Origin of the sequence: Trichocoleus sp. DQ-A3 (assembly GCF_039961975.1) — a bacterium.
Lineage (GTDB): Bacteria > Cyanobacteriota > Cyanobacteriia > Cyanobacteriales > FACHB-T130 > FACHB-T130.
This window is the reverse complement of record NZ_JAMPKC010000021.1, coordinates 1-57671: the sequence shown is the minus strand read 5'-3', so window position 1 is coordinate 57671 and position 57671 is coordinate 1. Positions and strand designations below refer to the sequence as shown.

Genomic DNA, 57671 nt, shown 5'->3' with positions numbered 1-57671 from the left:
TGGTTGAAAAATAGGCAAGATGTTGTCGGGCCAGTTCAGAGTTACGGATTTGTGGAAACTGCCGTTGTCTAGTTGCAGCAGATTCAAGCTATCAGGAAATTGTTGAGAAAAGTGATTGAGAAACAACTGAAAGCAAGAGCTATCCAGGTGGGAGAACTCGTAGAAGAAACTATTTCCGGTAGCTGGTTCCACCGCTCCATAGAGATAGAAGTTTTCACGTCGCCAACCGACAATGCCGTGTGGCTTCACTCCAGACAAGGTAATCTGCCGACAAGGGAATAGTTTTAAGCCCCAAACGGGTTTCCAGAAGGGCACCAATAACGTAGTGGTTGTCCCGTTCCTAAATAGCGCACCAGCACTCTTATCAAGTCTTTGAGTTTTTTTTAAAGGCTTGTTGCACTTCGGGTAAAGCGTTCTTGCTGCGGGGACGGGGAACTTTCAGCTTAGAGTTGAGTTTGTAGCGTACTGTTTGATGCACGGTTCGATACGCCACCTCTACCCCACATTCTGTTGCCAACCACTGCTGAATCTGACCATAACTGTTGAACCCTTGAGGCTGTGCTAATCGCTGTTTAAGTTTGTCTATCGCCACTGGCGGTATCTTCGAGACTTTTCCTGGTGCTGTGTTCACTGTTAACAGGGCTTCTATCCCACCTTGCTGATAGCGCTTGAGCCAGCGATAAATCGTGGATTCGTCTCGTTCTAGCCGTTGGGCTAACTCGGTTCTTGTGTTGACTACTCGCGTTTTGAGCCAATAGAGCATTTGCAGCCGTTCTTTAGTGTGAGCCGTAACAGCTCGTTTGAGCCGATGTTGCAGTTCTGCTCTGGTCTCTTTAACTGCTACTTTGAATTGATTTGCCATAGCTACACCTCCTCGCTTACCTCTTTCAATTTAGTGCATCTTCATAGGAATTTGGTATCAGCCCTCTTTTGTTACTAGGGGGAGAGGATAATCAGGAAGGAAACCAGAAACAGTAAGTAATAGCGATGGTTACGCCACGTAGAGAAGCAGTAAATACAGTCGGCTTCATCGATAACTATTGTCAACACTATTATTCAATGTTTGAGGATGTCAGGCATTTTGAAGCATTCAAGTATTTACACCTAGGGATGCTATCAGAAATCCCCCAAAAATCCTTGCCAAAGATAGCGAAAACAGTAGGGCTAAAATCTAGTCAGTCATTACATCATTTTTTGAGAGATGCACGGTGGGATACAAAAAAATTAAGAGAAATGAGGTTGTGGTTAACAAAGATATTGATTGGGGAAAGAGAAATAATTTTATGTATAGACGAAACCGGGGATAAGAAAAAGGGAAAAGCCACAGAATATGTAACTCGTCAATATGTTGGGAATTTAGGGAAAACCGAAAATGGAATAGTGTCAGTAAACGCCTATGGGGTAGTAGAGGGAATTACTTATCCATTAATCTTTCAAATATTTAAACCAAAAAACCGCCTGAAACCAGGAGATAAATATAAAACCAAACCCCAAATAGCAATAGAGATGGTTCAAGAGTTAAAAGAATGGGGATTTAAAATCAAGTTAGTTTTAGCCGATAGCCTCTACGGAGAAAGTGGAGATGTAATTAGCTGCCTAGAGAAGTTACAAATGATGTTTATCGTCGCAATTCGCTCTAATCATGGAGTGTTGATGCCGCCGGGAAGCCGAAAACGTTATAACCGATGGAAAGCTTATCAGCAAAAGCTTTCGCACCGCCCAACCGAAACTCGTTACCTGAGAGAAATTATTTTTGGCAAACGACACCGCCGGAGATATTACCAAATTAGTAAGACAAATACTCCCGACCCGACTGGAGAGGAAAGTTGGTACATTATGACCAATTTATCAATTGATTTGTCAGCGAATGTAGCTCAGTTATATAGTTTACGAAATTGGATTGAGTATGGTTTTAAGCAAGTCAAGAATGAACTGGGCTGGGCGGATTTTCGTCTGACTGACTATAAAAGTATTGAACGATGGTGGGAAATCATTTTTAGCGCCTATCTTTTAGTCAGCATTCAGGCTGTCTCATTTCAAGTTTTACCCCAATCAAGCCCAACATCTACATCATTCGTGCCAGACCCAAGTGACTCCAAGATTTCTCAACCTAGTCAACATCCTGATTGGGAGTCTGGTACGACCTGGAAGAGTGCATTGAATAACCTGAGATTAATTATTCAACCTTATATCTTCTACTGTTTGATTCGACCTTGGCTACAAGTATTTAATATTCCTGGGATGAAACGTTGCTTTTTGAAATTAATTCACCTCATGAATGATTTTCGCGCTTCTCCTGTCAGTTTCTCTATTGCTAGTTGAATTTCTTCCTGATTATCCTCTCCCCCTAGTAACAAAAGAGGGATCAGTTAATGTTTTTGCTTTTTTTCACCTTTGTTATGAGATTGTCCGCAGTAGAGACAGAGGCAACGCTGGAGAGACATAATCGGTTCATTAGACCTGTCTTGAAAATGTCAGTAGGATATGAAATTAACTAATCGGCTGAGGGATAGGAGTGAGTTGGACTTGGTAGCCTAAGGCTGTAGCACGATGACAAAGACGCTGGAGCAAACGATCTTGTTGACGGGTATCAAGATAATTAACTCCTAAATCTCGATAAGGTTCATGCTTAGTAAGCATATGATAGAGAGCTATCAGAATCCGATGAGCCACAGCAACAATTGCCTTTTTATGTCCCCGTCGTGCGACTAAGTGGCGATAGACAGCATTCAGATAAGAGTTTTTACATCTGACTGCGGCATTGGCAGCTTGTACCAAAGCACTACGCAACCAAGTATTACTTTGTCCGGTGCTTCCTCCCAAACGTTGACCAGCACTCTCATAATTACCCGGACAAAGTTTTGCCCACTTAGCTAAGTGAGCCGCACTTTTAAAGCGACTCATGTCAGAACCAATTTCTGCCATCAGCAGTTCTGCTGTTGAACGAGCAACACCAGGAATAGAATCCAGTAACTCTACAGCTTTGCGCCAACACAGAGGTTTGAGACTAACTTCAGAGTTATCTGGCGAAACGACCTCAGATAAGCCCTTGTCGTCATCAAAATCATCCTCACAAGAACTTTGTGCATCAATCGATTGACCGATCTGGTGGTCAAAAACAGCGATTTGCTCCTCTAAAAATTCCAGATGTGTCAAATGAGAAGCTATCAAAAAGCGATGATGCTCTCGCACCTGCCCTTGTAAAGCTTTTTCCAACTCGATTTGCTTTGGTACTAAGCGGCCTTTCGCGTATGTAGCTAACACCTTTGCATCGTTTTGACCTTCGGCTAGAGCTTTGAGCATACTTCGTGCCGACACTCCAGTGATATCAGTAACAACACAGGCAAGTTTGATGTTCGCCCATTCCAATACTTTTTGCAGTCGATTAACGACACTTGCCCGTTCTCGCACCAAGGTAGTGCGTTGACGAGTTAAATCTCGTAGATCCCGTTGTGGCAAAGGCGGAATGAAACTCCCTCGCAGTAGACCATGTCTTGTCAGTTCAGCAATCCACTCAGCATCTTTGACATCTGTCTTCCGCCCAGGCACATTTTTGATATGTTGGGCGTTAACTACTATCACCCCGAAACTTGATTCCAAAATGTTATGAATGGGCTTCCAGTATTCTCCCGTGCTTTCCATCGCTATGTGAGTAATTTCTAAACTACTCAACCAGCTTGAAAGTGACAGCAACTCCTGAGTGGTTGTGCCAAAACTGCGTGTTTCCTTAGACAGTTTGCCGCTCTCAGTTGGCCACAAGCAACAAGCAACTACCAGCTTTTTATGAACGTCCAAACCAGCACAGTGAGAATAGGTAATTTCCATTTTTATATTCCTCACTCGACCTAGCAAACTGGGGGATACTCTGGTTAAAAAGATTCTGTCTTGCGTGCTTACCCGTTGAATGGGTTTCACAATTGGTTGTGCCATTGAGTATCCGGGTCTGTCTCTTGCTCAGGCTCAATGCACTATTGTCTAAGCCGACCTCAACTCCAGTTTCTACGGCAGAGGGTAACATATTTTCATTCTTGGTTGTGAGCGCAGCTCATGGAGGTCTCTTGCAGAATTAAGATGATGCGGCTAATTTGAGTTTGTAATTACACCACATTTATTAATTGCCTCATGACACATAGATTAAAAAATGGGTTATGAGACATGTTAGGACTGGCCTTGAGGCGGGTTGTGTCAACTCCAGAAAATTGTCTCCCAAACGGTCTGATTTGAGACATCCTTGCTGTCGCGCCTCCAAGTTGCAGAAAATGGAGAGTGGATAATCAGTGGGAGGCATGGGGGAACCCAGTCCATAACCCCTGGGGTCGGGGACATTGTTTCGTTGGTTGCCGACTCTGGCATGACACGATTCTCCCAACTTTCTGTGGTAACTCAAATCAATACCAACACAATAGCTCTGTTATTACCGCTGTTCCTCTAAAGCTAATCTTTCACATTTTCTGTTCTCTGAGCTGTATTCATAAGCTGTTTTCACGTTTCAGATGGGCATTGAAGCATCAAGAACGCGCATCTGCAACAACAAATACGCGCTCTTTGATTTTTATGCTCTCGGTAGGTTTGGGTTCAAGACTATCACTGAGAGTTACTTGGTATCAATTCGGTCATTGCTTCTATTTTGGTTTCTGAGTGTTGAAGCACTTCACCGTTATCACTGCTGTTAGCATTAGTGAGTTCTTCTTCTAGCACTTGAATTGCGCCGCTGATGCGGAGGAGGATATCTCGTAGGTTGGCTTGTTTGGCTTCTAATTCTGCTAGCATTTTTTGACCCGCCTCAAATTCAGATTTGAGAGATTGGAGACGTTGTTCAAGTTGTTCTTTCATACTGAATAGTGCTAAGTTATGTTCCTTAGTGCTCACTCAAAAAAGCATGAATGAGTGCCTTTTCTCTTCAGAGCTTACGCTAAAGTCAGTTTTTGTACCTGCTCTTTCAAATTAGCTATCTCCTCTTTCAATTGGGTGAACAGTTCTTGTTGTTCCTGAATAGCAGCAATTGCCAGCACGCTAAAGTCGTTATATTTCATTGCCTTAATGCCAGACTTTTCAGTCACAAAATCCGGAAAAACTTTCTCTACTTCCTGAGCAATAAAGCCAAATAACTTGATTGAATTCTTCCCTGTATTAATCCAATGGTAAGATTTCGGCTGTAATTGCATTACTCGCTCCAATACATGGGAAAACGGCTCAATATCTTGTTTAAGTCGTTTATCACTGGGTTGTCTCCAACCGCCTTCCGGTTCAAGCCAACCTCTTACCCAACCCGTGTCTCTGGTTTTTCCGCTGAAGTCAAACATTAAATCTGGATCGCCCGCATCATGCCATTCTGGATAGATATGCCAATATTGAGACTTATTACTGTTGTAAAAACGCAATCCATTGCCTCCGGATATATGTATCCATCCATTTACATCCAGCGCTGCGCCCGGATTGGTTGTTCCAATGCCAACGTTACCAGTGATATCCATCCCGCCATTGACTTGGAGATAATCCCATAATCTGACGTATCGACCTTTGGAAGTGCCAGCTCTTCCTAAAATCATCAGAGCCTCGAAGTCCCTGGCATTCTCAATGGCAGCATAACCTGCTGTATTTCCTATCGCAGAGTGGTTGTGATCGGTTTTCGTAAAGTAAATATCTGAATTTCCAGCGCGAATATCACCCCTGACATCTAACATCCCTTGAGGCTGATTTGTTCCGATGCCGACGTTGTTGCCTAAAGAATTGATAGCAATGGGCTTACTGCCGTGTGACTGAATCCAGCTGTAATCTGCGTGATAGCCGAGTCTGAGATTGGATGCATCAGTAGAGCCTAAAATTAAGGTGTTACCATTAGCATCTTGAGACGCATTAATAACATGTAGCTTTGCGCCCGGATTGGTTGTCCCAATGCCGACGTTTCCACCAGCCGTTGCCATGTAGGCACTCTGAGTTACCTTGAGTTGACCTTGAGGTAGCTGTGTCCACTCACCAATCGTCAACCCACCATTACCGATAGCTACAGGTTTATGTAATGCGATCGCTGGATAAGTCTGATCTGGATTAATCCGTAACCAATCTTGTTGGTTGGTTTCAATAATTCCCCAGCCATTAGCGCTTTTGAGCCTAGCTCCCGTGATTTTAACATCACCTGCCACTTCTAATCTATCACTAGGAGTGTTTGTCCCAATGCCGATGTTACCAGTTCCTTTTTGAAGCACCAAGCGATAATCTTGAAAATCGCCGAACCAAAAATCATTATTATTGCCATCCCCCTGACCGACCCCCAAATCCCATTGCAAATTTCCTCCTCTGGCAAATTGAACTACAGTCCGAGTTCCTGGACTGTCAAGACGCAAATTTGGCTCACTAGAGGATATGTGTAGCTTGGCTTCCGGAGCAGTTGTGCCAATGCCAACGTTACCATCAACAGTCAATGGACCATTGATAGACAAGGCATTATCTACTTGTAGTGTCCTGGATGAGTGCCCCGATCGCACTATCCCTGTAATTTTTACCTCATCGTTGTCAGCATCACCTAATGAAACGTTACCAGCGATATGCTCAGTATCGCGAGCAATCACATTTCCCTGAACCTCTAAATTGCCAGAAACTTTCAGGTTACCGCCAATATCGACGTTGCTGCTGACAGTAAGGGCATTTTGAATCGTCAATAGCCCATTCATGGTCGCGCCAGCACTGAGTTGTAAGCTATTGCCTTGCAGTACTCCACTGGCTTGAACATTGCCTGTTACGTCCAAGGTATTGGCTTGCACAGCTAATTGGGCAAAGTTCCCACCGCCTTCTTTTTGCAGTAACACTTGGTCGGTAGCTTCAGATACCGTAATCTGGAGACCTCCACTGGAGGCAGGCTTAATCTTAGCCGCACTCACTTGGTGAATTTTGTTTTCCGCCTTGTCACCACGTTGGAAGTTTAGTTGCTCAATCGTTTTGCCTACCAAGCGGCGACCATCAGGTTTTAATCCTTTCAACTTTCCTTTGCTGTCAATGACGGCTTGCCCCAGTATCACGGAGGTACCATCGTCAACATAAGCACTATCCCCAGATACTGGCTGCAACTGAATCCAGGGCACTTGTTCTAGGACGCGATCGCAAGGACGACCAACCTCCCGTTGTTCCCATTCAAAGAAGGTAATAGTGACGTAATAGGCGGTGTCTTCTGCTCGTTGGTAGCTGCTGGTATTCAACTTAACTGGGACAGGTACTTTTGTAGGTGGATTAATATCCAACGTTCCGCTACCGTTGCTTGCTAACCAGATCAACTGTCCCTGCCTATCGAGCGCCACTCCAGAATTGACTGTAATCTCTGTACTGCCAATGGTGCCAGTAATTTCCCCCCCCTGGGCTATACCCCAATCCTGCAAAGAAGCTAGCGCTAGACGCGAATGAGGCAAATGATAGTCATCAAAATCTCGGTTGAGATTACTGCCCGTGATTTTGCATTCTTGGCTGGGCGGGTAAGCGTAGCGATTTCTTTTCAAAGGTTCGTTAGCCATAGTTGTCTCCCTGAATTGACTAATCTAGTTAAATGTTGGCTTGAAATTAACTTCCATTCAAAGCAGCTAATCAACGACTGATTTCATTGACCAAAAAGTCTGAGCCGGTTTTTGGTCGTTAATGACCTTCTCAATTTCAAAACGGATTTTGTTACGCTCATTTTCATTTGTAGAGCGTTGTGCAGAGAAGAGAACCACTACTCCAAATTCATTGGATCTAGCTCTCCAGTCTCTGTTTTTATTAGCTTCTCCTTGGTCGGCAATAACCAATTCTCCTTTTTGGTCAATTGCCATTTTGGTTGGATTAACTAGCTTTTTATTATTCGTGATTTTGGTGATTGAAGGTGGACTGTGAGATAAATCTATACGGTAGATATCTGCTGGTTCAGCCATTGTTCGTTCGCTCCCAGAACTCCCCCGCACTCCCGTGTCACACACGAGCAAAGATTGAGAGTTTTCAAAGACCAAACTCGTGGGATAAATTAATGGATTATTCTCTTTTTTTACCTCCTGTGTAAGGTAAATTGGTGACCAGTCTTGATGATTCAGCCTTATAATATCTGCTGGTTCTTGACTGTTAGGGTCTCTTGCGTTAGCTACAATCAAGTCTCCTGAAGAATCAATTACTAAAGCTGTGACCTCTGTGAGTTCTACGCTATTCTTCAATTTCAATACTTGTTCTTCTCGTTTTGGAGGGCTTCCTTCGTTGAAAAATACAAGTTTTGGTATTTTGTTAGTATCGGACGGATTACCGCGATCTAAAATAATCAATCTTTTTTGATTAGCAGACGTATCCAACACCATATCTACAGAGTCGAATACTTTTAGATCCTCGATTAATCGAGTTGGTTCAGTGGAACCAGAAGTGAAACGATAAATAGTCGGTTTATCTCCCTTCGTTGAGTCTCCTTGAACTAATACATAGTATTGATTCTGATTATCAATGACTACTGCTATAGGATTTCTCAGCTTATTGTCGGAATAGATATGCTGGGGCAATCCACCTGTGTATTGAATTTCTCCGGTACTGGATAGTTTCCATAGAGCTGGAAGCCAGGTTTTGCCTTGTTCTTGGCCCCCGGCGTCGGCAACAATATAGTTGTTCTCGCGGTCTACTGCGATCGCAGTCGGATGTAGCAACACACCTCTGTCTCCTACCGCGTGACTATAAGCAATTGCATGAAGTTCAGTCATCCTATCCGATGTTAACTGTGCCCGGAATACAGCCTCACCATCATCGATTGCAATCCGAGGATTAGCTTTGTTTGCTACATAAATATCGAGATAAGTCAGTAAACCTTGCTTCAATCCCCGCTGCTGGTAAATGGATATTATCTGCGAGATAATTTTTCGTCGTTGATACTCAGTCCAGTCATCCTGTAAAGATAGTGCTAACCAAGATGCTAACCAAGGGAGAAACTTTGTAGGTGTACGCCAGGGATTGAATACTTCCGGTAAGTGGTCAATAGTTTTTTCCAAGGAGGTGGTATCAGTAATACTGATAATTCCTTCTGAATAGGTGTCTCTCAGGTTGGCAGCTAAAAATATTTCTGCTTCGCGAACGCTTTTAACTTCTACCTGTTCGATAACTGGCACTCGTTCGGTTTTCCCTTCAGCTTCAATATTCTTGATAGCGCTGATGGTGATAAGATCGCCTGGAGAAAAATTGCTAGCGTCTGCGGCACTCTTAAGCCGGATGCGATCTTGAGCAGCAGTAACTAGAGGTGCTTTTATAGTAATTCCGGTTAGGAGTTGTTCAAAAATGCAGAGCATCCGACCCAAAAACTGGGATGGATCGCTTTCTGAAGACCAAAGGATAGAAGGAAGATACTTAGTATAACTGCTGATTTTTGCCATATCAAAGTTTTGTCCTGGGATTGACCTGTGTACTTTTAGCCCAAGGTATCTATCGTAATCTTGTGAGTACCACTGCAAATAATTTCGTAATCTGCTACCCGCACCCAAGCGCTAAGTTTATTTCCCTCATCTTGATTGGGGCGGATTTTAGGTTCATATAATAACGGCGTTTCCGTACTCAGCTTCAGATCGGCAACGAAACCTATATCTGGTTGGGGTTGAATCAATTCTAATAAGCTAGAAATATTAATATCTTGCCCAATTTCCCATCCCTTTCCTTCAACACCTCCGAGCAGGGGATGGAGAAACAGTTTTATTTTCTTTTCAGTGTCATCTTGAAACTGAGTTGCATCTATCAGGTTTTCGTCCAATACTCTTTGCCATAATTTGATGTTAGCTGTTACTTTAATTGATAAATACCGAGGAACAGTAACATTGAGTTTGGTAGTCAAAGGGCGACGTTCGTCTAGATAGTCTTTAACTTTTTGGATCAGTTCTTGAGAAGGCATTGGTCTATGCTCTCTTTCAATGAGTTCTTGAAAAGAGAGTGTCCTAGGAGATGTAAAATCTGGGATAATGATTGCATTTAATGTACCTGGGCTGCGATCAAGTCCCCCATAGTTCCAAGGGTCGCCAATATTAGCAGCCTTCTTCGGGTCTATCAGACTCTTGGTGAGGTCGTCATAACTGGTAAACTCTCTAGGTGGCAGACACCGGACTTTTTCTACCTCAGTTGAAGCCTCTCTAGCAAGATACTCGTAGTCTTCAACGGTTATGGCACGATAGCGGTTGCGTAGAACTTCAGGAGCACGTCGTTTAGTCTCTTCAATCGCTTCCTCATCTGCTCCTCCTTTGGCATAACCTAAATTCTTGACCTCGGTAATACCAGTAATTGGGGTGCGAATAACAGTGATGTTTTTTGGAGGAACATTACCTTTAACCCCGCCTACTACATAGCGATACTCCGCAGCTCGGATTTCACTTCCTGCTGGAGGAATGCTTCCATGACCATCCGGTGATAGGCTGGGGTGATAGTTACCAAAGTTAATGGTGCCAGCTACCGGATCGAAGCGGAAATACTTGCCTTCCCCTTGGGGAAAATCACCTTGGGGTGTCCAAGTAGTCCAGTCTCCAAAGCTGCCGTTTTCCTGTAGTTCCCGTACCTCAATTTTTAAGTGGTCGTAGGAATTTTGAGCTTTGGGGCGTTTTAAAATGGGTCGATTTTTTAGTTCAAAGAATTGAAAAAGTTTACCGTTGCTGACTCCCAGTACTTCTTTTTTGACAGTCAGAGCATTGGTGGCAGAGACACTGTTGAAGAGAATATGCTCTATACCAAGTTCCACGGCTGGAGCCGCGCTGCGTTCAATTTTAATTCCAATCCAAAACAGCGGTTGGTCTACTACTGTTGTGTCGGTAGCCACACCTGCCCAATTTTTTGGGTTTTGAGCTGCCCAAGTTGCGGGAATGGTCAGAAAGACAGAGCCATTTTTTTGAAATGTATCAGTACCATCATTCTTAGGTGCGATCGCAACCCAATCCGTAGGTTTTGTTCCAGCAGAATATTGCAAGGTGATAGTTAAATCGTTCTTCTTAACAGGTTTAGAAAAATGGTGGAGTAGAGAGATTGCCTCTGTGCTGGCTTTATCAAATCCGAGAGCGATAGTAATCGATTTGCCTTGCTCAATTAATAAAGTTTTACCAGTTAGCGGTGAATCAACAAGGGCAGCGGTAAGACTTTCATACTTATTATCTTTAATTAACAGAGCAGTAGTCAGGTTGATGGGTAAAACCTTGAAGTCTTGGTCTGTTTCAAAAATAACGGCTTCTTCTGTCTCAGTTTGGGGGGTAGCGACTTGGTGCCCCTTGGGAATGGTTAAAGGGCTAGTTCCGGGAACTAAACTATAAGTCAAAAAGGTAGAAGCAGGTATTGCTGGGTCGCGGGTAATTCCCAACAGGTTGAGGAATTCAGTAAAATTTTTATCGGGTACCCGATTGAGGCGATATATCATACCCTCAGCAATCCAGGCAAATAGCTCAATCAGAGCAATTCCTAAATCACTTGGATTATGGTCAGTCCACTCAGGAGTATAACGGGGAATGAGAGCCTTAGCCTGCTCAACGATATCTCGCCAAGTGCGATCATCTAAATTGGGTGGGTCTATTCTACCTCTTGACATAGTTATGTTTTCCTATCGCGCTTCTAAATAGAATGGATACACCAAGTTTTGGGATTCATAAGTCGATTTAATTTTGTAAAAAATCTGAATAACTAAGCAATTTCGTTCATAGTCATTTTTAACACTTACATCCTCAATGATTATCCGAGGTTCCCACGTCGTTAAACCTTCTTCTACATAATACTTTGCTAAGTTGGCAGTAGCTTTATTATTAGGGGCGAAGATAAGGCTTTTTAAATTACAACCAAATTTAGGTCGCATGACTCGCTCATCGTACTGAGTTCCTAAAATTATCCGAATAGAGTCTTTGATTTTCTGTTCCTGTTTTGATTGATTAATTCCACCTCGTGAGTTCACTCCTAGTGGAAAAGAAAAACCTTTGCCTAAAAAGTCAGTATTCATAACTTTAGCTTACATTCACTTGACTAGAATTTAGACTAATATTAGAGCCTCCTTTGATATTGATTCCTTCTAAGGACATTTTAATACTGTTTTCTTCATCAAATTTAAGCACCATTTCCGATGAAGAGAGGTGGATATAATTGGCATTAAACTGAATAGTAATACCATCTTGCGTAAGTTCTATAAAATTATTTTCGCTTAACTTGATTGAATTAGTTCCTTGTGCGAGAGTGACACTTTGTTCTGTTCCTTTTAATTGTAAGGAAAGCTTTTCGGCCGCTGGAGTATCGTCAATTTTTATTGTAGAACCCGTTTTAGTCTGTAAAGTAAGATTTTCCATACCTGGTGTTTCATCAAATAAGATTTTCATTCCTAATTTGGTTTGAATCACCTTCTTTTCATTAAGTCCCTTATTAACTTCTGGTGGTCTAGCTTTGCCATTCCACAAACCGCCAATAATAATAGGTTTATTGATATTACCCTGCTCAAACATCACGGCTACTTCATCACCAATATCGGGTAAAAAATAAGTACCGCTATCTCCGCCTGCCATGAGAGTTGCAATCCGCGCCCAATTGCTTAAGTTGACATCTGAAAGGTGAGGAAAGGATACCTGCACCCTACCCAGTCCCTCTGGGTCAATGTTGTTTTCCACCAGGCCAATCATCACCCCGGGAATTTTTTCTTGTTTATTGGGTGATGGCGTTTCATCAATTTTTTTACGTAAATTTTGTAAAAAATTATTGGGATATTCTTGAGATATTTCAAAGGTGGTTCGATATCCACTTTCATCAATAGTGTGGCTTACCTGGCTGAGAAGGTATTTCCCACTAAAACGTTTTCCAACTCCTCTAATTTCAATCATTTGACCAGGGCGGAGGGTAGGAAGACCAATACAGCTACCAGAACCTTGATATAAACCTTGTAATAACTGCATTAGCACTGATTTGGCTAGTATTGCTGCATCGACATAATTCTCGACCGACTGGTCACGAATGACATTCCTACCCATTTGTACTAGTTGCTCCACAAAACTGCTACCAAGACGTTCGATTAAATCATCTAGGTCCGAACCAAGAGCAACGGCGGGTAATATAGCAACAATTTTTTGGGCCAACTTGTAATCATATCCTCGAATAACTTGAATTCCTGCTTGACCAGCAATTGAGAGGCGGGGACTGAAACTTATTAAGTTTTTCCCCCACTCCAAAACAACCATTTCGGTTTGGGGTCGTGGAAATCGGAAATAAAGCTTATCCCAATGAACATAGACTTTGAAAAAATTGCGGTCAGCTAGTTCTTTTAACAGCGCCCAGTCACTTCCAGTTTGCTGTACAGACTCACGGGGAGGTATAGGAGATGGGTCAACAACCGGAATCAACAGGTTTTCGGCAGCGATTTGAGCAACAATAGCACTATCGTTGAGATATTTGAAGGTAAATCGACTGGGTTTATTGTGGCGCATTCGGTAAGATTTGTCATACCCCGTAATCGTCATTACCGATGCCCCACCACTGGGAAATGAGGTCTGGACTGCCGTAATCTCTCCCCACATTATTGGCTGTAAATTGCCAACATAACCTATGTAAATTTCGACATTTTTACCAACATCAAATAAAGCTGAATCAGTAAAACTTAGGCTAGAATTATTAAGCTGCAATGTAAACATACTAGCTGTGTCTAGACTAAGTTCACAGCTCAAACTGATGACGGCACTACTGACATCAGACTCTAGGGTTAAGCCCTGGATTTTTACGGCAAAATCAGGAACGTAGTAGGGCTGCATTGGCAGATTGTTATATGGTTTTATCGAACAGGTATCTTCTCATTGGCGGTATAACAACTTGACTTCCCGGTATAAGTTTAAGGGGATTATCAATATTATTTAGTTTGGCAATTTCTCGCCAAGCTTCTGGATTGCCTAGGAATTTGCCAGCTAGTTTGCTTACTGTTTCTCCTTCAACAATATTCCGGATTGTGGGAGGTCCAATAAATAAGCCTTTTCTAATTTCTATCTCTACAGGTTGGTATTCTTTGAAGCTAACTGATAAAGTTGCCCTCACAGGTGTGCCATCTTCTCGAAACATTGTGAAGCGCTGTCCTACGCTTTCTAGCACACATTTAAAGTTGAATCCGCCCCAGGAGAATAGGAGGATTGGTGGAGCCTGTTTTGCTGGATTATTATCAAGCAAAGATGTGATTTGCTGGGTTTGGTTTCTCACATCGCGCCTTTTTTCAAAGGTATCAAACAATAGTTCCATTTTTAGGCTGCGAATGTTGCCCCGGACATACTGAATCGGCGGTGTTTTTAAACCAGGAATACCAATCTCAGCAAAGGTGTTTGCTAAATCCAAAGAATACTCTTCCGGATTGAACATCACCGGAATTCGATTTCCTGTTTCTAGATTCGTGATTGTTGCTTTTTCGAGTGCCATTTAACCTCCGCGCTCCCATGTATTTATAATTTTATTATTGATTTTTGGTTCAATATATTCAAAAATCTTTTTCAGATGCTTTTCTGTAAGCTCAAAATCTGAATTTGTCTGGGGTGGCAAACTTACATCTCGTGATTCACCTGCTGTTTTTGGAGCATTCACAACAGTCTGATGTGAGGCACTCATTGGGGCATAACTATTTCTGGCTTGAGGAATAGATGGTTGTTGATAGTTTCTTTGTACTTCCGGAAAAGAAAAGTAGCTAAGAATCTGCTTCTCATTATTTAAGGCTGATTTTTCTTCAATATCATTGCTGGCAATCTGTCTATTATTAGGGTTTTGTGAATAGACAATATGAGTCAGCTCATGACCTAGTAAGGCAATACTATCTGGGTTTTGAGGATTATACTTACCAGTACGGAATAAGATTTTATCATCATAAGTTATGGCATCAGCATTAAAGCTTTTTGCAAAAGTATCTGCTACTGCATTGGCATAAACTTTTACATTGGGAATCCGAATGTTGAGAATTTTATTGAGGAAGTTACTTAATGGAGTGTTGATTGGTGAGTAACTGCTACGTTCAATTTTTTCCTCAAGTTGACCTTGTTCAGAATGAGTTCTGGCTTGGGAGTTTTCTAGAAATTCAGAAGAATCAAGTTTTTTTTGTTGGAAAAAATTAGGGGGCTGTGGAGTTGCATTTTCTAAGGTTGGTACAGCCGTGTTTAACTTCGGTCTAATTAAAGAATATTTAAACTGAATATCCTGAGCGAACTGAAATAATTTATTGATGCCTGTAAGTTTTTTCTTGGTTGTATTAATAGAAGATTGATTATGGCTTTTATTTTTAGCTTCTACCTGTTTATCCTTAGATTCAGTATTAATCATAACCGCGATTTCTTCGCGATGAGAATCCTTGATTAGTTGACCGCTAGAAGGGTCACTATCTTCTTTAAAATTTAATTCGCTAGTGAATTCTTCTTGGTTCAGCCTTGGCAAGTTGGCCAATAAGGGCAACTGCTCAGCATTAAAGTTAGCTGGCTGGAAGAGATATTTCTTTTGAATGTTTTTTGCAAATTGAAGTAAGCGTGGCTTTTGCTGTTCCTGTTGAACGTTAGAAAGGTCAATATCTTGCCACTTCTCACTCAGTCGGGTGAGATTTTCTCGGTTATTTTTCAGGAATTGAGAGCGGAGCCGTTGCGGCTGACGCTGTTGAATGAGGGAAGTTGCAATGTTCTGCAACCTCTCACCCAGGGTGGTAATGTTTTTGCAGATTTGGTCTTCTGAAGCCATCGGTTTTTAGGAATTATTCAATTGTGTTCTTGCTAGAAGCAGTTAACATCAAGATTTCTTGAACCCATTCCTGGCGCTCCTGATGTTCCATATTCATGAGCTGTTCATAGGGCCAATGAAAATGGAAGGCAATGCAGGCTACTTCTCGACGGAGCAAGTTCAGAGGGTAGCCTACGATTCCCCCGCGAGTTCTAACTCCACCTCAAACCCTTGGTTGCAATGGGGACAGGTGACGTTTTGCGCTCGCTTCCCATTTCCATTAATCTGGCTATATAACTCCTGTAAGTAAGTCAGATCAGAAGCAAATAGCCCTTCGATGATTTTGGGATTGATAGCTTCCAAGGAACCCAGTCGGACAATGACGCGGGACAGCAAGATAATCACTAGATAGGCTGGATTAGACTGTACACGCGGGTCTTTGAGCGGTACGACTTCGTCAGCGGCTGTTGCCAGCCGCATCACTCCCTGGCGATGCAAGTCACCTTCTTTATCTACATAGCCTTTAGGTAAGGTAAATTCATATTCGGTTTGAAACATTATCCTTCCTTTTTTCCAAGTGTTGAGTGGAGCATAGCGAGTTGCGATTTGTGATCTGTACCTCCCCCTCTCAACAACCAACAACGGCTAAAAGCGGATAGTTCCTTAAGTTCGCTCAACTCTCTCGCAGCTCACTGTTAGGGAGTCAATGGCTACATCGTTGGCTTTAGCGTCGAGACTTGGAGCATCATACTTACTGGGCCAAGCACTGAAGAAATTCCAGCGTACCTTTTCCTGACCTTTATCGTCGAGTATGACAATGGAGCCATTTTTGCGCTCAACTTCCCCATTGACAGCTGCTAAGTGCCAATTATAAAGTTCGCGAGAATCGGTTATGCCCCACTTGAGTGTGATGTCGGGATAGCTGACTTTTCCTCGCAGTTTGCGTACCGTTGTTGGGTCGCCGCCTTCACGATACTCGACTACTTCTACACTTGAACCAAATCCGCTGCACTCGGAAAACCCCGCTTGCACAATACCATCGATTTCTACCAGGAATCGATAGTTTCTATACGGATCGACTCTTGCCATTTCCCTTTCTCCTTAGCGTTGAATTTATCTGGTGGCAGTGCAGGGTTGCAATGCAGTTTGATTGCCAACATTAGGTTAGACAATGCGTGAATTTAGATTGTGAAAATTTTGAATGGCTTAGCTGCCAGTGGTTTGCTCGATACGGAAGATGACAAACTCAGCGGGTTTGATTATCGCTACGCCAATCAGGGTGACTACTTGCCCTAACTCTCGGACTTCTGGCGGGTTTGTCTCAGCGTCGCATTTGACGAAGAATGCCTGCTTGGGAGTTTCGCCAAATAATGCGCCATCGCGCCATTGATTGAGCAGAAAGTCACCCACTGACCGTTTAATGCGTTCCCACAGTGCTGGAGTATTGGGTTCAAAGACTACAAACTGCGTTCCCTCGTCGATAGATTCGCGGAGGAAGTTAAAGTATCGTCTGGTGCTGATGTACTTAAACTCGCCGTTGTCATCACCACCTAAAGTTCGCGCTCCCCAGATTTTGATGTTACCGTCGAAGGCGCGAATAATATTAATTCCTTTTGGATTTAATCCATCTTGGTCATTCTTGCCTAACTTGAGTTCTAGGTCAACAGCACCGCGAATCACTTCGTTAGCAGGGGCTTTGTAAACGCCCCTTTCCCCATCTACTCGTGCATATACACCAGCAATATGTCCGCTGGGGGGGTGCGCGATGTTTCCCTGAGAAACAGGGTCGAACACCTTAATCCAAGGAAAGTAGAGTGCAGCATAGTTGCTGTTCCTGGTCGAGTTGGTAATGGCATTCGTTGTTACTGATTCTAGTGTTTGTGTACCATCAAGGACAGCAACGCGGTCTTTCATTTTCTCGCAGTGGTCGATAATCGCTTCCTGCTGAGTTTTTGAAGTCGCTCCAGGGACGGCTACAATGGTAATTTCATCAATCGCCTCGAACTTTTGTAATTCCTGAGATGGGTCGTTCAGTTCGGCGGCAGTTGCCACCCGCAGCACCCAGCATCGAGTACCGCCATTGTTGAAGAACCCATAAACTGCATGGGCGAGTATCTTGTTGTCTGCGTGAATATCGCCAAACTTGGTTTTGAATTGTTCCCAACTGGTAATCAGTTGGGGAAGATTTGTTGGGGCAACAGTGTACAGAATCGGAATTGGATTTCCCTTTTCGTCTCGTTGGATTTCGTTTTTGTCGTCCTTTTGAAACTGCCCCGGTATAGGTGGCATCGCAACCGAGTCGGCAACTACGCCAATAAAACCGGCTGTACTCGTTCCTACTCCTGCAATGGGTCGCGCTTTTGGTGGTACTTCTTCAACGTAAACACCAGGGGATAAATACTGCGGCATTCTTTTTCTCCTTTACACGATACGCATTATTTCTCTGAGTAAGCTTTGAATTTTTTAGCTAATTTTAATTCTGTTGTTGTAAGCAACGGATTCCTATAAATGGTTAGCTTTAGCGTCTAGTTAGGTCAGAGAATCTTCCTTAAAAGATTCGGTAAAAATTTAAGGGGTTTGGGTCAGCTTGAAATCAGCAGTTGTTTCCTGTCCAGCCTTTAGGGTGATTTTTTGAGTTTCTGGCTGGAAACCCTTGGCTGAAACTTGGACATTGGGTTTTCCGGCTTGGATGCCCGATAATGTATATCGACCCTCTTTATCTGTTAAAGTTTTGGTTTCGCTGCCACTCAACTGAACAATTGCCTTGGCGATTGGCTGGTTGTTATCACTGCGTTTGAGTTGTCCAACCAGTCTAGTTGGTGGTAGTTTTACCTGAGCTTTTGGGTCAAAAATCAGTCTACTATCCTTGTCGTTTTCCACGACAATTTCTGGAATTTTAGTAGTACCGTAGCGACTCCCTAACTTGGGAACCGAAACTTTTAAGTTGTACTTTCCCGCTGGTAGGTCTATGAAATAGAATGAGCCATCTTCACGGGTTAGGGTATGCAGATTTTGTCCCTCTATTTCAACAACAGCGCCCTGAATAGCAAGAGGTGTAATTTCATCAGTCACAGTTCCTGCGATCGCAACTCGGTGACGAATTTGTTCAGGTTCTACACTCAACATAGTTATCCCCAAGATGCGTCAGAAAAACTGAGTTTGTAGTTATTTATATAGCCTATTTTAACAATTGGGTGTAATTTTACAAAAACTTAATAATAGCTATTTACTAGGAGAGATGCAGAAAAAATAAAATTGTTTGACTTAATTTTTCTAGGGAAAAATTAACAAAATGTCATTTCTAGAGGTAGTGATACTTTTGATATTGCAAGAATATGTAAATTTTATTAATAAGAGTTGACCTTAATAAATTGCAACAAAATGTTGTTTCTGGGGGGCATCGCAACCCAATGGCAAATTTCTTCCATTCCTGGAAAACGAGCGGTCGCCAACTGAAAAATAATTAATTCTGACGGGTGATTGCACTCCACCCGAACCCTACGACAAGCGATCATTCTCATCAATTGCAACAAAACGTTGTTTCTGGGGAGCGATCACACCTCTGTTCTGATTTCCCTCAGCAAGCGACCGCGTTTCGTTACTGGTTGGCTAGAATCCGCTCCCAAAGCGACTTTTTCGTTGGAGTATCGCATCTCTCATTTCACCATCCCACTAATATGCTTACGGACTCTAGGAAGTACGAAAAATGTTTTCTATCAGGTTTTTCGTTTGCCCTATCTCTATTTTTCCATCGCTGTAATAACTTAATGCTATGGCAACACCGTCGTACACTCTGGCTGGCCACGCATAAGGATGCAACTTGACTGTCTCTGCTAGTAGCGCAGCACCGTCGGGTTTCCCGGCAACGATCTGTTCCAGTGTCTCCACCGCTAATCCTCCTCCAGGTAGGATTGAAAATAGCCCCTTAGCTTTGTCCAATGGTGTATAGATTTTACCAACAGGCCATGCGTGCGTTTCCGATGGTGCGTTCACTGGTGATGGTCCTGGTGGTGGGCTTGACGATGTCGGTGCAGATAATTCGTTTACTGATGGCCCTGGTGGTGGGCTTGACGGTGTCGGTGCAGATAATTCGTTTACTGATGGCCCTGGTGGTGGGCTTGACGGTGCCGGTTCGATTGTCTGCATCCCACCATACTTTTTGTACAAGGCGTATGCCGTTAATATGGTAATTCCGGCTGCCAGAAATTTCCATTTATGTCTCCAGAACCATTCCCCCCATGTCTCCTCTGACATTACCGGTGGTTCATCATCGTCTAACAATATAGACAATTCCTCATCACTCAACGCCGGTGGTTCATCATCATCCTGCATCTGGACAACATCATAGGCAGATGAGGTTTCGGCGGCGAAGTTTTGCGGTAACTGCTGTGGTCGTAAATACCTTTGCTGGCCGATGGTAAATGCTTTCGCACCCATCACGTCTGCCTCTTCCTCCAACCCCTGAGCATCATTAACCTGTACCCTCTTCATCTGCATCGTCGGCTTCACCCTTCCCTGCATCTGCTGGACAACGTGCCATGCTTCATGGGGTAAATGTTCCTCTTGACCAGGTGCGACATGAATCTGCGGACCTTGGGTGTAAGCTAACGCCTGTAACTGGCCGGGTTTGTCAGAATTGTAGTGGACTTTCACATCATCCATAGATATGCTGGAAAGACTTTCAATCCCGGCTTTCAGGTTATCCGGCAATCCAGTTCTGTTCTCCTGATGCGCCTCAGATACACCGATGCTCTCACCAACTGCCTTCGTTTCCGCCCGCCGCGCCATTTGCACCACCTGATTCACATAACGATTCCCATACTGCCGTTGCAACTGAAACACCAACTGCTGATTAGAAGATTTCCCAGCAACAGGAGAACGATTCAGCATAGCCGCATGACTACTAACAGACGGAACACCACCCATCCCAGAAACCCCCACCAAAGGGTCATGCTGCGACGAAAACATTCCCCCAGTCTCAACCCTCTCCAGATGCATCTCCCCAGTCTCTTGCAACTGACGAGAATTACTCTTTGCCGCCCCTTCCTGCTTCGACTCCCGCATATTTCCCCCTTATTTTTGCTGCAACTGAATAATTTTTTCCGTCACCAAACCCACTTCAACCGGCGCAGGTTCAACCGCCACCGTCACTCGATAACTAATCCCCGCCTTCAATCGCCATTCATTCGCCCCCCAGAAATCCCAACTATTCGGCGTATTATTAGGGTATGCCACCACCGCCCGTAACGGCAGTGACTGATTTGTCATCTCCCCCTTTAGGACTTCCTCCGGCAGAGTCGGATAACTCACCAACGTTTTCATAACATTACCCAACAGCCGATGCTCATCCGCCACCGCCTTCGCCCATACCGTAATCAGGTAGGTTAAATCCATGCGAATCGACGCTGGAGTTTCCATCCCCGTTGCCCCATTGCGCGACAGATACCGTTCGTTATCTCGCAACTCCAGATTCTCCCGGATGTCGTAGAGAAAACAATTAATCGTCGGCTTTGGCAGCTTACTTTCCCACTCTTGGTTCGGTCTGTCAAATTGGATATCAATCACCATGCTATCAATCGGTACCTTTTGAATCAGCAACTCTTTGAGCGATTCATCCATATCTTGGATCATCGAAATCCGCTCCCTAAATGGTGTTCTTTCGCCTGCACTCAAAGTAGTGAGCCAGTTGGAATCATTAGACTTTGGGATTAACGATTTACGTTAGGACTAACGCACCAGAGATTCCCCCAACCCCTTAAAAAGAGGACTTTCATGTTTCCCCATCAAATTTAGATCCCCCTAAATCTCCTCACTAAAGATCCGGCTTTAAAAGGGGGACTTTGAGAAAATTCTCCCCCTTGAAAAGGGGGCTGGGGGGATAGAGGTTTCAGACTTCAAACCCGTAAGTTCTATACTTTCTAAAATCCAGCCCGAAAAAAATTACGCGACAGCACTCCTTGACCCAATAGAGGATTCGTCGCTTTGCTCCCCTGATAACCCTAAGCTAGGAGCAATCTTTTTTATATACTAGAAAAACACGAAATTGTCAAATTTACGCTAAAATCTCCTCAAATCTACCTAAACGGTTTTAGGGGTAACGAAACCCAACACTAACAACGATTCGTTAGCTTTCCCTATGGCCTAACCCAATACAATGGCTAAATCTCTATTAAAAAATTGAAAAGAGGGTTCACCCAAATGGGTAAAAGCGTGGCAGTTGAGGGCGATGTGCAGGCAACACCAGGGACAACGCCATTTCCCCCCGCCGATAAAGGTTCATGGACAGCCGGAAAAGTTACTGTTTACCCCTATGAAAAGCTGAAAGTAGGCGAGAAAAAGGTAATTTACAAAGCTCAGTGTACTTTCACCTTTACTGGAACCCAAACCATACCGGGAACACCCCCCTCGCAAAAGGACGTTTCGGGTACGGAAACCGTCACCCTAGAAGCCAAATTAACAAAACTACAGGGCGCTCAGTCCAAAGTCCTAGTTAACGGCGATAATGCACAGGGCACCTACGGCAACCAACTAAAGGTGACAGCTACCAACAAACTGTTCACCGTATAACCCGCCTAACTTCCGCTCAAAAGCAATTATTTCAAATTACAAACTCCTTATCACTCACCAACCGCCCCATCTTCTGAAACTCGCGCTTCGACGCCTGTAGCAACTGCTTCATCCCCACACTCTGCCCATTTTCTGCCGCTAAAAAAGCAGCCGCTAGGGCGATATTGCGAATATTTCCCCCAGCCAACTTAAACTGCCGCGCCAATAGCAGCAAATCCACATCCGCACCCAGAGGCGTCTGTTTCGGCCAAATCCCCTGCCAGATTTGCAAACGGGACTCCTCCTCCGGAAACGGAAACTCAACGATAAACCGAATCCGCCTAGTAAAAGCATCATCCAGATTCTGGCGTAAATTACTCGTCAGAATCGAAATACCTTCATACTCTTCCATTTTCTGAAGCAAATAGGCAATTTCTAAGTTAGCGTAGCGGTCATGAGAATCCTTGACCTCAGAACGCTTGCCAAATAAAGCATCCGCTTCATCAAAAAACAGAATAGCATTGGCACTTTCCGCCGCCGTAAAAATCCGGTTGAGGTTCTTCTCGGTCTCGCCAATATACTTGCTGACGACTTGCGACAAATCAATTTTATACAAGTCAAGTTGCAACTCGTGAGCCATTATCTCCGCTGCCATCGTTTTTCCCGTCCCAGGTGGCCCGGAAAACAACACATTCAGCCCTTTCCCTACCGACAGCTTGCCCTCAAAGCCCCACTGCCCATAAACAATATGCCGATACTTGGCTTGATTGCAGATTTCTTGCAACTGCCTCTGTTGATCGGCAGGCAATACAATATCATCCATACTGTACTTCGGCTCTATCTTACGTGCCAGTGTTGCCAAGTCATGACCCGATTGAGTACGGGCAGCTGCGTACAAATCAACCGATTTTAGAGTTTGGCTCTCAAATTCAGTGATCTCCCCCTCTCCCCCCCGCGCCGCCGCTTGCCATCGGGCTGTGTTGCAAGCAATCGTAACGGCATCGGCAATCTGGTCAGGTGTCAGGCGGAAGCGGTCTACCAAAGCATCCAATTCCACTTCATTGAGGCGGATACCCACTGCTGTGAGATGGGCTTCCCAGCAACGACGACGCTGGGCAAAATCAGGAAGGGTAAAGGGTACAGTGATGATTCCCCTTGCCCCCGCCCACGGTTGCACCCCTGATAAAATAGTTATTCCTCTGTTTTCTGCTACTGCGGCTAACAGACACTGGTAGGAAATAGCTTGGTCGTTACTTTGCACAACATCCAGCCCATCCAGATAAAGTAAGGCATTCTGAAACCAAGCTTCGCGGAACAGTCGTTTCAGCGTTGACTCGAAATCGACTTTAGCCTCCACTATCCGAGCTAAGTCTACCGCCAGTAAAGGAACTTTAACTTCTGCTGCCAACGCTTCAGCCGTGCGACGTTTGCTTATGCGATCGCTCCCCTGAAAATACAGCCGCAACGGTTGACAACGTTGCCAATCTTGCACAACCAGCACCGACAGTGCCTGCTTGATTTCTGGATTGATGTGCAACTCCTTCAGGGAAACAGTCGGCTGCACCAGTTGACAAAAGGATACCAGTCGTGTGTCCAATCCTTTCTGTCCCAAGAGCAGGCGGATAACCTGCTCATCCAATTGCAGATACTGAGCCAATAACGTTGACTTCACTCGATCGCGCTCGCCGACTAAGTGCAGCAACCCGTGGCGCAGCAGTGGGGCATCAGGAGCAAAGCGATCGCGCCGCATAAGTTTGGCTGCCGCCGAAGGACAAAGCAGATTCAGAGCTAAATCCACAGTGGGTTGCTTGCAGGTAACATCGTCTTGAAGGTAAGCGTAAAGTCGCTCATAGCGGCGGTCTATTTCCGGGGCGAGTGCGATCGCCACCACATCTAAATCGAAATCAGACAAACCGAAAGTCTGCTGAAACCAAGCTAAGCGTACTCCTCTGCTAGGTGGATAAGAAAAGGAGTTATCCGCTGAGCGTTGAGTGTCATTGTCCCCATCCCCTTTATCTCCATCCCTTTGGAATAAGGGGACACCCGGTTCGCGAGCTAGTAACTGTTCTACGTCTTGCTGACTGATGTGAAGTCCACGATAGGGGTCAGTTGCAGCTTCTGACCCATAAGCCGTTTGGGCAGCAACGACGGCTCCTTCTAAGAGTCGATCTAATCGTTGCAATAATGACCGTAGCTCATCAAGGACGAGATTCGTAGCACTCAGCTCTGTCACGTCAGCGATCACTTCTTCTGAGTTAGTCATTGTTTATCTGCCTTTTCAGATTTTTAGCTATCCGAAAATCTAGATATTAGAGTATCTGGATTTTCGCCCTGCTGGATTTCTACCCAAAAAACCAGCAAATCCTGTACCAGTTCCGAGAAATCTTGCTTGTCCCCAAGCTCTTCCCTATCCAACAACAGTTGTTTAACCTGAAGGTGGGTCTTCTCTCTTCACTTTCCCGACTAGCGATCGCATTCTTGGCAGAGGTTCAGGAGTCCTGCTCGATCAAACCAGAACCTTCGCTTGGAGTAGAGGGAGGATTTTCCTTCAAGTCGTCATACATACATTTCTCAACTGGCGATCGCACTGGTGTCCGCTCCGTCTCTACATCGTCATAAACTCTTTTCCCGACTTGTAACCATCCCACCTGCGACTTTTCCATGAGGTCTATTGCTTCAAAGGCATAAGTCATCGCGCTCTGCGCGCAGATCGCATCTTGTAAGCTTCGCTTCTACCTTGCAGCGCTGAAGAAGAAAGGAGCGCGATCACACCCTTCGAGAGCAGCCGGATCAGTCTTGAAAAGATAGACCGCGATCGCTACCAGCTCAATTTTCGCAATTTTTTTATAGTGTGTGCCGTGCATCCTACGCAACTAGACAGCGATCGCTATCTCAACTGCCGACCCTCCGGACGGGTGAAGCTAGAATTCGGAGCGCCGAATTCTTAAGGGCGATCGCTGTCAAGATTTCTAACTCCTTGCTGAATCGGAAGAACTGTGGACACCAGAGGGAACAAACTATTACTTACAAATTCAGCGTCACGGATTTTACTTGATAACGGTGATAACCGCGCAGGCATAAGCAAAAATCATCGATTGCGCCCGAAACGCTGATTCTCTCGTGAGGCGGATGGAGCGGGATTGATAAGCTCGGTTGAATCCGGCAATCCAAAATCTTTCAACCAACGCTAGCGCTATACTTTTGGGCATCTATTCCACGAAACCGGAATTTCGTGTAATCTAGGGATTAACGACAAGATACCACTATGAAGGTCAGCGGCAACGGGCAAGGGAAAATCCTTACCTCAGATGAATTGAGGCGGTTGTTTAGTGATGGATTTAAGTCGCCACGCGATCGCGCTTTGTTTGCCATCTGTTTGTTTACTGGCTGTCGGGTATCGGAAGCTTTGGCGCTCCAGACCACGGACATTAAAAGTGGAACATTGACTTTCCGGAAGTCTACCACGAAGGGTAAGTTAAAAACCCGCGTTGTAGACATTCAACCTGCACTGGCTCAATTTCTAGCAGAGTATCCACTTCTCAATCCAGGGGTGCTGTTCCCTTCTGGAGTCAGGGGCAAGGAACACCTAACTCGATTCATGGCTGATAAGCTCTTGAAGGATGCCTGCAAGCGCATTGGAGTAGAAGGAGTCAGTACCCATAGCTTCCGGCGAACTGCCCTAACCCAAATGCACAATGCTGGGATACCGCTCAGGCACATTCAAGAGATATCCGGACACAACGATTTAGGTACTTTACAGCGGTATCTAGAAGTATCGCCAGAACAGAAGCGCAAGGCTGTATCGATGATTGGTTGGTAGGATGCTCAGGACAAGTATCGGATCGAAAAACACATCATTCTTACTGCACCCTCAATTCAGGTATTAGACCTGACGCGACAACGACGACAATTGGTAGCCGCAAATGGCAGTTCGCCCATTCGAGGAGATGATGTCCTGGTTGTCGGCAATCCCATCATGCCCAAGGTGTGGAATCCTGCCAAAGGCATAGAAGAGCAGTTGTCCAGTCTGCCTGGTGCAGAGGAGGAAGCAGCAACAGTTGCCAAGGGGTTTGCCATCAAAGCCGCTACTGTGGGAGCAAGCGAGCCAGCCGTTGTCGAACGAATGCCACAAGCTCGGATTATCCATCTAGCAACACATGGACTATTGGAGTATGGCACTCCGCAAGCTTCAGGGGTGCGAGATTTTCCAGGAGCGATCGCTTTACCTCCCTTAGCTAAAGATAATGGACTACTGACTTCGGCTGAGATTCTCAAAATGAAGTTGAAGGCAGAACTAGTGGTGTTGAGTGCTTGCGACACGGGACGGGGCAGAATTACTAGAGACGGAGTGATTGGATTGTCGCGATCGCTCATCATGGCTGGAGTTCCCAGCGTAATCGTTTCCCTATGATCAGTTCCCGATGCGCCTACTGCTGAATTGATGAGCGAGTTTTACCGTCAGTGGCAGCAGAATCCAGACAAAGTCAAGGCATTACGGCAGGCGATGCTGATTACCATGCAAACTCATCCCAATCCGCGAGAATGGGCTGCTTTTACTCTAATTGGTGAAGCGGAGTGAGGGAGATAAGGTAGGAAAAACCCCTACACCCCACACCCAAACACCAAAGCTCAAAAAAATCTATTTTCAAGCCAGCTCTCCATAAGCTGTTCGCGCACAACGAAAGCATGATAAACCTCTCTCCCCTGACCCCTAACTCTAACCCCTATTTTCCAGCCAGCTGATTGCATAAGTTCGCTCCCGCCATAAATAGGTGTAGATGACAGGGAAATTCACCTGTTGTTAAAGGCGAACTAAAAGGGGGTAAAACCATTGCAGGCAACATTGGCAATCCAGTTCATCCAAAATAGGTGAGACAAGTATGGGTGCTGCATGGAAATACTGGTGTCTAGTGAGAATTGACTCGGCTCGAGGACGCAAAGTAGAAGAAATTCCTGCTGCCAAAGCGTTCTTCCAACAACAGTTCCCCTCCCTCGTTGGTATGGCAGAAGTGCCGGATGCTCAAGTTCAGCATCGTCTCCTGCAACTAATGCCAACAGAAGCAATCTCTGAGAATGCTACCCTTGGGCAAATCGCAGAGTGCTGTTTGCGTTGCTTTATTTCTCATCAAATTGATTGGGTATGTGCAGATTTGGAGGAACGATTTGGCGAAAAAGGCGGTTTTACGCACTTTGAGCTGTTGCCCTTGGTTCTGGATGATGTCGATATTCTCGAGCCTAAGCGAAATTCCCAAAGTCAATCTTCCAGCTATCAGTCACTCGCTACTCATATCTTACAAACCTTTGCTCCACACCAAAGCCAGCTTAGTACTTGGACAAAACGTTTGGTCATCTCTCGACTCAATGCATTCTTGCTAGAGTGTGGGGTTTATTTAGCTAGCGATTGGTCGATTTTAAATGGCATAACGACTGGGCGATTGCAACGGTTACTCGTCGAGCTTTACGCACTCACGCCCTTAGAAATTGAGCGATCGCGCCAACTACTAGAAAGCTATCATGCCGTTTACCGCCAAGACCATCTCCAACAGCGACAACCCGGATCTCGTCGCCGATGCGAATCGCCAACACTAGAGCAATTGAACCGCATGGTGGAATACCTGCATGCCTTGGGAATGCATAGATACTCTCAAGAGCAGGTCATGCACGAACTACAAATTTTAGCCGATTGCATCCGAGGAAGCCGCCCCCCAAAACTCATGGCTTGCTTAGTATTCTCTAGGAGATTACACCAAAGCCATTGAGTACCAAAGGCTTAAGCAGATGGTGATTTGAGTGCCTTGCGAAACTCTTGAGCTGCCTCCAACCGAGAAGTCTGAGCCATCAACACGCAGCAGGTGAGTAGGTCAATGCTGAGGGTTGCCAGTTCTGGAATTTCGCTCTGAGTGATTTTATCGTAATGGTCAACCCGTAGGCGATAGAGACTAAATAGACCGTCTTGCCAAAACCATACTTCAGGCACTCCTAATGCCTGATACCGTTGGAGCTTGTTAGGACCGCCACTGGTAAACACGACTTCGATGACAAGATCGGGGATGGGCTTGGATGCTCCAAAACAGTAGGATTCATCGGCTTGGGCAGAGGCTTCTCCTTCTCGCTCTTGGGTCATCGAACCCGTGGGTTCAAATTCAATGGCGTTTTCCAGGCAAAATAACCCAATCAAAAAGCCGATGAGCCGACTAAAAACTTCGTGTTCGCGTCCGGGCATGAGAATTTCAATAGTGCTGTCATAGTAAGCCAGCCGAATGCCTGGAGAGTCAGCAAAACCTGCCTGAATCAGCTTGAACTGTTGCCAGGTAATGTCGGAACAGATAAAGCGTTGGTCGGTGGAAGGCCCAGTGAGAAGGGGAGCTTGCGTCATAGTAAGCTAATCGGCATTCAAGTTGCAGGGTGAAAGGCTGGGAGGGAAGATGATGCAATGACCTTGATCGCCATCTTTCTAATCTGCCTTACATTTGGTATCTCCAGTATAGGTTGCGATTATTTTAAAGGAGAGGTTTTGGCGATCGCTAGAGAAATCGATAATCGCTGGGGCTTGAGTGAGAGGCTACGCTGTCTCTCTTGCATAAGTGTTTCGCTTCAACAAATATATTGCTCATAGTTCCTGTTGCTGGAGAAGTGCATGATGCGATCGCCAAACAAAATTCTCACCCTCCTCACTCTCGTTACCACTCTAACGATTAGCGATTTTCCCTTAATCCAAAATCTAAAATCTAAAATCCAAAATTCCCAGGTGCTGGCTCAAACACCAGATGCGCGGAAAGCGGAAGCAGATCAACTGAATGAACAAGGTATTCAGCAAGCTCAAACAGGTCAAGTTGAGACAGCATTACAATCTTTCCAACAGGCATTGACAATCTACCGGGAAATTAAAGACCGCTTAAATGAGGGGACTACTCTAGGCAATCTAGGAGTTGCTTACGATTTGCTAGGAGATTATGCCAAAGCCATTGAGTACTACCAGCAAAGTTTAGCGCTCACTAAGAGTATCAAAGACCGCCTAACTGAGGGGCGAGTTCTAGGCAATCTGGGAGCTGTTTACTATTCCCTAGGAGATTACGCCACAGCCATTGAGTACCACCAACAGCATTTAGCGATCGCACAGGAAATCAAAGACCGTTTTAGAGAAGGGAAATCTTTGGGCAATCTGGGAGTTGCTTACGCTGCCTTAGGAGATTACGCCAAAGCGATTGAGTACCACCAGCAGAGTTTAGCCATCGCTAAGAGTATCGAAGACCGTCAAGGTGAGGGGAACTCTTTAGGCAATCTGGGAGATGCTTACGCTGCCTTAGGAGATTACGCTAAAGCGATTGAGTACCATCAGCAGCATTTAGCGATCGCGAAGAGTATCAAAAACCCTTTACATGAGGGGCAATCTCTGGGAAATCTCGGAACTGCTTACTATTTCCTAAGAGATTATGCCAAAGCCATTGAGCACTACCAGCAGAGTTTAGCCATCGCTAAGGCTATCAAAGACCGCCAAGGAGAGGGGGATGCTCTGGGCGGTCTGGGAGTTGCTTACAGTTCTCTAGGAGATTACGCCAAAGCCATTGAGCACTATCACCAGAGTTTAGCCATCGCCCAGGAAATTGGCGACAAAGATGGGGAGGGGACTACTTTGCATAATTTAGGAGCTACTTTCTTCAAATCTGGCAATCTTACCCAAGCCGAAACAAACCTTCGCGCTGGGATTGAGGCGAGGGAATCTCTACGAGAGAGATTAGGTGACAATGATGCCTACAAAGTGTCAATTTTTGAACAACAAGCTGGCACCTATCGCCATTTACAAAAAGTTCTCATCGCCCAGAATAAAACTAATGACGCTTTAGAAATTGCTGAACGGGGACGTGCCAGAGCCTTTGTGGAGCTATTGGCTAGTCGCAATGCTACAACCTCTAACTCTCCCAACTCTCCTATCACTCCACCCACTATCGACCTGCTGCAACAAATCGCCAAACAGCAAAATGCCACCCTTGTTGAGTATTCGATTATCGGTGACGACTTCAAGATTAAGGATAAAGAAGAAACTCACGAATCAGAACTCTATATTTGGGTCATCAAGCCTACAGGGGAGGTGACGTTTCGCTCATCTGACCTCGAACCCCTGTGGCAGCAACAAAATACCTCTCTTGCCGAACTCGTTACCAATAGCCGAAAATCTATCGGTATCAGAAATCGCAGTGAACCAGCCACCGTTGTTGTCGAACTATCACCCCAAGCACAGCAACGACAACTTGCTCAACAACGGCAAAAGCTGCAACAGCTTCACCAATTGTTGATTGAACCGATCGCTAACTTACTACCTACCGACCCTCAAGCACGAGTCATCTTCATCCCGCAGAGCGCACTCTTCTTAGTTCCCTTCCCTGCCCTAATAGATGCTTCTGGGCAATATCTCATTGAGAAACACACCATCCTCACTGCACCTTCAATTCAGGCACTGGACTTAACCCGAAAACAGCGACAGCGATTGGGGAACTCGAAGCGAGGAGCAGGGATTGGAAATCAAATATCCAATTCCCAAATGCTGATTGTTGGCAACCCTCTCATGCCCAAAGTCCGGAATTCCAAGACGGGAACAAAGGAGCAGCTCTCCTACCTAAAGGGAGCAGAAAAAGAGGCACAAGCGATCGCACAATTCTTTAACGCGCCCGTCCTCCTCGGCAAACAGGCAACTGAACGAGCTATCAAACAGCGAATCTTCAATGCCCGAATCGTTCACCTGGCAACCCACGGTCTGCTAGACTATGGTACTCCTGAGGATACCGGGGTGCTGGATTTTCCTGGGGCAGTGGCACTTGCTCCCGGAGAGGGAGAAGATGGACTGCTCACCTCTACCGAAATCCAACAAATGAAACTGAAGGCGGAATTAGTTGTCCTGAGTGCTTGCGACACGGGACAGGGCAGGCTGACTGGAGATGGCGTGATTGGCTTGTCCCGTTCCTTCATTAGCGCAGGCGTTCCCAGCGTACTCGTGTCCTTGTGGGCAGTGGATGATGCTGCAACCACAGAATTAATGCAAGAGTTTTATAAGCAGTGGCAGCAGAACCCAGATAAAGCACAGGCATTGCGACAAGCGATGCTGATCGCAAAGCAAAAACATCCCGACCCAAGACTCTGGGCAGCCTTCACCTTGATTGGAGAAGCAGAGTAATTTTTTTTATCCTGGTGATGTCACAGTAAGTTGCATAAGTGCTGATGCTTCTGGAATAGGTACTTTGCGATCGCTTGAGCCTGTGCAGAAACTCAATTTCTGAAATTGCATCGACATCAAAGACCTGAGATTATGCCCCTCTTCAAGCGTTGTCACTTGTTGCAGTTTACGGGCTCAACCTTGGCAGCCATTGTCCTTAATCAATTAGATATTATGCAGCAGGGCGATCGCTTGCGGCGCTTTGCTATGCTCGCGTGTTGGCACACACTACGCGAGCAAACTGGCAATGTGCTAACACTACTGCGCTCAAGACGTTACCACCTCAATCACATGAGAAATCGTGGCAAGCTGCGTCGTATCTACTGCTCGCGTTCCTGCCACCCCAATTGCTCGCGCTCCCTCCAACTTAATATCCCCATCCCCACGACTATTGCGATCCAAGTCGCCCACCAACGACTCGATAATATCTAACGGCTCATTATCCTGGAGTGGTGTGAAACTACGAGAATTTAGCCCTCTACCGCGACCGATTGCCTCCAACGTCTGCAACGACTGCCGCAAGGGCTTTGTTGTCGCCAACACCAACACCTCAACAAAGCCAGAAGTTCCGCGCAGCCGGAACTGGTAGGGGTCGTCCGCTTTCGGGACGGCGAGTTCCTGCCCTGGCGATACCAGCGAGGCGATATCGGGAGCATCCCAGTAAGGATACAGCACCGCCAGATTCCCCGTGGCACTAATGACCAGAACGGCAATGTGGAGATCGCGCTGTTCGTTGTTGCGAACCTTCACCTGCATCGTTGTCCCCGTCTTAAATTGCTGTACCCCGTTGGCGATCGCCGGAGTACCCTCTCCCGTTGGCACAACAGACGTGGCAACTTGCAAGCGGGCAGCCTCACTACTGAGTGTAAGTTGAAGAATGCGTCCTGCCAACAGGGAAATCAACCGGGGACGCAGCCGCTCAACGGCAGCGGCGGCGGATTCATTGGCACGAGCAAACGTTGCCGTAACGGGCACTTGTGCGGCAGTAAACAAGCCGACGCTGCCCGCTGGCGGGAGATCGGGTAGCTTTGCCTGCGCTGCGGCAATGGCTGGAGTCAGGCGACCGAGAATGTAATCCACTCGTGCTGTTTGCCCCAAGGGAACTACCTCCATACGCTTTATAGCTTGTAATGCGGCTTTTGTTGCCTCTAGTCGAGTGCCCAAAGATGGATCGAGGGCAATTTGCAATTTTAGGTCATTGGGAACGGCGCGAATTCGCTCCCGCAAGAATCGTCCGGGTTTAACCGCACTGGGTTCTCCTTGGCGGAGTTTGCCGTAGCCGACAAGTCCAGTGCGACTGAGTTGCTCAATCTCTCCCAACGGCTTACCAGCCTCATCAATGATGGTGAAGATGGTACCCTTCCCCGTAGCATCAAGGGTACGGGCAGAAACACCACCGAGCCAAAACTCAATTTGTCCGTTGTTTTCAGCACGAATTACGGCTTCAGCAGCGGGTGTGGCAGGGGCGAAGAAGTACAGCGGTTGCTGGCTATTTTTTGCTGGGTTGGCTTCGTAAATGGGTTCTTGCGGGATACCGGAGGCATTGGCAACATCCTTGGTGCTGCGGGATAAATTGACAAAGACGGTACCAACGGCTTCATCGCGGGTACGTTGCCAGAGATAGCGAGTCAGCAGATAAGTAAAAGCTCCCGCATGGAAGCCGCCGAAGGGGGCATCGGCAGCTTCCTGGTTATAACGTGCCGAGCCAATTGCTACGCCTTTGGCAATGCCTTGGTTTCGCAGTGCATCGAGTTCGCGATCGCTAAGCTTCAAATCCTTTATCCAACGGCGTTGGTATTCTACTTCCTCAGGAGCAGGGGCAGCAGTGCCACCACTCAGGCGAGAGGAAATGGCGCGAATCTCCAGGTTCCCACGGGTGCCACCGCCGGAGTGACAGCTATCGAGAACTACGGTGACATTTTCAGTTTTGAGGGCACGCATCAACAGGAATAAGCTGCGCCCCATAATATCCCGGACTTGGTTATCGCTGGAGCTGTTGCCAGGAATGCGATCGAAGGGAACTAGAGTGCCATTGATACCTTGCCCTTGGTCATCTTTGAACAGGGGATTGGGGGCGTTGTCGAGGACGAGGGAGCCATGTCCGGAGTAGTGAAAGACGACGACATCGCCGGGTTTGGCATTTTTGATTAAGTGATTTTCAAAGGCGTCGAGAATGTTCTGGCGAGTAGGTTTGAGAGGTTCGTAGTCTGTAAAGGCTAGTTTGCGATCGCCTACCACGAGAATATCTTTAGGGCTGAAGCCGAAGCGATGCACCAAGAGTTCCCATTGCAACTCTATATCGGTCAGACAACCATTGAGGGAGCGGATACCGTTGGGGTATTGGTTAATGCCAACAAGCAGGGCGAGTTTGCGGGGAGTGCCTTGTGCAAGAACTTTGCCATATTGGTTAGCTTGTTGGAGAAAATCAAATTGGCTTAAACCTAGTGTTGCCAGCGTTGAGCCAGCAAATTGGAGAAAGTGACGACGCTTAATTGAGGACATAATCAAACTCCTCTTAGGTAGTATATTTGGTGATTGGATTAACACTGATATTGATGGTGTGAAGAACTGGTTGTAATTAATTGGCTAGTTGCATCATTCTTGCCATCAAAAATGAGCCAAGCCGTGTTTCATAAACTGTTGCCAATTAAGATGAAGGGTGCCCAGTAGTATGGGTGGGAAAAATCTGGAGTACGGCTGCGCGGAAGCTGTGCGCCTAGTGCTGGGTCAAGGGTAACGTAGGCATCTGAGCGTTGTGGGGTATCTTTGGCAGTGACTTTGCCTTGCAGTAGGCTGAGCTGTGCCTGTTGTAGAGCTTCCGCCTTAGTCATCGTTCCAGCCGCTAAGTTTTTGTAGAACTGTTGCATGAGCAGACTGGTACTGCCATCATTGACTAGCCATAGGGAAGCCATAACTGCCTTTGCACCATTGGAGAGGAAGTAGTAGCTGATGCCGGACATTTCAATACCGTTGTGATCGGGACCACCTAGGGCAGTCTCACAAGCAGAGAGTACTACTAAATGGATGTCTGCCATATAGTTTTGCAGCTTTTGAATCTGCTCAACGCTGAATCTATCCCCAGTGCCCAACAGTAAGAAAGAGTCTTCAGGACGACCTGATTCAAACTTGCCATGAGTGGCAATATGCAGCACCTTATTACCTGCTAGATTGTCTCGCAAGGCACGGAAATTAAATGCTTCGTTAAGAAACTCTAGTCCCGGATAAACCCCCTGCTGATCGCGTCCTTGTTGCTCTACGATGGAAGCCAGTTCAATGGGAACGTTTTCTAGCGCACTAAACCCCGGAAAGGCTTTAGAAACTCCCATTGCTAGAACACGGGTTTCTTGTTTATTGGCGGGCAAGCGATCAAGTACATCGGTAAATTTTGCCGAGAGAATGGTAGAGATGGCGTAGCGTTCAATCAGATGCTTTTGTGTTTTGGCATCGAACAGAGCCGCCATCGGAATGTAGCGAGTGGAGCGGTCAAGTGAGAATACCAAACGACGAACATTAGGATTACTAAGTTCGGGTTCGAGCGGTTTGATCAACCAATCATAGAGTTGTTGACTGGTCGCTTTAACATCACTAACTTTAGACAAAGGCGTTTTGAGTTGCTCCCGATATTTCATTACTATGTCCCAGAGCTGTCGCTGCTTGACCTTCGTTTCAACAGTACGGAAAACAACTCCCTTTTCACCGGCTCTAGTGGCTAGGAGAATGCGAACTTTGTCCTCTAGAACCAAGGGATAAATCAGGACAGTACCGGATTCGGCGCTAACAATTTTGCTGGCTGTATCACGAAGAGCTTCCGGTTCAAGCAGACCAGGGTCGGTCGCTAGGCGATCGCGTAGCGTTTTACGAAAGGCATTGGATTCCTGGTTGAATTTGTCGGTTAAAGCATCAAGCTGATCGCGCAGTTGACTCAGTTGAACACATTTTTTTTGTTCACAGTCATATACGGTCTGCCCAAAGGTAATGAGACTGTCGTATTTTTTCAAGATATCGGTTTCAATGTTTGCCAGCGCAATTCCGTTGCTATCACCTCCGGCTCTGGCATTGCGGGTAAAGTCGCGCAGTTCCTGAATTTTCAACAGTTCCAACACCTGTTGAGCCTCCAGAAGTCGTCCTTGAGACAGTAAGAGGTTAGCTAAACGGCGATAGGTGTCTGCAACGGTTTGGGTATAAGCCTCTTGTTCTTTCCGGGTCATTTCTCGTAGACCTAGCCGAATATTTTCAGTGACATTAACGGCTTGTTTGTAGAAGACAATCGCAAGTTCTGGTCTATTTTTTTTCTCAAATAGTAAACCAATATTGTTGAGAGTCACTCTTTGACCTGGATGCTCATTAAGTTCTCTAAATAGTGCTAAAGCCTCTTGGTATGCTGTAAAAGCTTTATCGTGTTCACCAAGGCGAGAATAAGCTGTACCAATATTATTGAGAATAAACCCTTTTTCACCATACTCACCAGCAATAGGAGGTTTTTTCAAAGCTTTTTGATAGTATTCAATTGCTTTTAAATGCTGGCCTAATTCAAAATAAACTGAGCCAGTGTAATTAAGAATATTATGTTCTTCTGAGGGATCTGGAAGCTTCAGGGCTTCCTGAAGAACTCGTAGGGCTTTGTCGTATTGTTTCAGTTCCTTATAAACCAAACCCATCTTACTAAGAGCCATACACTTACATATCTCTTCTCCCACATATAGAGATTGTTGAATAGTTTCTAAAGCTTTCTCATGCTGTGCTAAATCATTGTAGAGTAGACCAATGTCTATCATTACAAAAGCTTCCCGAAACTTATCTGTCGATTGTCTTGAAAAAGCCAAGCTCTGCTGATAAAAATCTAACGCTTTAGAATATTCGCCTAAATTACGATAAGCCCAACCAATGCCATGTAAGATTGCTTGATGTCCAAAACATTTATCAAATTGAGGCGTACCAACTAACTCAGATATAAACAGATTTAGCTGCGATATATCTAATATTTCCTGCCATGAAATTTTTCCATACATGAAGCGTTGCTGGATATCTTGATCTTGTGCCCCATTACAGGCTGCTGTCAGCCCCCACCGATTCTTAAGATAACGACGCATCATCTCAAGCAGAGCTTGTTCGCTCTCAGGTTCGTCAGCTTGCTTGAAATTCTCTAGCTGTCGGCGCAGTAATGCTTCTACCTGTTGATAGCGACCTGATTTAAAGAGGGAATTTCCGATATAGCCAAGAGTTTCTACTTCACCTTTACGATCGCCAATCTGTTGATAAATTGCTATGGCTTGCTGGTGTAGCTTTATCGCTGTTTGAAATTTCTTCAAGTCTGTATAAACTTCACCCATTTGATTTAGAGTATTCGCTTCACTTTCATAATCGCCGCTCTTTCGATAAGCTTCAAGAGTATGATGAAGGCGCTCCAGCCGTTTTTGTAATTGTTCAACGCTATCACCAGGAATTATTATTTCGACGTCGAAAGAGCCTGCGATTGCAAGAGTTTCTGGAAGCAAAAAAGGAGATGTAAGCGATAACAGCAAAGCTGTGCTAATCCAATTAACAGACTTTAGACAGGGCATCAAAGTATCCTCTCTAGTAAACAACCACGGGTGTCAAACTAATATTTTTCAAGGCTGGGAAGATATGCAACCTCACATCTCTAAGGCAGCAGAAATCTCCAACAGGGAATCACCTAGCTGCCAGTCTTTTATAAACTGTTGCCAATTAGGATGAAAGGTGCCCAGTAGTAAGGGTGAGAAAAATCTGGAGTACGACTGCGTGGGAGCTGTGCGCCTGGTTTTGGAGTAAGGATAACTTCGGCATCTGAGCGTTGTGGGGCATCCTTAGCACTAACTTGTTTATTTAATAAGCTCAGTTGAGCTTGCCGTAGTGCTTCCGCTTTGGTGATAGTTTTTTGGCTCGTGGCTAAATTTTTGTAAAACTGCTGCATTAGTAGGCTAGTGCTGCCATCATTCACTGCCCATAAAGACGCCATCACTGCTTTAGCTCCGTTGTTGAGAAAATAGAAGCTGATGCCAGCAATTTCCGTGCCATCTTGTCCAGTACCACCCAGGGCAGTTTCACAAGCACTCAGCGCGACCAATTGCAAGTTGCCAAGATTCGTCAAGGTTTTAATTTGGGAAATGGGCAGCTTTTCGCCATCGCCCATTACCAGGAAGGAAGCATTGTCACTGCCTGGTTCAAATTTACCGTGAGTGGCAATGTGGAGGATGTTGTGAGTACTCAACTTATCGCGTAAGGTGCGCCAAGTGAAGGCAGAGTTGAGATATTCGTTGCCCTTATAGATGCCTTGGGAATCAGTGTCTGATTGCCGTACAATTGCATCCAGTTCTGTTGGAACGTTGGGTAATGGATTAAATCCTGCCTTGGCTTCAGAAAGTCCTAATGCCAGAATCGATGTGTTTTGCACACCCAATAATTGGGAATTGCCCATTTGAGTGTTAGTGGAAATGATGGTAGACAGGGTATAACGTTGAGCCAAATACTGCTGACCATCAAACAGGGCTGCCATAGGAATGTAGCGGGTTACGTGGTCGAGTGAGAAGACCAAATTTTGAATTGAGTTAGCTGTGAATTCTGCTTGCAGTTCCTTGGGAATTAGCCACTCGTAAAGTTGTTTCCCTGTAGCTTGTAGTTCTTGGATATCGGAGGTGGGATTTTGCAACAACTCTCGGAATTTTAGGACGGTTTCGCTGAGTTGCTTCTGTCCAACCGGGACTGGAATACTTTTGGTGACACCACCTTTGGATGCCCAGAGAACCCAAAGTTTATCAGAAAGAACGAGCGTTTGCAGCAGGACAGTACCCGGTTGAGCGGAGACGATTTGGTCTGGATTGCCGAAGAGCTGATTAGGATCGGTGAAGATGGGATCGCCTTGGCGGTTGTCACGAACGGTTTTTTCGAGCGCTTCAACCGCACGGTTAAATTCTTTAGTGATAACTTCCCGTTGGTCTAATAGTTGACTCAGTTGATTACATTGGGATTGTTGGCAATTAACGACTTTTTGACCGAAGGCAATGAGGGTTCCATGCGTTTGCAGAACTTGGGTTTCAATAGGGTTCGCAGTGACTCCTGAAGTTTGTTCACCTGCACCAGCGTCTCTCGTATAATTGCGAATCTCTTGAATTCTTAAAAGTTCTAGAACTTGCTCCGCTTCACCAATGCGTCCCTGGGAAAGTAGCAAATCGGCAAGACGACGATAAGTTCCTTCAACTTTGCGAGTATAGGCTTCTTGGGTTCGCTTGGGTAATTGCCGGAGTTCTTGCCGAGTCGTTTCAATCACGTTGACTGATTGCTTGTAGAAAACAATTGCCAATTCTGGTTTGTTCTGTTCCACAAGCAGACTGGCAACACTGTTAAGCACGTTGACTTGGTTATTGCGGTCATTTCTTTCTTGCGAGAGCGCTAACTCCATCTGGTAGGCTTCCAATGCCTTAACAGGGTTTCTGGCACGCTGGTAGGCAAGACCAAGATTGCGAAATGCCGATTTTTGCAAGCTGTAGTCCCATCTTCTTCCACTAATCGCCAACTGCTGCTGAGAATACTCAATGGCTTTGGTATAGTCACCCAATGCAATGTAACTCTCTGCCATTCGTTGGAGAAGACTCGCCTTTTCTGCTGGAGCATCCTCATCCTCCTGTTCAATAAACGTCAAAACTTTCTGATAGTTCTCTAAGGCTTTAGTAGGGTTTCCTGAAGCTTTATAACCATCGCCTAATCTCTCAAAAATATAGTCAAGATTAGTATCCTCAAAATCACAATTCTTCTGACAATAGTTTTGAACTACGGCTAAAGCTTGCTCATAGTATTCAATCCCCTTTGCATAATTAGCGAATTCACCCTCAACATAGTCCTCAAAGTCAGGCAAATATATATCTCCTAACTCCTGTAAAACTTCTGATTCTTCTAGTGAATCATTACTTACTCTTGTAATGTTTAACACCTGCTGCAAATAATCCGTTGCTTTGGCTGAACTTCCTTGCTGAGCATACGCTACTCCCAAAGCTTTCAGAAAGTCCAACTCGTTTCTCTGCTGGTGATTTTCTCGTGCAACTTTTAAGCCTTGTTCGTGGAAGTCAACGGCTTTGGCAAACTCTTTATATTGAAGGTGGAAATCACCCAATTCTTCAAGTGCTTCCATCTCACTTTCCCGATCGCCCTTTTTTCGGGCAAGCGTAAGCTCCTGTTGGTGTTCCTTGAGCCGCTCTAAATATCTTTTCTGTCTGAATTCATCTACGGTGGTTTGATCTCCCAGTTCACCGTATGCACGCTCTAGATCTGAAAGTTCCGATCTGATGTTTTTGTCATGTTTTTGTGCCAGTTCAAGTCTTTGCTCTGCTGTCTCAATTGCTTTAGCATAGTTTGCTGTTTCCATGTAGGCTTCATAGAGCGACTCAAGAGCTTCTTCTTCACTCTTATAATCTTGGATTGCTCGTGCTAGATCCAGTCGTTTCTGAGCATATTCAATGACTTCAGGGTGCTTATCTTGAGTGCTGTACACGCGACCTAATGCCTCTAAAACCTCAAATTGACCTTGAGTATCTTTGAGTTCTTGATATATTTTCAGCGCTTGTAGGCAGACCTGAAGCGCAGATGCGAACTGACGTTCTCTTCGCTGCTCTGTACATTGCTCCAACAGTCGCGATGCTTCAACTTCAGCTTTAGGCAAGTATATACCTGCTAAATCTCCTAAACTGCTCAAGAACTTTGACTCTCTTCGCGGACTATCGAGTTCTTGTACGATTTTGAATGCTTGCTTGAAAAAGTCGGCTGCTTTGGCTGAATTTCCTTGCTGATGGTACGTTTTTCCTAGACCTGTCAAAAAGCCTATTTCAAATTTCGGCTTGCGACTTTCTCGGGCAATTTTTAAGCCTTGTTCATAGTAGCCAATTGCTTCGGCTTGGTTTCCTGATGCAGCGTATGCTAATTTCTCTAAAGTCTTAATTTGGCCTTGAATATCTTTGAGTTCTTGATAGATTTTTAGCGCTTGTTGGCAGAACTGAAGTGCAGATGCAATTTGGTCTTCTTCTTGCCGTTCTTCGCATTGCTCTAACAGTCGCGATGCTTCGACTTTAGCTGTAATAAGTTCAACTTCAGCTTTAGGCAGGTATATGCTTGCTAAATTTCCTAAACTGCTCAAGAAGCTTGAGTCTATTTCCTGATTGTTGCGTTCTTGTACGATTTTGAATGCTTGCTTGAAATAGCCGGCTGCTTTGGCTGAATCTCCTTGTTGATGGTACACTTTCCCTAAAAGTGTCAAAAAGCTTATTTCAACTTTCGGCTTGCGATTTTCTCGGGCAATTTTTAAGCCTTGTTCATAGTAGTCAATTGCTTTGGCTTGATTTCCTGATGCAGCATATGCCTGTGCTAGAGATTCCAGATCGGTGAGTCCATTGCTATCCGGTTTTGGTGCCAGTGCTAGCATTTGCTCTGCTGTCTCAATTGCCTTAGCATAATTCGCCACTTTCATATAGGCTTTGTACAGTGACCAAAGAGCCTCACGCTCACGCTTATAGTCTTGAACTGCTCGTGCTAGCTCCCGTCGTTTTTGATCGTACTCAATGGCTTCAGGGTACTTACCTTGAGTACGGTACACCCCACCTAATGCCTCTAAAGCCTCAAATTGACCATGAGTATCTTTGAGTTCTTGATAGATTTTTAGCGCTTGTTGGCAGAACTGAAGTGCAGATGCGAACTGGTCTTCTTCTTGCCGCTCTTCGCACTGCCCTAACAGTCGCGATGCTTCGACTTTAGCTGTAATAAGTTCAACTTCAGCTTTAGGAAGGTATATGCCTGCTAAATCTCCTAAACTGCTCAAAAAACTTGAGTCTATTTCCCGATCGTTGAGTTCATATACGATTTTGAATGCTTGCTTGAAAGAGTCGGCTGCTTTGGCTGAATTTCCTTGCTGATGGTACGCTTTTCCTAAACCTGTCAAAAAGCTTATTTCAACTTTCGGTTCGCGATTTTCTCGGGCAATTTTTAAGCCTTGTTCATAGTAGTCAATTGCTTTGGCTTGATTTCCTGATGCAGCATATGCCTGTGCTAGAGATTCAAAAGCCGTGCTGCCATTGCTGTCCAGTTTTGGTGCCAGTGCTAGCATTTGCTCTGCTGTCTCAATTGCCTTAGCATAATTCGCCCCTTTCATATAGGCTTCATAGAGCGACTCAAGAACACCATACTCACTCTCATAATCTTGTATTGTTCGTGCCAGCTCCAAGCGTTTCTGAGCATACTCAATTGCTTGAGGGTAATTCTTCTGAGCCAAGTACACCCGAACTAACCCGTGCAATGCCTTCATTTCACCTTGCGGGGTTTTAAGTTCCTGATAGATTTTGAGCGCTTGCTGGTAGGACTCAAGTGCAGCTGTGTACTCGTCGGCACGTCGTTGACGATTACCTTGCTTTAGCAGTCGCTCAGCTTCGGCTTGTGGCTCCTGAATGGTTTGTGCCTGAACTAGTTCAAAATGAGACAGGATTGGCGGTAGAGGAGCGAAAGAAAGTAGTAGCGTTGCGATTCCTACGGAGAAGTGTGTTAACGCAAAACCAACAGACTTCGGACGGGGGCACATGCAAGTATCCTGTGTAAAAACAACTGTGGGTGTCAAGTTATATATCTTTCAGTGCAAGGAAGATATGCAACCAAAATCTACTAGCCAGCAGAAATCTCCCGCATTAAGGAAATCAGCTAGCCGCTAGCTTTTCATGAACTGTTGCCAACTAAGATAAAGCATGCCCAGTCGTAAGGATGGAAAAAATCTGGAACACTGCGGGATGAAAGCTGTGCGCCTGGTTTTGGGTCAAGGATAACTTCGGCATCTGCCCTTGTGGGGCATCTTTGGCAGTGACCTGTTGATCCTGATTCCCTATGTTACTTTCCCCACTGGTGATCGCATTTTCGGCAGCGGTTCAAAAGTTCTGCTCTATCAACCCAGAACGGTCGATTGGAGTAAAGAGAGAACTTTCCTCCCAGTCGAAATAGATGACTTTCCCGACTAGCGATCGCATTTAGGGCTGAGATTTAGGAATCCTTTTCAATAAAACAGAACCTTCTATTGGAGTTGAAGAAGGATTTTCCTCCAAGTCGTCATACATACATCTTCCAAGTGGCGATCGCACTGGTATCCAACCCGTGTCTACATCGTCATAAACGACTTTCCCGACCGGCGATCGCCCGAAAGATGGGCCAAACAAGTAAAAACGGGTTTGTGCTACTGGAGCCAAACATCCAAGTTTTTGAGAAAGAGCTAAAGGAGCCAAAAGAGACATCCATGATGGAGTGAGAGGTGATCGCGCTTCCTCAGTAAGAGCGATCGAGTTTGTCACCTTCGGGTGATCGCTCATGAACTGTCCAGAAGTCCAACTTTTTGCCTTCAGATACCACAAGCACAGAGTGTGAGGTGGGCTTGAGGACTAATCACCCGCGTATCATTACAGATTTGATTAAACAGTTTGACACGACTAAGGATCTGGAGAAGCAATAATCTGTCCAGTTCTAAGAGCGATCTAGAGCGTGATCGCGCTCTAGATCGCTCCTTGTAATTCTTTGATAGTTTGTGCCGTGCATCCCACGGAACCAGATAACAATCGCTGTTTCGACTTCCGACCCTCCTGCTCAGTGAAGCTAGAGTTCGGAGCGCCGAATTCTAGCTTCACTCGTTATCTGGACTTTCAACCCTCTGTTGAGCCTCCTGAAATGTCGGTACAAAAGGGAATGAGGTTTGTTGATGAGGATCTGGTACTGGATCAACCAGCTTATCACGGCAGACCAGTGCCCATGCTGGAGCAACGATTCACACCAGAGGCAAAGCTAGAACTGCTGGATTATCACCCCTAGTTTACGGGCAGATGTCCCTGCTGTGAGATGCCCTTTGAGATGAAGAAGTCACCCTTAGTACATTGGGATTGCTCGCGAGTGGGTAGATGATACTCTGTGAGTGCTCGCGCTGATGTTTCCATCGTGGGTCAAACTCCAGCGGGTGGCTTAGCGGGGTTGTCCGCTAAGGTTATCGACGCTTAAAAGTGTTAGTGAAAATCCAAAAATCGCAAGTAAAGTTTCAGGTCGCTACATATTCATGAGCCGTATAACTACTTCCTAGAAAGTCAGCCCAGTGGTAGCGGTAAGTATGAAGTCAAACAACGGCAGAAGAGTGAGTGAGGCATTCTCTCCTCATAATAGATAAAACATCCGATTCACCAAGCCCTTGATACTTGAATTGGCTAAAGGTTAGACTCTATAGTAGCACCAATTAAATATCCAATCCCCCAAAGAGCGACTCTTTATTGAGCCGCCGTTCTTTGCTTTTTTGGGCTAAATAAGCTGCTATCAAACTGTTAGTAAACTAACCCAAATGACCGTAATAAAAATTACTAATAAACATTTGTTACAGTAGGCAAATAACTTGATGCTTAAACCTAATGGATTGAGCAATTTTCCAGCTTTTATATCCGTAAAAAGTTAAAACTATTTGGGATAAATTGAATGCCTTATAGACTACTATCTGGTTGAAAATTTCTTCTATCTAACCATACTCGATTTTTTAGAGGGCACTGGTTTCTAAAGAGGTAATAGGGACTCAAAAGTCCATCAGATCAAAACAAGCAGATGCCGAACAAGGCGCGATTACGGGTTGTCTGTAAACCCTGATTGAACAGCAACTGGATTCCTTCTACAGATAAAATCTTGGCTTGACAGTGCCGAGCTATTTTCATTGAGGCTACTCATGAATGTCCAATTATTTACCACGATTTTGGGGTAGCTTGTCCAGATTAACTCTGAAGTCCCAATTGGAACTTACAAGTTATTTTTGATTGCATCGCGCGATTGATAGGGCATTTGCAGGATTCTCCACCGACATTTTGGTTAGAAAAAAAGCTCGGATACGTCTTCCCAGTTAGACATTTCAAAATCCCGAATGAACATAATAGTTTTTAGATAACAAATTATTTTTTGTTATTAACACATTCGTGTCATTCATCCAAAAAACGTTCAAATCTTTTACAAGAATAGTTTTGAACTGAGTAACAATTTGGTAGAGTGCCTCTTCTAAGCCATAATTGTCTTAGCTCAAGCTTTTCTTCATCTCAATATATCTAAGCTTTAGTAGCGATAGAAACGCTCAACGACAACAATTTGTTAAAACGACAAATAATCTGTTATTCGACAACCGTTGATCAGGTGAGCGCGCTCTTCGGAATGTTCGTGAAGAAGTTGAGTAAATTTTTGCATAACCTCTTCCATATGCAAGATATATATAAGCAGTTCGCTAACCCATTGATAGAGATTATGTATCCTCATCTGCGCCGTCTTAGCATTTTTAGTGCAACTTTGCTTATCTTGTTGAGTTGTCCGCTGCAAGTGGAGGAGAATTTTTGGCGAAGTAATGCGACTTTGGCGCAGGCTCAAACTAGAGAACAACGGAATGACGAGGCGTTGCGGTTGAATCAATTAGGTCTTCAGCAATTAAATAAAGGTTTGGCTAGAGAAGCGTTAGCAACATTTGAGCAGGCTTTCATTATTGTGATAGGAATTGGGGAACGTCAAGGCGAAGGTACGACGCTCAATAATATTGGGTTAGTTTACAGCTCCTTAGGACAGTACTACGAAGCCTTGGAGTATTATCAACAATCCTTAGCTATTGCCAAAGAAATTGGGGCAAAAGTGCTGGAAGGTACGACGCTCACCAATACTGGGGAAGTTTACCGCAACCTAGGGCAGTACCCAAAAGCCTTGGAGTACTATCAACAAGCATTAGCCATTGTCAACGAAATCAGTAACAAGGCTCTAGAAGGTAGGACTCTCAACAATATTGGGTCAGTTTATTATAGTCAAGGAGAATACTCCAAAGCCTTGGAGTATTACCAACAAGCGTTAGCCATTGCCCAGGAAATTGACGATAAGGCGGGGGAAGGTAAGGGGTTCAATAATATTGGAGAAGTTTACCGCAACTTAGGGCAGTACCCCAAAGCTTTTGAGTACTATCAACAAGCACTAGCCATTGTCAAAGAAATTGACGATAGGGTGGCGGAAAGTGCAACTTTCAACAATATAGGGCTACTTTACGACAACCTAGCACAGTATCCTAAGGCTTTAGAGTATTATCGGCAAGCATTAGACATTGTCAAACAAATTGACTTTAAACAAGGAGAAGGTAGAAGTCTCAATGGTATTGGGGGGGTTTACCGTAGGCTGGGACAGTACCGCGAAGCTCTAGGGTATTATCAGCAAGCATTAACCATTACTAAACAAATCGGCGACAAGGAGGCTGAAGGTGGAACTCTTAACAATAGTGGGTTCGTTTACTTAAACTTAGGGCAGTACACCAAAGCCTTAGAGTACTTTCAGCAAGCATTAACCATTACTAAACAAATCGGCGACAAAGCTGGAGAAGGTATAAATTTCAACAATATTGGGGAAGTTTACCTTCAGTTGGGACAGTACCTAAAAGCTTTAGAGTACTATCAGCAAGCTTTAGCTATTTTTAAACAAACTGGCTTTCAACAAGGAGAGGGTGTAACTCTCAGTGGAATCGGGGGAGTTTACCGTCAGTTGGGACAGTACTCAAAAGCTTTGGAGTACTATCAGCAAGCTTTAACCGTTGCCGAACAAATCAGTGACAAAGCAGCAGAAGGTACAGTTCTTAACAAGATTGGGACATTCTACGGCAACTTGGAACAATATGCCAAAAGCCTAGAATATTTTCAACAATCCTTAGCTATTGCCGAACAAATCAATGATAAGGTACTGGAAGGTACGAATCTTAGTAATATTGGATTTATTTATAATGCTCAAGGTAAGTATTCCCAAGCCGAAACCACCTTATTCGCAGCGATTGAGGTTCTGGAATCTCTACGAGCGCGAGAATTAAAAGATGACCAGAAAATCTCTATTTTTGAAACGCAAGCTACTACCTACCGCTTACTGCAACAAGCCTTAGTCGCGCAGAATAAATTTGATAAAGCCTTAGAAATTGCCGAACGCAGTCGCGGTCGTGCTTTGGTTGAGTTATTAGACTTCAAGCTATCTCAAAACTCCAGCAATGAACCCAATATTAAACCCCCAACTTTTCCAGAAATTCAACAAATTGCCTCCCAACAGAACGCTACACTTATTCAGTATTCAGTTATTTATGAGCCATTCAAAGGTGAAGGGGAACAAGAATGGCAGCAATCAAAACTTTACATTTGGTTGGTCAAACCCACAGGTGAATTTACCTTTAAGCAAGTTGACCTAAAAAAATCCCTGAACAAATCCTTACAAGACCTCGTTAGCACTAGCCGTGATGATATCGGTGTGAGAAGTCGCAGTATATTTGAAGTAACTGTTGCTAATTCCCAAACCGAAAACTCAACCAAGAAATTACAGCAACTCCATAAAATACTCATCGCACCCATTGCAGACTTGCTACCAAAAGACCCCAATGAGGGAGTCATCTTCATCCCACAAGAATCGCTGTTTCTCGTCCCCTTCCCTGCACTGCAAGACGACGGGGGCAAATACTTAATCGAAAAACATACCATCCTCACCGCGCCTTCAATTCAAGTTTTAGACTTAACTCGCAAGCAGAAGCATAACGGTCAAAGGTCAGCCAATAATGTCCTAGTTGTGGGCAATCCTACCATGCCCAAAATTCAAATTGGGGAATTAGTTGCAAAGTTAGATGCTCTCCCTGGCGCAGAAAAAGAAGCAATTCAAATTGCTAAATTCTTTAACACCGAAGCACTGACAGGTAGCAAAGCCACCAAAATTACGGTGATGCAACTCATGCAGAAAGCACGCATCATTCATCTGGCTACCCACGGCTTACTTTATGATTTTAAAGGATTCGGTGTACCGGGAGCGATCGCGCTTGCACCGAACGGTAAACCTGACGATGGAATTGATGGTTTACTCACCGCAGGGGAAATCTTCGATATGAAACTACAAGCCGATTTGGTTGTCCTCAGCGCTTGCGATACCGGACGGGGAAACATTACAGGCGATGGTGTGATTGGCTTATCTCGCTCTTTAATTTCTGCGGGAGTTCCCAGCGTCATGGTATCGCTGTGGGCAGTTAATGATAATTCCACTGCCTTTTTGATGACCGAATTTTATCGCAATTTACAACAAAAGCCTGACAAAGCGGTTGCCCTACGTCAAGCGATGCTGACAGCAATGAAACAATATCCCAATCCTAAACAATGGGCTGCTTTTATCCTCATCGGTGAGGCTGAGTAAGTTTTTAGATACATTGAAGGAGTGAGAATTCTTTATGCTTGCAGAAGCACAGGTATTGTGCGAGCGCTATCAGATTCAGCGGGGACGCACGTTTAGTGAAGAAGAGGTAACACAAATCGCTAAAAATCAGAAGACACAGAAACCGTAAGAGCTTTTTATTTTATGCCCCAAATGAACCTGATAGGGCAGAGGCTCTATTCACAAAAAACACCCGGACTGCAAGAGCCAGGGTACCAATTAGCATCAAAAAATTAATCGCAGTCTTATTACTGTATTCAATTCATATTTTAGGGGTCGCAGCTAGTTCCGCTCAGTCCTATCAAAAATTCAAGTACAGTAACTTGGGGCGATCGCACTTTTGGCAGTGGTTCAGGAATTCTTATCAATCCTCTTAATTGGAGTTAATAAAGGATTTTCTTCCAATCCAAATACATACATTAGATGGAACCTTCGCATGGCATCTACGACTCACTCGGCAATTACAACCTGATCTCGTCCTCCAGCTTTAGCTCGATAGAGGGCTGCATCTGCGGCTCGGATTACGGCGTCAGCCGTGTTGCCATGCTGGGGAAAACAAGCAATGCCTAACGAAAGAGTGACCACCCCAAGGGGTTCGCGCCGAAGCTCTAGATTAAGATGTTTTGCTCCTAATCGCAGTTGTTCGGCTCTTTGCCCAGCAATCTCAATTGAAGCTTCTGGTAGCAGCAGCATAAACTCTTCCCCTCCATAGCGACAAGCAATATCTGATGCACGAATCATGCCTTGCAAAAACTGCCCTAGCTCTCGCAGTACGATATCCCCCGCCTCATGTCCAAAGGTGTCGTTGAAGCGCTTGAAGTGATCCACGTCGAGCATAATAATGCTCAACGACTGTTGGTTGCGTTCAGCACGGCGCATTTCTCGCTCCAGAGATTCTTCCATATAGCGGCGATTGAACAAGCCTGTCAGTGGGTCTCGAATACTCTGATTCTTCAATGTCTCCCGCAGCTTCAAGTTAGCCAGGGCGATCGCTACATGTTCAGCAACGGTGGTTGCCAGTTGTTGTTTGGGTGCAGATAGCTGCTCTGGTGCTGTCGCCATCACCTGTAAGGTGCCGATTGCTTCCCCTTGAGCCATCATTGGCACACACAGCGTTTGGTTTGGTAAGGGCGAATGGAAATGGTGACAGTGTAGACGGCTCTTGGCATCAGGCAAGAAATAGGAGCGACCGCGCCGCAGTGCCCAACACTCTGTGGGAGTAAACAAGTCGGAGCGTGCTGGATGTTCTCCCCAGGTTGCCACTGCTTCGACCAGGGTTTTAGAGTCATTAATGATAAAGACTCCCCCGACTGTTTGAGGGAATAAGCGCTGCACCAATTCTCCGAGGACAGTATACGCCTCTTCTAGGGTGAAACAAACTTGCAGGATATCGCTCAATTCACCTAATTGTGTCATCTCGCTGCTGCGTTCCTCTAATTCACTCACCCACTGTTTCAGTTGCTGCTGGCTCTGTTGTAGTTTGGCTTCAACTTGTCTACGGCGAGTGATGTCTCGATTGATCGTTAAGCTGGCGAGCGGTACTAGCCCAAAGGTCAAGATTCCTCCCAACCCAACCATCACGGTCGTATTGCGAGCCGTGTGTCGGGACTGCTGGAACCGCAGCGCCAGCAGCCGCCGCTCCTCACTCAACATGGAATTAACGAGTTGACGAATATCACTCGTCAATTTTCTGCCGACATCCTGCTCAATTAAGGCTTGTGCTGCTGCCAAGCCGCCCAGCCGTCTCGCCTCAAGTGCTGCTTCGAGTAGTTCTACCCGTTGTTTTAGCGCCGGTTGTAAGACTTGCAGACGCTGCTGTTGGGACGAGTTATCAACGGTTAACTTCCGAAGATCGTTGACCGTATCGTTAATGGCGGTGGTTGCCAGATAGTAGGGTTGTAGGTGTTGTTCATTGCCCGTGATAATGTATCCCCGTTGTCCGGCTTCAGCACTGGCGAGATGACCAAGCAGGGATTCTATATCTTCAATTACACGGTGCGTATGGTCTACCCATCGAGTTGCTGCGATTAGTTGTCTGGTACTCCAGTACCCTAGCCCACCAACTAGGCTTAGGAGCAAAAGCGCGATCGCAAAGCCGCTGCTAATTTTCCGTTCAATCGACCACCGCATTAAACTGGGATAACTCTAAAACGCCACCGTTTAGTTTAGTGGATTCTAACGAGAAGGGGGAAATACAGGGAAATTGTGAATGAAATCGCCTAAAACTTTATTTTTGCTACCGATTTTGTGGTTTTACTAAATCATCATTCAACGCGAAATCCTTAGTGGTATCTATGTCGTCATACCCACATGCCCGACTGGCGATCGCACTTTTAACAACGGTTCAGGAGTCCTGCTCGATCAACCCAGAACGTTCGATTTGAGTTGAGAGAGGGCTTTCCTGCAAGTCGGAATACAAGACTTTCCCGACTGGCGATCGCATTTAGGGCAGTAGTTCAGGAATTCTTCTCGATTCCCTCGATTGGAGTTGAGAGAGGATGTTCTTCCAATCCGGAATATGTATCTATTCCGGATTCGGACACCGGAGAGAGCAAAGAGAGGGTATTTACGGCTCCTAACACTTGTGAGTCGCGCACTTCCAGGTAATGCTGAAGTTGACTGAGATTCCTGTGACCCGACACTTCCTGAACAATTCTTAAGGGGATCAGAGCATCGCTCATTTGGGTCAGGGCTGAACGTCGGAAACTATGAGAGGAGACACCTTCTAAGCCGACTCGTTTGCAGGCTTTTCTCAGCACCTTATCAGCTGAGTCGGGTTGGAAAGGAGAACCGAAGCGACCGGGGAACAAATAGGGTTGACCCGTTGCTGGCTGGTAGTGGGTGAGAAGAATTCGTAGGTCATCAATGACGGGGATGGTGCGAGTCGCCAGCCTTCCTTTAGTATTCCCTTTGCGGATAATTAGCTTAGGGCGAACTTTTCGGGATGCGTCGTAGACATCTACAGTTCTCAGGGTGCAAGCTTCCTGGATTCGGCAGGCACAAAATAAACAGATGCCGAATAAGGCGCGATCACGGGTAGTCTGCAAACCCTGATTGAATAACAACTGGATTTCTTCTACAGATAAAACCTTGGATCTTCCGTGCCGATCTATCTTCATGGAGGCTACCCATCAATGCCCAATGATTTACCACGATTTGGGGGTAACTGGCTAGCGCAACTCTCAAGTCCCAATTGGAACTTTGTTAGAGGCGATCGCTCGCATAGAGGAACGAAACCAAAAGCGTTGGGTGAAACTGCAATCCCTTAGGGAGAAGGTAGCGGAACTAGACCTTGAAGGCGATCGCCGCCGTCAACAATCCTCCAACCGTTAATCTACGGCTCCATTGAAGCGGTTGGCAACGTCTCGGAGCGCCGAGATATTGATCCGTTGCACCGTATCTTAAACGTGTGGTTCCATTGAAGCAGTTGGCAACGAGTTCGGAGCGCCGAATTCTTAAGCGGTTGATCACATCTTCAACGTGCGCCCCGATTGAAGCCATTGGGTGATATATAAAAGAGGGGCTATGCAGATGCTACCTATCAGTTACTTTGCCCCTAGTACCAGGAATGTTCACATTACCCCTTAAATGTGCGACTCCATTGAAGCAGTTGGTAACGTCTCGGAGCGCCGAGATATTGATCCGTTGCACCGTTTCTTAACGGGACTTAGACAAAAACTAATAAAAAAATGGCTTCAAACCTTTATAGAAAAGGATTTTTAGATCAAATGAGCATGAATTCAGTATTCACAAGGGGTTCAGGCATTTTTTGGTCATCGACCTCTTTTCCTTGCTCAGAGAGTTTTTCAGCCTCTAAAGGGGTCAGGAAATGCCTAAGTCCCCTTAAGAAATCAAGCCAGCAGGATGTCTTTGCAAGCTTCTTAGTCTTTGAGAACTGAGTTCGGTGGGTAGGTGTGGTGATAATAGCACCAACAGCAAACTGTGTAAGGTTGACTGTTGCGGAACCTAGGAACTAAGTTCAGTGGGTATGGCTATGACAGCACCGTTGGTGCTGATGGTTTTGGTACTTCTAAACAAGGCAACCAAATTGTAAAAACCCGATAAAGGATAACAGCACCATTGGGACTGATGGTTCTTGTAACCCTTTTAGTCTTTGGGAGCTGAGTCAGAGAGGCTTTGTTCTTTAGACAGTATTTACACCATTAGTGCTTGAGGGGGAGCGATCGCGCCTATTCAATCGAGGTGACTGCCCATGCCCACGGCGGGTGGCATCGGGAGCGATCCGCACCTACTCAATTGAGGTGGCACCCATGCTCACCATAATTTATATCTGTATCTAATTCCCTGGTAGGGTTGAGTTAATTGGAAGCTTAACTTAGCTCTAAGGCATCAGCACAGACTAAGCTGAGTTCAATCCCCGATCGGGATTTAAATGGGGTGGAAGAAACGACTTCGGTACACTGAAGTCGTTGTAACTTAATTTCAATCCCTAATCGGGATTTAAGTTGAGTGGAAGACCGAGAGCCAAAAAAGCTTACTTTAGAAGAGTAGGAGGCATTATGGTTACATTTTGAGTTTGCCTTTCAATCTGATGCTGGTCAACGATTAGCCCATCAATTTTTTCGCAAGGATGTTCACTTGAACCCACAGCTGCTTCAAAAAGTAAAAGTGCGCTCACTATACATTGGTTATTTATTAACTAATTGAAGGATCGTAACTGAGTAGGTTTTTAAAAAAGTTTTTGTAACGGAGACAGCAGGCGATCGCCAGCGCTTTTACCCACTATAATTAGCTGAGGAGTACAAAGTCAGACGGGAGAACTCAGATGGCACAAAAGCGGCCCATTCGATTTACGCCAAGTATGAAGATTAATCAACTTAATTGTTTGCCAGACGCAGTGAATGACCTAGATGCGTACAAGTTTGAAATGGCTCGCCCTGCCCTCGAAAAATACTTGAACGCGCTGGATTCATTCAGTCACCAAATCAGAACGCCAGTAGCCTAAGCCACTGGCGTTCATTTCTTATTATCCACCCACGCAACGGCCAGAAGTTTGGCGACCGAAGACCGATTGCAGTGGACTAGCAAGAATCCCATTCCCCTGAATAACGGGTTGATGGGACCTTCTTTAATGATATGTCGGACAGATTTTTTAGGCAAAGCTTTTCTTTTGCGGCATTCTCTCACGATCCCGATCAGCTAGCTAAGGGTGGATTATCCCTCCAAAATTCCAACCCAGTTACAGTAGATTCAGATGAAAGGCGATCGCGGCCCTCTACATTTGAGCGATCACCCCTTGATCCATCAGCCCCATCAGAGAGCTGGAAAGTCGCAGAAACTTTGGCGGCACCGTGTATCAAAAGTGAGTCACCACGGCTAGCACGGCTAAAGCCAGCTCAAGCAGCGATGAAGGTGGAACGTGTAGCGCCCAACCTGACCTTAGGCGACCGTCCAAGATTTTTGTTAATTCATTTTGAGTCTGGATTGCAGATTCCAGAACCGTTCACCCAGCAGGAATGCGAAGTCATTCGGAATGTTATCCAGTGCTGGCATTGGATGGTTGACCTAAAGAGTCGAGAACCATCTGGCAGAGCTTACTTACTGGATCTGCTTGAGGAGATTTGCGACCAACCTGCAATCTTCGGAGGGGTAGCCTCATGAGACTAGGATTTACACCCCTCAAAGGAAATTGCCCGGTCTGTAATGGTGCCCGCAAAGATTGCCGCCAAAGCGTTGCCACTGGGCTAATCCACTGCCGTGAGGGTGAAGCTAACCCACCCGATTACATGTTCCGAGGTCTGGACAAACTCGGCTTCGGAATGTGGGTCCAAAAAGCCGAAATCGAAGCCGCATCCGAACAGCAGCGGGAGGAATGGCGACAACAACGAGAAACTGAAAAACAACGCCGGTTGGATGCAGAACGCGCTCAGAGATCGCAGCTACTGAGCGAACCTGACCGCGACCGAGAAATCCGGAGATTACTCGGTCAACTCCAGCTTTCCCCAGAGCACAGGGAGAACTTACGCCAGCGGGGACTAAGCGACGAACAGATTCAAGCGGGAATGTTTCGGAGCGTCTACCAGTGGCAGAAGTTAGAGACACCTGTGAGTTATCGACTCGCAGGCATCAGTATCGACGGGCGAAGTCTGACGAACCCCCAAGCGGGGTTGCTCTGTCCAGCTTGGAATGCAAAAGGGCAAATCGTGGGTTGGCAGCTCCGATTGGACAATGCCGACAATGGGGGTAAATATCGTTGGCCCACCAGCGCCAGCCAGAAGCGTCCCAACGGTGCCACTGCTCACCTAACCAATGGTGAGCTACCCTTAACCTGCTGCCGTCCAGCCGGTGAGCCACGCAAAGGAATTGGGTTAGTTGAAGGGATTCTGAAACCCCAAATTACCGCCCAGTTATCCGGTCAAATTACCATTGGTGCCGCTGGAGGAAACTTTGCGTCTTCACCGTCAACCCTGGAAGCTTACCTAGTTCAACTAGAGCCGGAAATCGTAGAGGCACCCCCTCTGATTCTGTACCCGGATGCGGGAGCGATCGCCAACAAAAATGTGATGCGCCAATATCGGCAGACTCATGCCCTGCTGGAGAAATGGGGCTATGAGCTGCGCGTTGCCTGGTGGGGTCAAGTTAGTAAAAAAGACCTCGACATCGATGAGCTGCTAGCCGCCCGTCGGGGTGAAGAAATTGAGATAATCACCTGGGCGCAATTCGAGGCACTCGCTCACAACCTTAATCAACTCTTGGAAGGAGTTGCAGACTTATTCCGAAACCTTAAGCAGCGCTTAGGTAACTCTTTCAAAGGGTTTGGCAGGCCACCGGCACCAAAACCAATACCAGCACCGAAACCACTAGCACCGAACCCAACACAATCCAAGCCAGTCGTTCTAAATTATGTACCGGGCGCTCTGCCTAGTTTCAAAGAATGCGGCGGCAAAGATTTGGGAACTGTCCGTTACAAAAAGGGACAGCGAAAGCGAATCTGGAAGGAAGCTGCCCGCAAAGGCTGGAAACATGTTCTCGACAAGTCAGGACCGGGTCTTGGGAAGTCTTACACTGCGGGGATAACCAACCCACGCGACTTAGGGGTGGAGAAGTTATTTTACTTTGCCAGCAACCATCGCAACCCGACCACAGATGTAATCGAAGCCAACTACACTGACGTACCTGTGCGGAATGCTGGAATGAAGCGAGACTCCAGCCATCAAACGCCTTTAGGTCGGGACTGGATTGTGTGGTCTCAAAAGGGCGAACAACCAGACACCCCTGGCAATTGCCACCGCCAACCCCTATTTGCAGCACTCCGTAGCAAGAATCTTCCCGGAATTGAAGGCAGCGAATCGCCAATCTGCGGGACTTGCCATTTACGGGATGCTTGTAGAGGCAGTAGTGGGGACGGCTTTGGATTCCGGAGCCAGCGCCGGGAAGCTTTTGAATCAAATCGCTTACGCGCCCATCCCAACTCTGCGCCGCAAACGGATGACTTTGATTTTTCTTCAACAGGTGCTTTTTGGGATGAAGCAGCTACCCTCATCCAACCGATGACCTCGGTTAGTGTAAAGCTCCTCGATTTTGAGCAAGTGATGGGTTACGTGGAGAGCCAACTGCCTGACGTTTACGAATCCTTAAAACCTCTACGGCTAAAACTGCGCCCGCTTCTGAATGGCGAAATCAAGGCTCTCCCCTACGGCTTCGATGACGGGGCTATCCGAGCCTTACTGCCCAATCCACCCGATGATTTGCTGAACATCATCAAGGAGCTTGAAGCTGCGTTAAAACCCGATTTAAGTCTGCTAGACCTCACCAAAAAACACGGCGTAGAAATGGCTCATCTGCCAGATCGCCTCAAACGAAAGTTTCGAGGAAAGCCATCAGAGCTGGTTGAGCAGCTCAATCAGTCAACTTTACTCAACTGGTTAGTGCCATTCCTCAAGGTCTGGAGTGGAGAGCGAGGGGCTTTCCGGTGTAACTATGGGTTCCTCACCATTTCCACTCGTGACGACAGGCATAGCAAGATTGTAGCGGCTACCAAATTCAACATCTACCTGGATGCAACGACCACCTCTAAACACTTGGCCCTGTTATTAGACATCACTCCCGCAGACATTTTAGTCATTGAGCAGAAGCAACCCAATCACCAGAACCTGCGGTTTGTTCATGTCACAGGTTTAGGGCAGCTGGGTAAAGACCGCTCAGATTTCCTAAAAGCCAGAGTCGCAGCGATTAAATCTGAACTAACTTCTCGCCACCCGGAAAGCATTCGCTACTTAGACTGGGGAGCGCAGGCTTTAGCGGGGGAAGGGCGCTGGTTTGTGGATTCCAGAGGCTCGAATGATTTTATGGAGTGCCAAGCGATCGCTTCTTTTGGGATTCCCTACCAGAATTTAGGACACCTGCAAGCCCTCTACCAGACGCTTACAGGTCGGTACGTGGCTTTAGATAGGGATAACCCCGATCCGGAGTTCCAAGCGTTTGTAGACGCTCACACGCAGGGAGAAATCATTCAAGCCGTAGGACGCCTGCGCTCCCATCTCCGACCAACCGAACAACTCACGTATTACTTCTGTGGCGATTACGACCTCAGTTTCTTAAGGGTGCCAGTCAAACAGGTGGATGCTTTTACGATTACTCCCCAAGCGGGCAGTGAGACCCAACAGGGGCGCTGGACGTTGCTACAAGCTTTCAAGCAACTCACCGAAACTGGGGAGAAAATAACCCAAGTCACTTTAGCCGCCGCTGCGGGAATTAGTCAAAGTAGAGTTAGCCAACGTGCTACTGAGGTAAGTGAGGTAAGGGGTTGGGAAATCCTCAAAAAAATATTAGGGTTCCTACTAAAGACCCCATATAGCAACTCTAATAATTTTGAGCCGTTAACTGAAGACGAACTTTGGCTAGCTAAAGACTACTTGCCGGTGGTCTTAGAAGATTCTCCCAACGATGCGCTCTCTCAGGTGATACAGCTAGCAAAGGCGTCGGGTTGGAAGACTTTTGAAGCGCTCCTGATAGCAGTGCCTCTGGAGTTCAAAGCTAAATTGCTCAGTCTGATAATTGGATTCATGCCAGAGTCGGTGCAGGCGAAAATTCAATCCCTGGCATTGGAGCCGACCTCACAATAACAGCTGGCTCCCAGCCACATCTCTACTGATCTCTACTGCTGTCCGAGCCGGCGATCGCTAACGTCGCCGACTCCCAGTAAGCCGCGATCGCCACCACCGTCCGAGGTAGCGATCACTTCCATCGGTGGTGCCATCATCTGAATCAAGCAAATTGTCAGTAGACTTGATGGCACAAAGCTTGTGTAAATTTCGGCGGATATTTGAGGCTTACCTGCCGCGATATCAAACCCCCAGACAGCGTATGAAGGCACACTTACCCCTTGAAGGTGTGTTGTAACACCATCGGAGTATACATTTCATATATCCCTGAACGGCTTCAATGGAACCACACGTTGAAGATACGGTGCAACCGCTCAAGAATTCGGCGCTCCGAATTGGTTGCCAACTGCTTCAAGAGAGCCGCATATTGAAGATGCTGTGCAACTCGCCTGATCAAGAACCAGAAGCAGGAGGCGATCGCGTCTAGGTTTCGGTTGTGGCTGAGGTCGCTATTGCAGTGCAACTCACCCGATCAAGAAGCAGGAGGCGATCGCCTCCTGCTTCAAGGGATCTGCATATATAAGGTGCAGTGCAACTCAAAAAAATCTATGCGTCGAAGATCGTACTTTAAAAAGTATTGATTAAATTTAAGCATTTCCAGAAAAATATTTTGGCTCTATTTGGATTCTAGGGAGTTTTCAGGAAGGAAAGTGATGAAACCCTTGCCGCTATTAGCGTTGAGACAGAAAAGTCTCAGGATGTTCAAAACACTTGTAGCCAAAGTCTTCTAGCCTCCCTCTTGGCTTGATCTCCCTGAAACGCCTATTAAGCCAATATTTTTTCTACAGCGCCTATTAGCGCTCTTCTGTCACTCTAGGCAGCAGAAAATAGGGAATCTTGCATTTGTAGGGGGATAGGAACTGCGCCGTGAAAGTAATTCATAAGCGCAATCAAGCGTGAAAATCCCAAAG

Annotated in this window: 41 protein-coding genes and 1 pseudogene (1 of these 42 running past the window's edge); 12 read left to right on the top strand and 30 right to left on the bottom strand. The window is 45.7% G+C overall.

Annotation, left to right across the window (positions count from 1 at the left end; translation table 11 throughout):
- Both NDI44_RS22565 and NDI44_RS22560 read right to left on the bottom strand, forming a co-directional pair.
- Positions 1 to 315: the 5' portion of an IS630 family transposase gene (locus NDI44_RS22565; RefSeq protein WP_190416381.1), read on the bottom strand. The gene continues 198 nt to the left of window position 1, outside the view; 315 of the gene's 513 nt are visible here — the first part of the coding sequence; the start codon lies at positions 313 to 315; the stop codon falls past the left edge of the window.
- A gap of 49 nt (positions 316 to 364) precedes the next feature.
- On the bottom strand, positions 365 to 862 hold the full coding sequence (locus tag NDI44_RS22560; RefSeq protein WP_190416380.1) for a helix-turn-helix domain-containing protein: 498 nt from the start codon (positions 860 to 862) through the stop codon (positions 365 to 367).
- A 125-nt stretch (positions 863 to 987) separates the two neighbouring features.
- Here NDI44_RS22560 and NDI44_RS22555 point away from each other — a divergent pair, with 125 nt between their 5' ends.
- Positions 988 to 2322 (top strand): IS701 family transposase, encoded by a 1335-nt coding sequence (locus tag NDI44_RS22555; protein WP_190416379.1) that lies wholly within the window; start codon positions 988 to 990, stop codon positions 2320 to 2322.
- 168 nt (positions 2323 to 2490) lie between these two features.
- Here NDI44_RS22555 and NDI44_RS22550 read toward each other — a convergent pair whose 3' ends face one another.
- The 16 genes from NDI44_RS22550 to NDI44_RS22475 form a co-directional block, all read right to left on the bottom strand.
- Positions 2491 to 3825, bottom strand: coding sequence for an IS110 family transposase (locus tag NDI44_RS22550; RefSeq protein WP_190416378.1), 1335 nt, complete (start codon positions 3823 to 3825; stop codon positions 2491 to 2493).
- Between the two features lie 759 nt (positions 3826 to 4584).
- Complete coding sequence (locus NDI44_RS22545; RefSeq protein ID WP_190416377.1) at positions 4585 to 4833, bottom strand: hypothetical protein; 249 nt, start codon at positions 4831 to 4833, stop codon at positions 4585 to 4587.
- Positions 4834 to 4907: 74 nt separating this feature from the next.
- Entirely contained in the window at positions 4908 to 7502 is a 2595-nt protein-coding gene (locus NDI44_RS22540) for a tail fiber domain-containing protein (RefSeq protein ID WP_190416376.1), read from the bottom strand.
- A 66-nt stretch (positions 7503 to 7568) separates the two neighbouring features.
- Positions 7569 to 9359, bottom strand: coding sequence for a phage tail protein (locus tag NDI44_RS22535; protein WP_190416375.1), 1791 nt, complete (start codon positions 9357 to 9359; stop codon positions 7569 to 7571).
- A gap of 35 nt (positions 9360 to 9394) precedes the next feature.
- A complete protein-coding gene (locus NDI44_RS22530) occupies positions 9395 to 11536 on the bottom strand; it encodes a putative baseplate assembly protein (RefSeq protein ID WP_190416374.1) in 2142 nt (713 codons plus the stop codon).
- A gap of 12 nt (positions 11537 to 11548) precedes the next feature.
- A complete protein-coding gene (locus tag NDI44_RS22525) occupies positions 11549 to 11938 on the bottom strand; it encodes a GPW/gp25 family protein (RefSeq protein WP_190416373.1) in 390 nt (129 codons plus the stop codon).
- Positions 11939 to 11942: 4 nt separating this feature from the next.
- A complete protein-coding gene (locus NDI44_RS22520; RefSeq protein ID WP_190416372.1) occupies positions 11943 to 13724 on the bottom strand; it encodes a phage baseplate assembly protein V in 1782 nt (593 codons plus the stop codon).
- A gap of 10 nt (positions 13725 to 13734) precedes the next feature.
- Positions 13735 to 14373, bottom strand: coding sequence for a LysM peptidoglycan-binding domain-containing protein (locus NDI44_RS22515; protein WP_190416371.1), 639 nt, complete (start codon positions 14371 to 14373; stop codon positions 13735 to 13737).
- Positions 14374 to 15666, bottom strand: a complete 1293-nt coding sequence (locus NDI44_RS22510) for a DUF4157 domain-containing protein (RefSeq protein WP_190416370.1) — start codon at positions 15664 to 15666, stop codon at positions 14374 to 14376.
- A 13-nt stretch (positions 15667 to 15679) separates the two neighbouring features.
- Positions 15680 to 15823: a DUF6760 family protein gene (locus tag NDI44_RS22505; protein WP_339380902.1), complete on the bottom strand. Its 144-nt coding sequence runs from the start codon at positions 15821 to 15823 to the stop codon at positions 15680 to 15682.
- A 14-nt stretch (positions 15824 to 15837) separates the two neighbouring features.
- Positions 15838 to 16203 carry a phage tail assembly protein gene (locus tag NDI44_RS22500; RefSeq protein ID WP_190416369.1) on the bottom strand — a complete coding sequence of 122 codons (366 nt, stop codon included), beginning with the start codon at positions 16201 to 16203 and terminating at the stop codon, positions 15838 to 15840.
- Positions 16204 to 16308: 105 nt separating this feature from the next.
- Complete coding sequence (locus tag NDI44_RS22495; protein ID WP_190416368.1) at positions 16309 to 16734, bottom strand: phage tail protein; 426 nt, start codon at positions 16732 to 16734, stop codon at positions 16309 to 16311.
- Between the two features lie 117 nt (positions 16735 to 16851).
- Entirely contained in the window at positions 16852 to 18054 is a 1203-nt protein-coding gene (locus NDI44_RS22490; RefSeq protein WP_190416367.1) for a phage tail sheath subtilisin-like domain-containing protein, read from the bottom strand.
- A 159-nt stretch (positions 18055 to 18213) separates the two neighbouring features.
- Positions 18214 to 18771: a carboxypeptidase-like regulatory domain-containing protein gene (locus NDI44_RS22485; protein WP_190416366.1), complete on the bottom strand. Its 558-nt coding sequence runs from the start codon at positions 18769 to 18771 to the stop codon at positions 18214 to 18216.
- 564 nt (positions 18772 to 19335) lie between these two features.
- Positions 19336 to 20709, bottom strand: coding sequence for a DUF4157 domain-containing protein (locus NDI44_RS22480; protein ID WP_199305087.1), 1374 nt, complete (start codon positions 20707 to 20709; stop codon positions 19336 to 19338).
- Positions 20710 to 20718: 9 nt separating this feature from the next.
- Positions 20719 to 21276, bottom strand: a complete 558-nt coding sequence (locus NDI44_RS22475; protein WP_190416365.1) for a DUF4255 domain-containing protein — start codon at positions 21274 to 21276, stop codon at positions 20719 to 20721.
- A gap of 567 nt (positions 21277 to 21843) precedes the next feature.
- On the opposite strand from NDI44_RS22475, the gene NDI44_RS22470 reads away from it, so the two are divergent.
- Positions 21844 to 22212 carry a hypothetical protein gene (locus tag NDI44_RS22470; protein ID WP_190416364.1) on the top strand — a complete coding sequence of 123 codons (369 nt, stop codon included), beginning with the start codon at positions 21844 to 21846 and terminating at the stop codon, positions 22210 to 22212.
- A 31-nt stretch (positions 22213 to 22243) separates the two neighbouring features.
- Here the strand turns inward: NDI44_RS22470 and NDI44_RS22465 are convergent, their stop codons facing one another.
- The 3 genes from NDI44_RS22465 to NDI44_RS22455 all read right to left on the bottom strand — a co-directional run bounded on the left by NDI44_RS22465 (position 22244) and on the right by NDI44_RS22455 (position 25400).
- A complete protein-coding gene (locus tag NDI44_RS22465) occupies positions 22244 to 24454 on the bottom strand; it encodes an ATP-binding protein (RefSeq protein WP_190416363.1) in 2211 nt (736 codons plus the stop codon).
- A 226-nt stretch (positions 24455 to 24680) separates the two neighbouring features.
- Positions 24681 to 24884, bottom strand: a complete 204-nt coding sequence (locus NDI44_RS22460; protein WP_190416362.1) for a hypothetical protein — start codon at positions 24882 to 24884, stop codon at positions 24681 to 24683.
- 354 nt (positions 24885 to 25238) lie between these two features.
- On the bottom strand, positions 25239 to 25400 hold the full coding sequence (locus NDI44_RS22455; RefSeq protein ID WP_190416361.1) for a hypothetical protein: 162 nt from the start codon (positions 25398 to 25400) through the stop codon (positions 25239 to 25241).
- Between the two features lie 56 nt (positions 25401 to 25456).
- Between NDI44_RS22455 and NDI44_RS22450 the strand changes: the two genes are divergently transcribed.
- The 3 genes and pseudogenes from NDI44_RS22450 to NDI44_RS22440 all read left to right on the top strand — a co-directional run bounded on the left by NDI44_RS22450 (position 25457) and on the right by NDI44_RS22440 (position 27950).
- Positions 25457 to 26011 carry a site-specific integrase gene (locus NDI44_RS22450; protein WP_190416360.1) on the top strand — a complete coding sequence of 185 codons (555 nt, stop codon included), beginning with the start codon at positions 25457 to 25459 and terminating at the stop codon, positions 26009 to 26011.
- 15 nt (positions 26012 to 26026) lie between these two features.
- Positions 26027 to 26770 (top strand): annotated as a pseudogene (locus tag NDI44_RS22445) (CHAT domain-containing protein); the annotation flags it as partial.
- A gap of 301 nt (positions 26771 to 27071) precedes the next feature.
- Complete coding sequence (locus tag NDI44_RS22440) at positions 27072 to 27950, top strand: hypothetical protein (RefSeq protein WP_190416359.1); 879 nt, start codon at positions 27072 to 27074, stop codon at positions 27948 to 27950.
- An 11-nt stretch (positions 27951 to 27961) separates the two neighbouring features.
- Here the strand turns inward: NDI44_RS22440 and NDI44_RS22435 are convergent, their stop codons facing one another.
- Positions 27962 to 28567, bottom strand: coding sequence for a Uma2 family endonuclease (locus NDI44_RS22435; protein ID WP_190416358.1), 606 nt, complete (start codon positions 28565 to 28567; stop codon positions 27962 to 27964).
- 264 nt (positions 28568 to 28831) lie between these two features.
- Between NDI44_RS22435 and NDI44_RS22430 the strand changes: the two genes are divergently transcribed.
- Positions 28832 to 31360: a CHAT domain-containing tetratricopeptide repeat protein gene (locus NDI44_RS22430; RefSeq protein ID WP_190416404.1), complete on the top strand. Its 2529-nt coding sequence runs from the start codon at positions 28832 to 28834 to the stop codon at positions 31358 to 31360.
- A 306-nt stretch (positions 31361 to 31666) separates the two neighbouring features.
- Here the strand turns inward: NDI44_RS22430 and NDI44_RS22425 are convergent, their stop codons facing one another.
- The 4 genes from NDI44_RS22425 to NDI44_RS22410 all read right to left on the bottom strand — a co-directional run bounded on the left by NDI44_RS22425 (position 31667) and on the right by NDI44_RS22410 (position 42744).
- Positions 31667 to 33901, bottom strand: a complete 2235-nt coding sequence (locus NDI44_RS22425; protein WP_190416357.1) for a caspase family protein — start codon at positions 33899 to 33901, stop codon at positions 31667 to 31669.
- A 128-nt stretch (positions 33902 to 34029) separates the two neighbouring features.
- Positions 34030 to 36960: a CHAT domain-containing protein gene (locus NDI44_RS22420; protein WP_190416356.1), complete on the bottom strand. Its 2931-nt coding sequence runs from the start codon at positions 36958 to 36960 to the stop codon at positions 34030 to 34032.
- A gap of 128 nt (positions 36961 to 37088) precedes the next feature.
- Positions 37089 to 41972, bottom strand: coding sequence for a tetratricopeptide repeat protein (locus NDI44_RS22415; protein WP_190416355.1), 4884 nt, complete (start codon positions 41970 to 41972; stop codon positions 37089 to 37091).
- Positions 41973 to 42408: 436 nt separating this feature from the next.
- Positions 42409 to 42744 (bottom strand): hypothetical protein, encoded by a 336-nt coding sequence (locus NDI44_RS22410; protein WP_190416354.1) that lies wholly within the window; start codon positions 42742 to 42744, stop codon positions 42409 to 42411.
- Between the two features lie 217 nt (positions 42745 to 42961).
- Between NDI44_RS22410 and NDI44_RS22405 the strand changes: the two genes are divergently transcribed.
- Together NDI44_RS22405 and NDI44_RS22400 are read left to right on the top strand one after the other, a co-directional pair.
- A complete protein-coding gene (locus NDI44_RS22405) occupies positions 42962 to 43237 on the top strand; it encodes a hypothetical protein (RefSeq protein WP_190416353.1) in 276 nt (91 codons plus the stop codon).
- A gap of 1449 nt (positions 43238 to 44686) precedes the next feature.
- Positions 44687 to 47617 (top strand): tetratricopeptide repeat protein, encoded by a 2931-nt coding sequence (locus NDI44_RS22400; protein WP_190416352.1) that lies wholly within the window; start codon positions 44687 to 44689, stop codon positions 47615 to 47617.
- Positions 47618 to 48085: 468 nt separating this feature from the next.
- Here NDI44_RS22400 and NDI44_RS22395 read toward each other — a convergent pair whose 3' ends face one another.
- From NDI44_RS22395 to NDI44_RS22385, 3 genes are all read right to left on the bottom strand, one after another.
- On the bottom strand, positions 48086 to 49765 hold the full coding sequence (locus NDI44_RS22395; protein ID WP_190416351.1) for a diguanylate cyclase: 1680 nt from the start codon (positions 49763 to 49765) through the stop codon (positions 48086 to 48088).
- Positions 49766 to 50091: 326 nt separating this feature from the next.
- The gene (locus NDI44_RS22390) at positions 50092 to 50754 is read right to left on the bottom strand and encodes a site-specific integrase (protein ID WP_190416350.1); all 663 of its coding nucleotides are present in this window, start codon (positions 50752 to 50754) and stop codon (positions 50092 to 50094) included.
- 166 nt (positions 50755 to 50920) lie between these two features.
- A complete protein-coding gene (locus NDI44_RS22385; protein WP_190416349.1) occupies positions 50921 to 51136 on the bottom strand; it encodes a hypothetical protein in 216 nt (71 codons plus the stop codon).
- A 1285-nt stretch (positions 51137 to 52421) separates the two neighbouring features.
- On the opposite strand from NDI44_RS22385, the gene NDI44_RS22380 reads away from it, so the two are divergent.
- From NDI44_RS22380 to NDI44_RS22370, 3 genes are all read left to right on the top strand, one after another.
- Complete coding sequence (locus NDI44_RS22380) at positions 52422 to 52601, top strand: hypothetical protein (RefSeq protein ID WP_190416348.1); 180 nt, start codon at positions 52422 to 52424, stop codon at positions 52599 to 52601.
- A gap of 131 nt (positions 52602 to 52732) precedes the next feature.
- Entirely contained in the window at positions 52733 to 53257 is a 525-nt protein-coding gene (locus NDI44_RS22375) for a hypothetical protein (RefSeq protein ID WP_190416347.1), read from the top strand.
- Positions 53254 to 56721: a hypothetical protein gene (locus NDI44_RS22370; protein WP_190416346.1), complete on the top strand. Its 3468-nt coding sequence runs from the start codon at positions 53254 to 53256 to the stop codon at positions 56719 to 56721. The genes NDI44_RS22375 and NDI44_RS22370 overlap by 4 nt, the downstream gene beginning before the upstream one ends.
- 32 nt (positions 56722 to 56753) lie before the next feature.
- Here NDI44_RS22370 and NDI44_RS22365 read toward each other — a convergent pair whose 3' ends face one another.
- On the bottom strand, positions 56754 to 56972 hold the full coding sequence (locus NDI44_RS22365; RefSeq protein WP_190416345.1) for a hypothetical protein: 219 nt from the start codon (positions 56970 to 56972) through the stop codon (positions 56754 to 56756).
- Between the two features lie 68 nt (positions 56973 to 57040).
- Between NDI44_RS22365 and NDI44_RS22360 the strand changes: the two genes are divergently transcribed.
- On the top strand, positions 57041 to 57187 hold the full coding sequence (locus NDI44_RS22360) for a hypothetical protein (protein ID WP_190416344.1): 147 nt from the start codon (positions 57041 to 57043) through the stop codon (positions 57185 to 57187).
- Positions 57188 to 57671 lie beyond the last annotated feature (484 nt).

What these genes read in the sequence shown, in the direction of transcription:
- NDI44_RS22475 (WP_190416365.1), bottom strand. Translation starts at nt 21,276, where the DNA reads ATGATCCAAGATATGGATGAATCGCTCAAAGAGTTGCTGATTCAAAAG.
- NDI44_RS22545 (WP_190416377.1), bottom strand. Translation starts at nt 4,833, where the DNA reads ATGAAAGAACAACTTGAACAACGTCTCCAATCTCTCAAATCTGAATTT.
- NDI44_RS22435 (WP_190416358.1), bottom strand. Translation starts at nt 28,567, where the DNA reads ATGACGCAAGCTCCCCTTCTCACTGGGCCTTCCACCGACCAACGCTTT.
- NDI44_RS22470 (WP_190416364.1), top strand. Translation starts at nt 21,844, where the DNA reads ATGGGTAAAAGCGTGGCAGTTGAGGGCGATGTGCAGGCAACACCAGGG.
- NDI44_RS22380 (WP_190416348.1), top strand. Translation starts at nt 52,422, where the DNA reads ATGGCACAAAAGCGGCCCATTCGATTTACGCCAAGTATGAAGATTAAT.
- NDI44_RS22410 (WP_190416354.1), bottom strand. Translation starts at nt 42,744, where the DNA reads ATGAGCGATCACCCGAAGGTGACAAACTCGATCGCTCTTACTGAGGAA.
- NDI44_RS22425 (WP_190416357.1), bottom strand. Translation starts at nt 33,901, where the DNA reads ATGTCCTCAATTAAGCGTCGTCACTTTCTCCAATTTGCTGGCTCAACG.
- NDI44_RS22500 (WP_190416369.1), bottom strand. Translation starts at nt 16,203, where the DNA reads ATGTTTCAAACCGAATATGAATTTACCTTACCTAAAGGCTATGTAGAT.
- NDI44_RS22400 (WP_190416352.1), top strand. Translation starts at nt 44,687, where the DNA reads ATGTATCCTCATCTGCGCCGTCTTAGCATTTTTAGTGCAACTTTGCTT.
- NDI44_RS22395 (WP_190416351.1), bottom strand. Translation starts at nt 49,765, where the DNA reads ATGCGGTGGTCGATTGAACGGAAAATTAGCAGCGGCTTTGCGATCGCG.
- NDI44_RS22430 (WP_190416404.1), top strand. Translation starts at nt 28,832, where the DNA reads ATGCGATCGCCAAACAAAATTCTCACCCTCCTCACTCTCGTTACCACT.
- NDI44_RS22440 (WP_190416359.1), top strand. Translation starts at nt 27,072, where the DNA reads ATGGGTGCTGCATGGAAATACTGGTGTCTAGTGAGAATTGACTCGGCT.
- NDI44_RS22485 (WP_190416366.1), bottom strand. Translation starts at nt 18,771, where the DNA reads ATGTTGAGTGTAGAACCTGAACAAATTCGTCACCGAGTTGCGATCGCA.
- NDI44_RS22490 (WP_190416367.1), bottom strand. Translation starts at nt 18,054, where the DNA reads ATGCCGCAGTATTTATCCCCTGGTGTTTACGTTGAAGAAGTACCACCA.
- NDI44_RS22375 (WP_190416347.1), top strand. Translation starts at nt 52,733, where the DNA reads ATGTCGGACAGATTTTTTAGGCAAAGCTTTTCTTTTGCGGCATTCTCT.
- NDI44_RS22550 (WP_190416378.1), bottom strand. Translation starts at nt 3,825, where the DNA reads ATGGAAATTACCTATTCTCACTGTGCTGGTTTGGACGTTCATAAAAAG.
- NDI44_RS22495 (WP_190416368.1), bottom strand. Translation starts at nt 16,734, where the DNA reads ATGGCAAGAGTCGATCCGTATAGAAACTATCGATTCCTGGTAGAAATC.
- NDI44_RS22530 (WP_190416374.1), bottom strand. Translation starts at nt 11,536, where the DNA reads ATGTCAAGAGGTAGAATAGACCCACCCAATTTAGATGATCGCACTTGG.
- NDI44_RS22415 (WP_190416355.1), bottom strand. Translation starts at nt 41,972, where the DNA reads ATGTGCCCCCGTCCGAAGTCTGTTGGTTTTGCGTTAACACACTTCTCC.
- NDI44_RS22540 (WP_190416376.1), bottom strand. Translation starts at nt 7,502, where the DNA reads ATGGCTAACGAACCTTTGAAAAGAAATCGCTACGCTTACCCGCCCAGC.
- NDI44_RS22480 (WP_199305087.1), bottom strand. Translation starts at nt 20,709, where the DNA reads ATGCGGGAGTCGAAGCAGGAAGGGGCGGCAAAGAGTAATTCTCGTCAG.
- NDI44_RS22455 (WP_190416361.1), bottom strand. Translation starts at nt 25,400, where the DNA reads ATGCCCAAAAGTATAGCGCTAGCGTTGGTTGAAAGATTTTGGATTGCC.
- NDI44_RS22370 (WP_190416346.1), top strand. Translation starts at nt 53,254, where the DNA reads ATGAGACTAGGATTTACACCCCTCAAAGGAAATTGCCCGGTCTGTAAT.
- NDI44_RS22450 (WP_190416360.1), top strand. Translation starts at nt 25,457, where the DNA reads ATGAAGGTCAGCGGCAACGGGCAAGGGAAAATCCTTACCTCAGATGAA.
- NDI44_RS22520 (WP_190416372.1), bottom strand. Translation starts at nt 13,724, where the DNA reads ATGCAGCCCTACTACGTTCCTGATTTTGCCGTAAAAATCCAGGGCTTA.
- NDI44_RS22390 (WP_190416350.1), bottom strand. Translation starts at nt 50,754, where the DNA reads ATGAAGATAGATCGGCACGGAAGATCCAAGGTTTTATCTGTAGAAGAA.
- NDI44_RS22420 (WP_190416356.1), bottom strand. Translation starts at nt 36,960, where the DNA reads ATGCCCTGTCTAAAGTCTGTTAATTGGATTAGCACAGCTTTGCTGTTA.
- NDI44_RS22360 (WP_190416344.1), top strand. Translation starts at nt 57,041, where the DNA reads ATGGAACCACACGTTGAAGATACGGTGCAACCGCTCAAGAATTCGGCG.
- NDI44_RS22555 (WP_190416379.1), top strand. Translation starts at nt 988, where the DNA reads ATGGTTACGCCACGTAGAGAAGCAGTAAATACAGTCGGCTTCATCGAT.
- NDI44_RS22515 (WP_190416371.1), bottom strand. Translation starts at nt 14,373, where the DNA reads ATGGCACTCGAAAAAGCAACAATCACGAATCTAGAAACAGGAAATCGA.
- NDI44_RS22560 (WP_190416380.1), bottom strand. Translation starts at nt 862, where the DNA reads ATGGCAAATCAATTCAAAGTAGCAGTTAAAGAGACCAGAGCAGAACTG.
- NDI44_RS22385 (WP_190416349.1), bottom strand. Translation starts at nt 51,136, where the DNA reads ATGGCTTCAATCGGGGCGCACGTTGAAGATGTGATCAACCGCTTAAGA.
- NDI44_RS22525 (WP_190416373.1), bottom strand. Translation starts at nt 11,938, where the DNA reads ATGAATACTGACTTTTTAGGCAAAGGTTTTTCTTTTCCACTAGGAGTG.
- NDI44_RS22465 (WP_190416363.1), bottom strand. Translation starts at nt 24,454, where the DNA reads ATGACTAACTCAGAAGAAGTGATCGCTGACGTGACAGAGCTGAGTGCT.
- NDI44_RS22535 (WP_190416375.1), bottom strand. Translation starts at nt 9,359, where the DNA reads ATGGCAAAAATCAGCAGTTATACTAAGTATCTTCCTTCTATCCTTTGG.
- NDI44_RS22460 (WP_190416362.1), bottom strand. Translation starts at nt 24,884, where the DNA reads ATGACTTATGCCTTTGAAGCAATAGACCTCATGGAAAAGTCGCAGGTG.
- NDI44_RS22510 (WP_190416370.1), bottom strand. Translation starts at nt 15,666, where the DNA reads ATGGCTTCAGAAGACCAAATCTGCAAAAACATTACCACCCTGGGTGAG.